Below are 57,671 nucleotides of genomic sequence, written 5' to 3'. Positions count from 1 at the left end.
ACCTGTACCTGGTGTTCACCGGGACCGGCACCGGCGCGCTGTACGACGTGGACAGCTACACGTTCATCGGCAGCGGCGTCGGCTCCACCCCGCCCGGCGGTGGCCAGGACCTGGCGCAGGGCCGCCCGGTGACCGCCTCCAGCACCGAGGCCGGGGCCAACGTGGCCGCGAACGCGGTCGACGGCAACGCCGCCACCCGCTGGAGCAGCCTCTACGCCGACCCGCAGTGGATCGCCGTGGACCTGGGCGCCTCGTACAACGTCAACCGGGTCCGGATCAACTGGGAGGCCGCCTTCGGCCGGGCCTACCGGGTCGAGGTGTCGCCGGACAACAACACGTGGACGTCGGTCTTCTCGACGGCCACCGGCGACGGCGGGGTCGACGACCTCACCGTCACCGGCACCGGCCGCTACGTGCGCGTATACGGCACCCAGCGCGGCCTGACCCAGTACGGCTACTCGCTGTTCGACCTGAACGTCTACGGGTCCCCGGCCAGTGGCGCGGCCCTGCTGTCGCGCAACCGGCCGGTGACGGCGTCCAGCAGCGAGGCCGGGGCCAACGTCCCCGCCAACGTCGTCGACGGCAGCACCACGACCCGGTGGAGCAGCCTGTACGCCGACCCGCAGTGGATCACCGTGGACCTCGGCCAGACCCGCAACGTCAGCCGGGTGGTCCTGAACTGGGAGACCGCGTACGCCACCGCCTACCAGGTGCAGGTCTCCAACGACAACAGCAGCTGGACCACGGTCTCGTCCACCACCACCGGCAACGGCGGCGTGGACGACCTGGCCGTCACCGGCTCCGGCCGCTACGTGCGGATCAACGGCACGGCGCGCGCCACCCAGTGGGGCTACTCGCTGTGGGAGTTCGACGTCTACGGGTCCTGACCCTCTCGCGCCGGAGGCGACCGTCCGTCGCCTCCGGCGTCACTTCGAAGGAGCAACGATGCGCAGAAGGTTTCTGTCCCTGCTCACCGGCCTGGCCCTGGCGGTCGGGTCGGCGGCGCTGGCGCTGCCTGCCACGGCGCAGGCGGCGCCGCTGACCAAGGTGCTGGTCTTCTCCAAGACGGCCGGCTTCCGCCACTCCGCCATCCCCAACGGCATCGCCGCGATCCAGGCGCTGGGCACCGCCAACGGCTTCACGGTCACCGCGACCGAGGACGCCGCCCAGTTCACCACCGCCAACCTGGCCCAGTATCAGGCCGTCATCTGGCTGTCGACCACCGGCGACGTGCTCAACGCGACGCAGGAGGCCGCGTTCCAGAGCTACATCGCCTCCGGCGGCGGCTACGTCGGCGTGCACGCCGCGGCCGACACCGAGTACGACTGGGCCTGGTACGGGGGGCTCGTCGGGGCGTACTTCTCCTCGCACCCGGCGACCCAGCAGGCGACCATCCGGGTCGAGGACCGGTCCAACATCTCCACCTCGCACCTGCCGCCGACCTGGACCCGCACCGACGAGTGGTACAACTACCGCGCCAACCCGCGGGCCAACGTCAAGGTCCTCGCGAGCCTGGTCGAGTCGTCGTACACCGGCGGCACCATGGGCGACCACCCGATCACCTGGTGCCAGAACTACGGCGGCGGGCGCTCCTGGTACACCGGCCTCGGCCACACCGAGGAGACGTACACCGACGCGAACTTCCGCACCATGCTGCTCGGCGGCATCCAGATCGCGGCCGGGTCCAAGCCCGCCGACTGCCGCCCGGAGACCGGCTACACGGCGATCTTCGACGGCACGCAGAACAGCCTCAACCAGTGGCGGATGGCCGGACCCGGCGGGTTCACCCTGGCCAACGAGACGCTGACCTCGTTCGGCGGCATGGGCCTGCTGTGGTTCCCGGTGCGCACCTACAGCAACTACTCGCTGAAGGTCGACTGGATGATGCCGGGCGACGACAACGGCGGGGTGTTCATCGGCTTCCCGGACCCGCTCAACGACCCGTGGGGGCCGGTCAACGCCGGTCACGAGATCCAGATCGACGCCACCGACGCCGACCCGAGCCGCACCACCGGCAGCGTGTACAGCTTCCAGGCGCCCAACACCACCGCCCGCGCGGCCGCGCTCAACCCGCCGGGGCAGTGGAACACCTACGAGATCGGGCTGCACGGCCAGCGGGTCGAGATCTGGCTCAACGGCGTGAAGATCAACGATTACAACAGCACCCGGGCCATCGCCACCGGCTACATCGGCGTGCAGAACGACGGCACGGGCGCGGACATCAACTACCGCAACATCCGGATCAAGACCGACGGCAGCCAGCCGCCGGCCACCGACGTCGCACAGGGCAAGCCGGTCACCGTCTCCAGCACCGAGGCCGGCGGCAACGTCGCGGCCAACGCGGTCGACGGCAACGCCGCCACCCGCTGGGGCAGCCTGTACGCCGACCCGCAGTGGATCACCGTGGACCTCGGCCAGTCGCACAACCTCACCCGCGTACGGCTGAACTGGGAGACCGCCTACGGCCGGGCGTACCAGCTCCAGACCTCGCCCGACAACAGCACCTGGACCACCGTCTACTCCACGACCACCGGAGACGGCGGCGTGGACGACGTGACCCTCACCGGCGCCGGCCGCTACGTGCGCATGAACGGCACGGCGCGGGCCACCCAGTGGGGCTACTCGCTGTGGGACTTCAACGTCTACGGCACCCCCGCCGGGACCGGCCCGGTCCTGCTGTCGCGCAACCGCCCGGTGACGGTGTCCAGCGTGGAGCCCGGCAGCGCGCACAACGGCGCGAACGCCGTGGATGGCAACACCGGCACCCGCTGGGGCAGCGCCTACGCCGACCCGCAGTGGATCTCGGTCGACCTCGGCGCGAGCAAGACCATCAGCCGGGTCCGGATCAGCTGGGAGGCCGCCTACGGCCGGGCGTACCAGATCCAGACGTCCCCGGACAACGCCACCTGGACCACCGTCCACTCCACCACCACGAGCGACGGCGGCGTCGACGACGTGAACGTCACCGGCACCGGCCGCTACGTGCGCGTCAACGGCACCCAGCGCGCCCTCACCCAGTACGGCTACTCGATCTGGGAGCTCGACGTCTACGGCAACTGACCGAAGCTCCCCGCTCCACCCCCCCGGCGCGCAAGCCCCCGCGCGCCGGGGGCACCCCCACCCCGGAAGGAAGCTCATGAGGAAGATCCCACGGTGGCGGCTGTGGCTCACCGCCACCGCCACCCTCGCCGCGAGCGTCGCGGTGTCCGTCACGGCGGCCGCCCCCGCCGCCCAGGCCGCGCCGATCCCGGCCGCCGACTACCAGCAGGTGTCGCTGGCCACCGGCTCGGCCGAGCTGGGCGAGCCGATGTCGCTGGCAGTGCTGCCCAACCGCTCGGTGATCCACACGGCGCGTGACGGCACGATCCGGGTCACCGACGTCAACGGCAACACCAAGCAGGCCGCCAAGCTGTCCGTGTACACCCACGACGAGGAGGGTCTGCAGGGCATCGCGGTCGACCCGAACTTCGCCACCAACCGCTACATCTGGGTCTACTACTCGCCGCCGCTGACCACCCCCGGCGGCGACGCCCCGGTCACCGGCACCGCGGCGGACTTCGCGCCGTGGAAGGGCCACCTGCGGCTGTCCCGGTTCACGCTCAACACCGACGACACCGTCAACGTCGGCAGCGAGCGCATCACGCTGCAGGTCGACAACGACCGTGGCCAGTGCTGCCACGTGGGCGGCGACATCGACTTCGACAGCGCCGGCAACCTGTACCTGACCACCGGCGACGACACGAACCCGTTCGAGTCGGCCGGCTACAGCCCGATCGACGAGCGCACCAACCGCAACCCGCAGTTCGACGCGCAGCGGTCCTCGGGCAACACCAACGACCTGCGCGGCAAGCTGCTGCGCATCAAGCCGCAGGCCGACGGCAGCTACACCGTCCCGTCGGGCAACCTGTTCGCGCCGGGCACCGCCAACACCCGTCCCGAGATCTACGCGATGGGCTTCCGCAACCCGTTCCGGATGAGCGTCGACAAGGCCACCGGTGTCGTCTACCTCGGCGACTACGGCCCCGACGCGGGCACCACCGACGCCAACCGCGGCCCCAACGGGCAGGTCGAGTTCAACCGGATCACGTCGGCGGGCAACTACGGCTGGCCGTACTGCACCGGCACCAACACCACCAGCGAGACGTACAACGAGTGGAACTTCAGCACGAACGCCACCGGCCCGAAGTACAACTGCGCCGGCGGCCCGGCCAACAACTCGTTCCGCAACACCGGCCAGGCCACGCTGCCCGCGGCCCGCGCCAGCTGGATCCGCTACGGCGGCGACGCGGGCACCCCGCCGGAGTTCGGCGGCGGCTCCGAGTCGCCGATGGGCGGCCCGGTGTACCGGTTCAACGCGTCGTCGACCTCGACGGTGAAGTTCCCGCAGTCCATGGACGGGCGCTACTTCGCCGGTGAGTACGGCCGCCGCTGGATCAAGGCGATCGCGGTCAACGGCGACGGCACGCCCGGGGAGATCTCGGCGTTCCCGTGGACCGGCACCCAGGTCATGGACATGGCGTTCGGCCCCGACGGGGCGCTGTACGTGCTCGACTACGGCACCGGCTCCAACAACCAGGGGCTGTTCCGGGTCGAGTACATCGGCGGCGGCAACCGCAGCCCGGTCGCGGTGGCCTCGGCCAACAAGACCTCCGGCCCGAGCCCGCTGGCCATCAACTTCTCCTCGGCGGGCAGCTCCGACCCGGAGGGCGGGGCGCTGACCTACCTGTGGACGTTCGGCGACGGCACCACGTCGACGGCGGCCAACCCGACCAAGACGTACAACACCAACGGCACGTTCACGCCGACCCTGAAGGTCACCGACCCGGGCGGTCTGTCCGGCACGGCGAGCCTGGTCGTCACGGTCGGCAACGCCGCCCCGACGATCAACCTGACCACCCCGGGCAACGGCCAGCTGTTCAACTTCGGTGACACGGTGTCGTTCAACGTCAGCGTCAGCGACCCGGAGGACGGCGCGATCAACTGCGCCCGGGTGACGGTGACGTACTCGCTCGGCCACGACAGCCACGCCCACCAGATCACCTCGAAGACGGGCTGCTCGGGCACCATCACCATCCCGGTCGACGGCGAGCACGACGCCGCGGCGAACATCTTCGGCGTCATCGACGCCAGCTACACCGACAACGGCGGGCTGACCTCGCGCAGCACCCGCACCCTGCAGCCGAAGAAGCGCCAGGGCGAGCACTACGCCACGACCTCGGGCGTGCAGCCGGCCACCCACGCGGCGGCCGAGGGCGGGCGCACCGCCGGCTACATCGAGAACAACGACTGGATCGCCTACAACCCGTACATCGTGGGCAACGCGACCCAGATCAGCGTGCGGGCCTCCTCGGCGGGCGCGGGCGGCACCATCGAGGTGCGCACCGGCTCGGCGACCGGCACCCTGCTCGGCACGGTCACCGTGCCGGTGACCGGCAGCTGGGAGACGTTCACCAGCGTCACCGCCGCGCTGTCTGGCGCGCCGTCCGGCTCGACCACGCTGTACCTGGTGTTCAAGGGCGGCGCGGGCAACCTGTTCGACGTCGACTCGTTCACCTTCACCACCGGCGGCACGCCGCCGGCCAACCCGGTGGTCGCGTGGCGGGCCCGGGCCAACACCCGGTACGTCACCGCGGCCAACGCCACCACGGCGCTGATCGCCAACTCCACCACCATCGGGACCACGCAGCAGTACGACCTGGTCAGCCTGGGCGGCACCAACTACGCCCTGCGTTCCAAGGCCAACAACATGTTCGTCTGCGCGGAGAACGGCGGCGCGGCCGCGTTGCTCGCCAACCGGGCCTCAGCCGGGGCCTGGGAGACGTTCACGCTGGTCAACAACTCCGACGGCAGTGTCAGCCTGCGCGCGAACGTCAACGGCATGTACGTGGTCGCCGAGAACAACGGGGCCGAGCCGCTCATCGCCAACCGGGCCGCCATCGGCCCCTGGGAGAAGTTCGACCTCGTCACGCAGTGAACCTGATCGACCCGGAAGGGAAAAGATCATGAAACGCATCAGGCGGACCTGGTCCGTCCTGCTGCCGGCCGTCGGGCTGGCGCTGGCGCTCGCGGGGTCACCCGCGGCGTCGGCGCCCCCGCCGGTGGCGGCACCCGTCACCGCGGCTGCCCAGGCGGCCGCCGCGCCGCTGGCGTCCAACGTGCACATCTTCTACTACTCCTGGTACGGCAGCCCGGCCGTGAACGGCTCCTACCGGCACTGGCAGCAGGGCGGTTTCACCCCGCCCAACGCGATCGGGGCCAACCTGTACCCGAAGCTCGGCGCGTACGACTCCGGCGACTATGCCGGGGCCGTCAACCAGCACATGGCCTGGATCGCCCAGGCCGGGGTAGGCGTGATCGTCTACAGCTGGTGGGGTCAGAACTCCTACGAGGACCGCCTGGTCCCCGGGGTGCTCAACGCCGCCAACCAGCACGGCATCAAGGTCGCCTGGCACCTGGAGCCCTACGCCGGGCGCACCGCGGCGTCCACCGTCGCCGACGTCAACTACCTCAACAGCCGGTACGGCTCGCACGCGGCGTACTACCGCGACGCCGCGCACGGCAACCGGCCCGCGTTCTACGTGTTCGAGAGCCTGCGCATCACCGACTGGGCCCCGATCGCGCCGCTGCGGAGCAGCAACATCATCCTCGCGCAGACCACCGACACCTCGAAGGTGGCCAACTTCGGCGGGATGTACACCTACGACGCGATCGCCGGAGCGAGCGCGCCGGGGTGGGCCAACGCGAGTGCCTTCTGCAAGGCCAACGGGCTGGTCTGGGCCCCGTCCGTCGGACCCGGCTACATCGACGACCGGGCGGTGCCCGGCAACACCACCCCGACGCTCGGGCGCGACAACGGGGCGACGTACGACCGCGAGTGGGGCAACGCCCTGGCCGCGGCCAACGGCGGCCCGCCGGCCTGGGTGTCGATCACCTCGTTCAACGAGTGGCACGAGGGCTCGGTCATCGAACCGGCGAGCGCCGCTCCGCCGGGCGGTAACGGTTACCAGACCTTCTCGGGTGCGTACGGCCTCACCGGGGCCGCGGCCGAGACGGCCTACCTCACCCGCACGAAATACTGGGTGGACCGCTACAACCCGCCGGCGCCGTCGTCGGTGGTGGGCCTGCGCGCCCGGGTCAACAACCGGTACGTGGCGGCGGAGAACGCGGGCGCGGCCCCGCTCATCGCCAATCGCACCGCCGTCGGCCCGTGGGAGCAGTTCGACCGGGTGGACCTCGGCGGCGGCCTCATCGCGCTGCGCGCCCGGGTGAACAGCCGGTTCGTACACGCCGACAACACCGCACCGCTGATCGCGAACGCGACGGCGTCCGGCGCGTGGGAGACGTTCCGGGTGGTGGCCAACAGCGACGGCAGCGTCAGCCTGCTGGCCACGGCGAACAACCGGTACGTCTCAGCCGAGAACGCGGGCGCGGCGGCGCTGATCGCCAACCGCGCCGCCATCGGCGGATGGGAGAAGTTCGACATCATCCCCAGTTGACCCGGTGGACGGAGTGGAGGCCTCGACCCGCTCCGTCCACCACAGTGGACTTCGCCGTCGCCGCGGATGTTACGCGGCGGCGGCGAAGCCTTGCGTAGAAAGCGTTTTCATATTTCCATGTTCGGTCAGTGTCGTTACGGATCAGGGGTTGACTGCGGCAACGCGACCGAGTAAACATCTAGGAAATATCCTATAGGATTTCGATAGCTCGAAGTGCCTGACTAGGGAAGGAACTCGGCATGAGGCCGTTTGTTCGACTGGGCTCCATCGTCGGCGTGCTCGCTGTGGTGATCGCGGCGTCGGCCTGCACCAAGAAGGAAGACACCCCCGAGGGCGGCACGAGCGCCCTCACCGCCGCCCAGGTGAAGGTGGCGCTGGTCCCCGGCGGCGCGCACCCGTACTTCCAGCCGTGGAAGGACGCCGGCGGCAAGGCCAAGACCGACTTCGCCTTCGGCGACGTCACCTTCAACGAGACCGCCGGCTGGGACCAGACCAAGCAGAACGACGTGCTCACCTCGCTGGCCGCCCAGGGCTACAACGCCTTCGGCATCTTCGGCGTCGCGCCGGAGAGCATCAACTCCACCTTCGAGAACCTCAAGAAGCAGGGCTTCCACGTCGGCTCGCTGGCGTCCTGCCCCGCGGGCGACAAGAACCTGGCCGACTTCTGCCTGTCCACCGACGTGCAGGAGGCGGCGTACAAGGCGGCGAAGGCGGCCGTCGACGCCATGGGCGGCGCGGGCAACCTGGTCCACCTGACCGGCAACAAGGTCGACTCCAACACCCAGCGCCGCATCGCGGGCGTGCAGAAGGCCGTCGACGAGACCGGCGGCAAGGTCAAGCTGCTGGACACCATCACCGACATCGACAAGGACCTGCAGACCGCGCAGAAGGCCGTCGCCGACCTGCTGGCCGCCAAGGGCAGCCAGGTCAACGCGATCGTCACCACCGCCTACAACCCGGCCGTGGCCGCGGCGGGCGGCGTCAAGCAGGCCAAGCTGCCGATCAAGGTGATCGCCATCGACGACGACCCGACCATCATCGCGGGTATCAAGGCCGGCGAGGTCGCCGCGACCGTGCTGCAGAATCCGGTCGGGCAGGCCTACGTCGGTTCGTACGCACTGGTGAAGCTGTCCGAGGGCTGCACCATGGCCACCCCGGGTGTCATCATCGACTCCGGTTCGTTCGTGGTCACCACGGCCAACGTCGCCACCTACGACAACGACCGGGCGGCCAAGACCACCTCGCTCAAGTCCGACTTCGACAGCAAGTACCTCACCTGCGCCAAGTAACACGCTGACGGCCGGGGCGAGCCGCATCCGCCCCGGCCACCGCGGAACGCGCCCCGGCCTCACCCCACGCGGCCGGGGCGCGTTCGCGCCGATCGCGACGCGCCACACCCCCGGAGAGTGCAGTGAAGCAAGAGGACACCACCACCCCCGAGCAGCCGCGGCCGCCCGCGCGGCTGCCGCTGTGGGCCAACCCCCGGATCGGGCTCGTCGTGCTGCTGATCGCGCTCATCGCGCTGTTCACCACGCTGCGCCCCGCCTTCCTCAACACCCAGCTGACGCTGGTGCCCATGCAGGCCGACATCAGCGTGTACGCCGTGGTCGGGCTCTCCCAGCTCGCCGTGCTCTCCCTGGGCCACATGAACATGGCCGTGGGCCGTATGGCCGCGATGAGCGCCTTCGCCTCCGGCCTGCTGCACGACCGCCTCGACGCGCCGCTGATCCTGGCGCTCGCCGGGGGCCTGGCCATGGGCGCGCTGCTCGGCGCGCTGGCCGGGCTCATCATCTCGCGCACCGGCGTGAACTCGTTCGTGGTCACCCTGGCCCTGGACTTCGCCCTGATCGGCCTGGTCTCGCTGCTCTACGCCAGCTTCACCGACGGTGTGGCCTTCAACGGCCTGCCCGCGGGCATGTCCGCACTGCGCACCGACACCTTCGCCGACTACTGCGCCGGCGACGTGTGCGGGCCGGAGATCCCGCTGCTCGCCCCGATCGCGCTCGTCGCGGTCCTCGTGGTGGGACTGCTGTTCCGGTGGTCCCGGACCGGCCGCGAGGTGCTGATGGCCGGCTCCAACGCCAAGGCCGCCGAGCTGTCGGGCATCCCGGTGCGGCTGCGCACGATCCAGGCGCACGCGCTGTCCGGCCTGCTCGCCGGGCTGGCCGGGTTCCTGCTGTCGGCCAACAACGGCGCCTTCTCCGCGGGCGTCGGCGACGGCTTCCTGCTGCCGTCGTTCCTCGCCCCGGTGCTCGGCGGCACGCTGCTGGTCGGCGGCGCGGTGAGCGTGCTCGGCACGGTGCTCGGCACCGCCATCACCCAGGTCATCTACAAGGGCCTCAACCTGCTGCAGTTCCAGGTCGACGAGCTCAAGCTCTACATCGGGCTGGTGCTGCTGGCCGCGCTGTCGCTGGACCGGCTGCGCCACGTGCTCGCCGAGCGGCGGGGGGTGCCGGCATGACCAGCACCGTCGAATCCACCCCCACCCGGGCCGCCACCACGCCCGCCGCGGCCCCGAGCCGGCTGCGGCGCACCGTGCGCACCTCGGAGTTCACCCTGGTCGCGCTCGCGGTCATCGGCTTCGTCGCGCTGACGCTGACCACCGACGGCAACATGCTGTCCGCGGGCACCCTGGCGGCGTTCTTCCGCTTCCTCGCCGTACCGATGATCATCGGGTTGGCGCAGATGGTCGTGCTGGCCATCGGCCAGATGAACCTGTCGGTCGGCGTGCTCACCGGCTTCTGCGCCATGGTCGCCGCCTGGGCCATGCTGGAGGCCGGGCTGCCCGCACCGCTCGCGGTGGCCGGGGCGATGCTGCTCGGCGCGGCCGTCGGCCTGGGCAACGGGCTGCTGGTCGTGTTCACCAGGATCAACGCGTTCATCGTGACGCTGGCGACCATGACGATCATCGACGGGCTCCGGTACGGCGTCAACGGCCCCGGCACCTACCAGGACTACTCCGCCGGGCTCGAGGAACTCGGGCAGGCGTCGCTGTTCGGGCTGCCCGTGGTGTTCCTCATCGCCTGCGCGGTCGCCGCCATGGTCTGGTTCTTCTTCGCCCGTACCGTGCCCGGCCGGCACCTGCTGGCCAGCGGCGGCAGCCCGTTCGCCGCCCGGCTGTCCGGCGTGTCCAACGACCGCTCCATCGTGCTCGCGCACGCGCTGTCCGGGCTGCTGGCCGGGGTCGCCGCGGTGCTCACCCTGGCCCAGTCCGGCTCGGTGAACGCCACCATCGGCGACGACCTGCTGCTGCCCAGCTTCGCCGCGCCGATCATCGGCGGCGTCGCGCTGGCCGGCGGCGTGGTCAGCGTGCTGGGCACCAGCCTGGCCGCGTTCATCGTGCGGCTGGTCGACGTGGCCCAGGCCCAGTTCGCCATCAACCGGCGCTGGGTCGATCTCATCGTCGGCGCGGTGGTGCTCGGCGTGGTGCTGTCCGGCGCGATCCGGACCAAGCTCTCCCGGAGGTCGTCGTGATACTGCTGGCCGAAGGCCTCAGCAAGTCGTTTCCCGGCGTACGCGCGCTGGACGGCGTGACGCTGCAGCTCGCCGCGGGCAGCGTGCACGCGCTGCTCGGCGAGAACGGCGCGGGCAAGAGCACCCTGGTGAAGATCCTGACGGGGGTGTACCGCCCCGACGCCGGCCGGGTCGTGCTCGACGGGGACGACGTCCACTTCGGCAGCCCGCTCGAAGCGCTGCACGCCGGCATCGGGGTCGTGCACCAGGAACGCAACCTGGTGCCCGAGTTCTCCATCGCGGAGAACATCGCTCTGCAGCACCTGCCCAACCGCCTCGGCATGGTCGACCGGGCCCGGATGCGCGCCGAGGCGCGCCGCTGCCTGGGCCTGCTCGACCTCGACCTGGACCCGGACACCCGGGTCGCGGAGCTGTCGGTGGCCCAGGCACAGCTGGTCGAGATCGCCAAGGCGCTGTCCGTGGACACCCGGGTGCTGCTGCTCGACGAACCGACCGCGTCGCTCACCGGCGACGAGGCCGACCGGCTCTACGCCATCGTGCGCAAGCTGACCGCCACCGGGCACGCCGTGGTGCTGGTCAGCCACAAGCTCGAGGAGGTGTTCGCGGTCGCCGACACGGTGACCGTGCTGCGCGACGGGCGCAGCGTCGCGCAGGCGCAGCCGCTGTCGGGGTACACCCGCGACGAGATCGTGGACCTGATGGTCGGCCGGGCGTACGCCTCGGTCGAACTCACCGCCCGCACCGTGGACCGCGACGCGACCCCGGCGCTGGAACTGGCCGGGCTCGACACCCGCCACGGCCACCGCGACGTCTCGCTCACCGTCGCCCGTGGCGAGATCCTCGGCCTCTACGGCCTGGTCGGCGCCGGGCGCACCGAGCTGGCCAAGGCTTTGCTGGGCCTCGACGCGATCACCGGCGGCGAGGTCCGCGTGCATGGCACGCCGGTGCGCATCCGGGACGTGGGCGAGGCGCTGCGCCGCCACCGGATCGGCTACGTGCCCGAGGACCGCAAGGGCGAGGGCCTGTTCCTGGAGCAGCCGATCACCCGCAACGTCGGGGTGACGGTCTGGCGGCGGCTGGCCCGCTTCGGCCTCATCCCCGACAAGGCCGAACGCGACGTGGTCGCCGAGTACACCGAGCTGCTCGGCATCCGGGCCGCCTCGCCGAACCAGCTCGCCGGCCAGCTTTCCGGCGGCAACCAGCAGAAGGTCAGCCTCGCCAAGTGGCTCGCCGCGAGCTGCGACATCCTCATCGTGGACGAGCCGACGGTCGGCATCGACGTGCGCACCAAGGCCGCGTTCCACGAGCTGATCGCCCGGCTGGCCGGACAGGGCATGGCCATCCTGCTGATCTCGTCGGACCTGCCGGAGATCGTCACGCTGGCCGACCGGATCGCCGTGATGGGCGACGCGCAGGTGCGCGGCGAGCTGGTCAACGACCACGACTACGACGCGGTGAGCCAGCGCGTCATCCGCCTCATCCACGCCGCGCCCGCGCCGGTCTGACCGACGACGAAGGCCCGTCCCCGCGGGGACGGGCCTTCACGTCAGGGGACGGTCAGCGCCAGCGCTCGGCGGCCGCCTGGCACTTCACGCAGTGGGTCGACCAGGGCATGATCTCCATGCGCGCGGGCGGGATCTGCTGCCCGCAGCCGTCGCAGGTGCCCAGCGAGCCGCCCTCGAACCGGGCCAGCGCGTCGGACAGCTTGCGCATGTGGTCGTCGAGCGCCGCGGTCAGCAGGTCCTGCTGCTCGGTGTCGGAGACCATGGTGCCCGCGTCGGCGACGTCGCCGGGGCCCTGGTCGCCGGAGCGCCGCAGCTGCCGGACCGACTCGCTCTGCACCCGCAACTGCTCGGCGGCCTCTTCGTAGCGTGCCTTCAACAGCACGCCGAGCTGTGCCTGGTCGAGCGTGCCTTCCAGCGTTGTCATCATGCCTCCACTGTCTCGGTGCATCGTTGCTTCCCGATGCCACCGTCGGCCAAACCTCCGTTGCTAAGCGAGACAACGGATGCCGGGCTCTGCGGTTTCGGGTGAAGCGTGGCCATCGTGCGTCGCATGTCTGAGCTTTCGCTGAACGCCGAACCTGGAGACTGGCGCGGTCGCGTTATCCTGCCCGCCGCGCGCCCGGCGGCTGCGGCGGACGCGGGGCAGGGCGAGCCGAAATGCCCGATGGGTCCCGAGAAGTCGTGGCAGGTCGAGGGTGTGGCAGGCGTGCCGGCCACCTGTTCCGGTGAGGGCGGGCTGTCCGGTCCGGTGATACAGCCCACTGACCGGTTCTCGGCGGACCGCACCCGGAGCCGGGTGCCGCCCGCTCGCCCGAACCCGGTCACGTTCGACCGATCGGCGGGGAGTCTGTCCCGACCGTCTACATCGGGCGTACGGCACGCCGATGCCCACCGCCCGTCCCGCCCGCGGTCGGGTTCGCCGGGAGCGCGACGCCGCAGACGCGAAACATGAACGTGAGACGATTTGGGGATTTAGAGAGGTTTTTGGCATGTCTAGTGACTTGTGTCTAGTGCCCGATTTGGTTACGTTGTCCTGCAGTGCCATCCCTGGCGAGGGCGACTCGCCTGAAAAGGGGCTCCGGACGGTCCGGCGCCCGACGTGACCGAAGGGTGTGGTCGTGCGCTATCGGCCAGAGCTGGTCAGGGAGGCGGACCGCTACTGCGGGCGGCGCCGCGCGGGCACGCCATCGCGCAGCAGGTACGCCACGGTGCTGGCCACCGCCGCCGCGGGTGCGGGCATCGTGGCCTTCGGCGCCGCGGCCGTCGTGCCCGACGCCAAGGCCGACGCCCCCGGCGACCACATGGCGGCGTTCAGCGAGGCGGCCCGCGCTGACATCGCCGCCCGCCCCAACCGCGGCGACCGCCAGCTCAGCACGTCGATCAGCCAGGAGGCCCCCGACGCGTGGGTGCTGCCGCTGCACGACTACACGCTGAGCTCCCGCTACGGCATCCGCTGGGGGCGGCCGCACCGCGGACTCGACCTGGCCGGGCTGCCCGAGGGCACGCCGTACATGGCGGTGCGCGGCGGGGTGGTGGTTCAGGCCGGCTGGAACGGCGGCTACGGCAACTCGATCATCGTCGACCACGGCCACGGCCTGCAGACGCTGTACGGGCACTCCAGCCGCGTGCTGGTCAAGCCGGGCGACCGGGTCCAGGCCGGTGACGTCATCGGCATGACGGGCAACACCGGCTACTCGTACGGAACCCACCTGCACCTGGAGATCCACGTCGACGGCGTCGCGCACGACCCGATCACCTGGTTCAAGAAGCACGGCGTCGACTTCGAACTCGAACTCGAAGAGGTCTACGGCTCCTGACGACCGCGCCGGCCCTGGCGCGTGATCGTTACACTGCCGCGATGGCGGGGGAGTGGGCAGGCGTCGACCGGCTGATCGCCGAACGGGCGGCCACGCCCTACCCCGGGGCGCCCGAGCCCGGCGCCGACGACCTGGCGAACCTGCTGCTGGAACTCGACCCCGCGCAGTTCGACCGCTGGCTGCGGCACACCGTCGCCGAACTGCACCCGGCCGCCGAACGCGCCGACCGGCTCCGCCTGGGCACGGTGCTCGCCCCGGACCACCCGCTGCGGGTGGCCGCCGATGCGCTGCGTACCTGGTACACGGGCACCGACCCGGCCGAACCGGTCATCCTGCGGGCCGCCGGACCGCCCGGCCGGGAGACGATCGCCCTGCTGCGCCTGCGCGGCCACGCGCTGCGGCTGGCCGCGTCGGCGAGCAGGCTGCGCGAACACGCCGACACGGCGGGGTGGACCGTCCCGCAGCGGCGGCTCGCCCTGCAGCACCGGCTCGGCGCGGGCGCGAAAGGCCTGCAGGAGCAGGTCATCGACCGGTACACGACCGGCGTCGGCTGGCGGGAGGTCACCGCTGAGCTGTACGCGGCCGCCGGCTGCGACCCCGCCCTGCACCGGCGGCTCACCAACGCCCGGGCCTGGCCGCTGGCCGTGATCCGCGCGCTGCGCCGCGGCGGGCAGCCGCCCGTGCTCGACGTCGACCCCGGCCCGCCGCCGGCGGACATCCGGCCCGCCGGTCCCACGCCCGCGGCCGAGTCCGGCTGGGAGCAGGCGCTGGCCCAGGCGGTCGCGGCACTCACCCCGGTGCAGCGGTCCGGCCGCTGCGCCGCCCTCGTCGCGCGCGCGGACGCGCTCTGGGGGCGCATGCAGGAGCTGCGCGCCCTGGCCGACCCGGCCGCCCGGACCGTGGCGGAGGGAGCGGCCCCGCCCGTGCCGGAACCGCCGGTCACCCGGCGCAGCCGCCCCACCGACAGCCGGCCCGCGCTGGACTGGGCACATCTGGCGCTGGCGCGGTGCCGGGCCGTCACGGCCGCCGCGCACGCGGCCGACGCCGAGACCGATGCCGGGCTGCTCACGACCGCACGGCTGCTGGTCGACGCGCAGTGGGCGGGCGGGGTGGCCCTGGGCTACCTGTTCCCGGGCATCGACGACGACACCGTGCTGGCCGTGGCCGCCCGGCATCTCCAGCACGACCGCGCCGCGCTGCTGACCGACCTGGGCGGTCCACCGACGCCCCGCTCCGGCGGTCACCGCAGTCTCGGTGCGGCCGGTGTGCTCGCCCCGCGGCAACCGACCGCGCCGCCGTCCGACGACCTGCTCGGCCGCCTCTACCCGGCGTCGGCCGAGCAGTTGGCCCGCTACCTGTCGCGGGTGCTGACCACGGCCGCGGACAAGGCCGACCCCTACCGCACCCACCGCGGCAGGCTCGCCCGGGAGGTCGCGGCAGCCCTGCCGGAGCCGGTCGAGCCGGACCGGGTCGTGTCGGCGTGCCACGTGCATCCGCAGGAGGACGACGGCGACCTGCTGGCCTACGCGGCGGTGCTGTGCGGTCGCGCCGCGAGCCGGGCCGCCGCCGCGGTGCGCGAGGTCAACGGGCGGCTGCTGGGCAACCCCTGGGAGGGCGCGTTCGCGGCCGAGCCGGACCTGGCCGAAGGCCTGCGGGCGCTCGGGCTGCACGGGGCGCGGCACGGCCTGCCCGCCGACTGGCTCGCCGCCGCCTGGCAGGCCACGGCCGACAGCGGCTGCCGGTGGCCGATCGGCGCGACCGTACGCTGGCCGGCCGGCGACGCCGACCTCACGCCGATCAGCGGCGTGCCCGTGCTGCGCTGGCAGGTCGCGCACACCGAGCACGGCAACCCCGCCGACGCGCCGCCCGGCATCATCGTCAACGGGCACGGGCTGCTCGTCTGGCGCGACGGCCAGCGCGGCCACCAGCCGTACGACCCGGACAGCGGCCGCACCCGCCGCCGCGGCCACGGCCGTCTCCTCGGGTACGCCGACCGCACCGTGCACGCCGAGTCGTTCGACCTGCCGTACCAGGTCGACGTCATCACCGACGCCGAGGTCTCCGGCCGTCCGTCGCCCGGCCCGGTTCCCGCGCCGCCGCCGCTGCGCTCGCACGACGGTCTCGTCGTGCAGGCCGAGTGCCGGGCCGGTGCGCTGACCTACCACGCCGCCGGCACCGCCGTGCGAGCCGTGGCCGCCGACGGCATGCTGTGCTGGGAGGTGCGGCTGGAGGACCTGCTCGGCGACGGCGGCGCCCGCCCGGACCGCTACCCCGCGGACCTCGGCGACGAAGGATTCGGCATCCGGGCGATGACCGCCGCCGACCGCCGGCTCTACCTGCTGACCACCGGACGGCAGCTGCTCTGCCTGGAGCAGGCGGCCCCGGAGGAGCAGCCGCCCCCGCGCCGGCCCGCCGCGCCGCACCGGTCGCCGGGCACGCGGCTCAGCGAGCGGGTCGAGCAGCTCACCGGCTACCGGTACGTGGCGCGGGTGTCGTTCGGCGAGGAGATCGCGCTGGTGTTCGACACCGAGCCGTTCACCGCCGAGCGGGTCTACGCACAGCTCACCGAGCGCGGCTACCAGCTGGTCAGGGTGACCGCCAGCGGCCGGGGCTGGAGCGCGAAGGCGGCCCGGCTCGCACCCGAACGGATCCGGTTGTACGCCGCGGCCGATGACGATGCCAAGTGGTACACGATGGTCGACTGGCCCACCCGGTCGGCCCTCGACCACGCCCACCGGCGCTGGTTCCGCTGGTCCAAACCGGACAGCACCCACGACGACGACCGCTACCTGTACGTAAGCGAGGAGATCGCGCGGCGGGTCGCCCCGGCCATGGGCGCGGTGCTGCCCGACCCGGCCGACTTCGAGACCATCCGCCGGCACACCGGCGAGCGCCGCAGCCGCTTCGAACGGCGGCCGAAGGATCTGTACGAGACCCGGCGGCAGCAGTTCGCACCACGGTTGCGGGAGCTGCGCGCCCAGGCGGCGGAGCTGGCCGAACGGCTGCCCGCGCGCGAGGACGCGATCGGCTCCTACCGGCCCGAGGCCCGGCGCGCCGCCGGGCATCCCGTCACCGCTGCCGCGCTCGGCGAGCCTTCCCGCTGGTGCGCTTCCAGTACGGCTTCTTCGGCAAGGGCACCCGCTACCTGTCGCAGCGGGTCGCCGTGGCCACCGCCGAGGGGCCGGTGACCTTCGACGTGGAGATCGACGCCTTCACCCGGGTGCTGGAATACCTGGCGGTGACGCCGTTCTGCCCCGACGAGGGCTACGTGATCGACGCCCACGATCTCGACCCGATCGCCCGCTCCGCCAAGGTCGACCGATACCACCTGGGAATCTTCGGCACCGGGCAGTTCTTCCCGGTCTCGCCGTACCGGCTGCGGGTGCACCTCGCCCACGACGCGCCCGCCGGGTCCGCGGCGGCCCGGTTCGCCGAAGGGCTGTGGCTGGAGCTGTCCTTCCCGGACGGCAGCGCCTACCGGGCGGCCACCTACCGCAGCGAGAAGGCCGGCCGGGTGTACGAGCAGTGGGTGCCCGTCGCGCACGGGCTGCTGCCGGTCGTCGCCGGACTGGCCCCGGAATGGGTGTCGATCCAGGTGCCCGAGCAGCTCGAACTGCTCGCCGGGGTGACGGCCGTGCTGCGGCAGCTGCCGGACGCGCCGCGACCGTCGGCCGTGCACTACTTCGAGGAGTGAGGCAGGAGCGGCCACGGCGTGCGGCGGCGGGCGGTCGGCACCCCGCCGCCGGCGGGACCGCCGTTCACGCGGCGAGCAGAGTGCCGGTCAGCGCGGCGAGGGTGAGCGGCATGGCGAGGTGGTAGCCCTGCGCATAGGACACGCCCAACCGGGCCAGGGCGGCGAACTGGTCGCCGGTCTCGACGCCTTCGGCGGTGACGTGCAGGCCGAGGCTCCGGGCCAGTTCGGCGAGCATCCGGACGATGGCGTGATCACGCGGGTTGTGCAGCATGCCCGCCACGAACTCCTTGTCTATCTTGATGCCCTGGATGGCCAGGCGGGACAGGTAGCGCAGGTCGGTCGCGCCCGCGCCCATGTCGTCGAGCGCCACCCCGATGCCGCGCTCGATCAGTTTCTCCAGCCGCGGCCGGGCGTCGATGAGCGTCTTCAGGTCGGCGCCCTCGGACAGCTCCAGCCGCAGCCGCCGCGCGGCCAGCCCGGCGCGGCGCAGGGCGGCGGTGACCAGTTCGGTGAAGTCGGTCGCCAGGGTCGGCGCGGACAGGTTGACGTTGACGTGGGCGGGCACCGCCTCACCCAGCGCGGCGTCGAGTTCGACCATGTCGCGGCAGGCGCGATCCAGCACCCAGCGGTCGAGCAGCGGCAGGTGACCGCCGTGCTCGGCGGCGGGCAGGAACCGGTCGGGGCTGATCAGGCCCAGCGTCGGGTGCTGCCAGCGCACCAGGGCCTCGACCGCGACCACCGCGCGATCGGCGACCCGCACGATGGGCTGGTAGAGCAGCCGCAACTCGCCGTGGGCGACGGCCTGGGCGACGGTGCGGCCGGCCACGCGGGCCGGGTCGGCCGGTCCATCGCCGGCAGGCGGTCCCAGCGTGTAGGCATCGGCGGTGCTGGGGAAGGAGGTCATCGGGTCGTAGGTCATCACGTGCAGGCTCCTGTCGGGCAAGCTCGGCGGGTTCCGCCGGACGTCCTCCTCGGCGAGGACATGCCCAACTATCGCGTCCCGGGCAGTGCGGTCGAGCCGGTGCGCAACCCCGGTCGAGGGGCACTGGTCGGTTTCCCGGGTACCCGGGCCGGGACCGGGCCCCGTCCCGGATTCGGCCCGGGTGTCCGATTCCAGGGGCGCCCGGTGACCCTGTCAGCCGGGTGAACCGGCTTGCGAAGGCACCCACACCGTGTCGAGCCCGGCGTCGATCGTCGCGTCGCGCAGCTCCCGGCGCGAGTTGATGGCCAGCTTGGTGTACACCTTGCGCAGGTGCCACTCGACCGTACGGGGGCTGATGAACAGCTCGGCCCCGATCTCGGTGTTGGTGCGCCCGTCCCGGGCCAGTGACGCGATCAGCGCCTCCTGCGGCGTCAGATCGAGCGCCGAATCCGCGGTGCGCCTGCGGACCGTCTCACCGGTCGCCAGCAGTTCGTTGCGGGCGCGCTCGCCGAACGCCTCGGCGCCCATGAGCGTGAGCATGTCGTGGGCGCGGCGCAGGTGCTCGCGGGCGTCCGCCCGGCGGTTCTCGCGGCGCAGCCATTCCCCGTACACCAGATGCGCCCGGGCCAGGTGCGCGTTCATGTGGCAGGCCGTCAGCCGGTGGATCGCCTCCCGGTAGAGCTCCTCGGCCGCCGCGCCCTCGCTCAGCAGCGCTCGCGAACGGGCCTCGGTGCCCAGCGCCCACTGCGTGCCGCTGGCCTGCGTCCGCTCGGTGAGCTCCTCCAGCGCCTGCCCCGCGATGCCCGGCCGCTCCGCCCGGGCGGCGGCCTCGACCAGTTCCGGCAGCGTCCACGACCGGGCCACCAGATTGTCACCGGCGGTCGCCCGCTGTGCGGCGCCCAGCGCGGAGGAGTAGCGGGCCAGCCCGTTGTCCAGCACTGCGCCGGCGTACTCCGTCAGCACGAGAGCGCTGCCCTCCCCCCGGGGGAATGCGTCCTGGATGCCGTCCTGGGTCAGTTTCGCGGTGCGGGGCTGGTCGCCCTGCCAAGCGGCCAGGATGGTCGGCGTGTAGGGCGGGGGTGCCACCCGGACGGCGGCGTCGAATGCGGCGGCCTCCTCGATCAATGCCGCCGCGGCGGTGAAGTCTCCCGCCTGGACGTAGTAGCTGCCGAGATAGTCCAGCGCCAGCGGCAGCCGGTTCAGCGTCCCCGCCGTACGGGCCGCCTTGACCTGGGTGTCGAGCAGGTCCAGCCATGCCGCGTTATCCCACAACTCCGCCGCGACCAGCGATGCGGTCAGGCAGACCCAGGTGAGGCCCTCGGTGCTGGTCCAGTGGGCCTCCAGCGCCCGCCGCAGGGTGGGCGCCGCCGCGGCGTATCCCTCGGTGAACTGTGCCGACAGTCCGTCGAGCAGGAGGTCCACGGGATCCAGGGAGCCGGGTTCGGCGGGTGCCGAGCGAGCAGCCTCGGCCACCGCACGCGCCCCGAACTCGGGTTCCAGCCGCCCGGCACCGGCGAAGATCGCCGCCATCAGCGCCTCCAGATAGGTCTCCCGAGCCAGCGGGAGGCCGAGCGGGGTCAGCCGCTGGGCGGCGTGCAGCAGCAGGCCCGGCGCGTCACTGCCACGGCTGAGGGCGAACGCCAACTGCGCGCGCAGGCGTTCCAGCCGCGCCTGCTGGAGCCGGTCGAGTGGACTCATCTGTGCTGTGGAGAGCATCTCGTAGGCCATGTCGAACGCTCCGGCCGTGAACGCCGCCTGGGCGGCGGTCACGGCCCGCCCGCCCCGCAGGCTGAGGTCGGGCGTGAGTTCGGCGGCCCGCCGCAGGAACGCCGCGGCGGCCGCGGCGCCGCCGCGGGACTGCGCCCGCGCGGCTGAGCGCTCCAGGTCCTCGGCCACCGATTCGTCCGGACTCGCCGTCGCGGCCGCGAGGTGCCAGGCGTACCGGTCCGGGTCCACCTGGCGATCGGTCGCCTCGGCCAGCGCGAGGTGCACCCGTTGCCGCTCGTCCGGCGACGCGGACCGGTAGACGGTGGAGCGCACGAGCGGGTGGGCGAAACGCACCCGGGTGCCCACCGTGAGCAACCTGGCCGCCTCCGCCGGCGCCGCCGCATCGGTGGTAAGGCCCAGGCCGGCTGCGGCACGCCACAGCAGGGCCGGATCACCCACCGGGTCAGCGGCGGCCACCAGCAGCAACTGCCTGGTCTGCGGGGGCAGTGTGCCTAGGCGGCGCAGATAGCACCGCTCGATCCGGCTGGTCCGGCTGGTCGGCGACCGACTCGTGGGCAAGCCGAATCCGCCGGCCAGTTCCGGCAAAGTGAGGTCGGTCGGCAACTCCAGCAGGGCCAGTGGGTTGCCGCGGGACTCCTCCAGGATCCGCTCGCGGACGCGCTCGTCCAGCGGTCCGGGGATCGCCGACGCCAGCAGCGAGCGCGCGTCGCGATCATCGAGCCCCGTCAGGGTCAGTTCCGGCAGGCCGACCAGCTCACCGTCATCGGGCTCAGGTTCGCCGTCGGTGGTACGCACCACGAACACCAGGGCGATCGGGTCGGCCATCAGCCGTCGCGCGACGAAGGCCAGGGCCTGCGCGGAGGCCCGGTCCAGCCACTGGAAGTCGTCGACGAGGCAGACGAGTGTCCGGGTGTCCGCCACTTCGGACAGCAGGGTCAAGGCCGCCAGCCCCACCAGGAAACGATCCGGGGCAGACCCCTCGGCGAGCCCGAACGCGCTGCGCAGCGCGTCACGCTGCGGCACCGGCAGGCCGTCGATGTGGTCGAGCATCGACATGCAGAGCTGATGCAGGCCCGCGTAGGCCAATTCCATCTCCGGCTGCACGCCTGATATCCGGATGATTCGACTATTCGCTGCTTTATCGGCCACATAGTCCAGCAGTGCGGTCTTGCCCTCGCCGGGCTCACCGCGTACCACCAGGACCGCGTGCCTGCCCTCGTGGACATCCTCCAGCAGCCGGTCGAGCATGTCGCACTCGGCGCGCCGACCGTACAGCCCATGGACCGGATTCATACCGGACATCTCCACCGTAGAATTTCGTCCGATTTCAGGGTAATCCTCGGGAGATCGGGCTGGGCGGAAACCGGGGTGCCGCGCGTGGCCGCCGCGCCTAACATGGCCGCCGTGCATGCGCCGAACCTGCCCTTCCGCTGGGACGTGGTGACCCCGGACCAGATCGGGCGACTGCTCGACGGGGTCGAGCCGCCGCCGCTGTGGTATGCCGACGACCTGCTCGCCTGCACGGGCCGGGTCATCGCCCGCAGCGGCGACGCCGACCTGATCTTCGTCGGCCGGTCCCTGGACTCGATGTACGACCTGCTGGGCGGAGCGCTGGCGGGCACCTCCTGGCGGGACCGCACGCACCGGTTGCCGCTGTCCTTCAACGCCGGCGGCCGGTGGGACGGGCGCCGGTTCCGGCCGAGGCGGATCAGCGGACCGCAGCTGGCGCAGGCGCGCCTGATCCTCGACCAGCTGGGCCTCAGCCCGCACGCGCTCGCCCGGCGTGCCCGGCCGGTGGCCTTCGTCGACGTCGTCCACGGCGGGGACACCTTCGGTGAGCTCTACGCGCTGCTGCGGTCGTGGATCGAGCGCGAGCGGGAGCCGTGGGGGGTGATCCGGCAGAAGCTGCGGTTCGTCGGGGTCACCTCGCGCCGCGCCACCAGTCCGAAGACCTGGCGCTGGCAGCAGCACGCCGACTGGACCCGCGAGCTGCCCGCGCGATCGGTGCGCAACGTGTCGCTCGACGCGTGGGTGTGGTCCTACCTCGGCGACAGTCAGGTAAAGCTGACCCGGACGTTCCAGCCGCCGCACTGGCTCGCGCAGGCGCCCGGCCCGCAGCGGGACGAGTCGACCCGGCTCGCCCTGGCCGAGGCGTTCGCGCTGGTCGAACTAGGTCGTTCGGGGCGGGCGCGGCGGGCGCTGGTTCGCGCGATGACCGGTGAGCCCGCGATGGCTCAGCCGTGGTCGCGCGCGCTCATCGGACAGCTGTCCACCGGTTCGGGATAGGACGAACCGGCAGTCTTCACGGCCCGACAGCGTTGTCTCGGGCCGAATGTCGGGTTGCCGTCTACCCAGTGCAGCGACAGAATCACCAGGAGTCGCAGCTGGGAGATCTCTGGGCATGACACCACATTGGACGCATACGCCGGCAGGCCGGGTCACCCGCCTGCGGGGCGCGTCCACGGAGGTGATCGAGCTCGCGCTGACCCCGCTGCCCGCCGACGCACCCGCGGTGGTGACCTTCCGCCCCCCGCTGGCGGCGACCGCCGCCGAGGTCGTCGCCTGCGCCCTGGACGAGCTGGAGGCGGCCGCGCTGCGGCTGTTCCCGGCCTGGCTGCCCGCGGCCGAGCACCTCGAAGGGCCGGGTGGGGCGGGCGTGCCCGCGGTGCGCGCCCTGGCGCTGGAGCTGGCCGCCACCACCCGCCACTTCGGCCCGTTCCTCGCCGACCTCGCCGAGCAGGCACTGCGCGACCGGCAAGGGTCCCCGGTGCCGGGTTCCGAGTCCGCCGCCCAGCGGGAGGCGGCCCGGCCCGGTGTCGAGCGGCAGTCGGCGGATGGCGGAGCACGCCGAAGGCCGATCGCGGTCCGCTTCGCCCCCGAGGTGCGCGCGGCCGGGCTGGCCCGGGTCGTCGCCGAGAGCTACCGGCGGGCGGGCGCGGCGCTGCTGGTCGACGTGCCCCACGGGCTGGACCCGGGGCGGCAGCGGGCACTGGCCGCCGCGGGGGAGTGGCTGGCCGCGCACGGCGGCTTCACGGTGTGGCTGGCCGGAGCCGACCTGCCCGCGGCGGGACGCGTCACGGCGTACCCGGTGCGGCTGCCCGAGCATGTCGTGGAGCTGGTCGCCACGTCGGGCGGCGACACGGCAGGCGACGTCGCGGCAGGCGACGGTCCGGCCATCGGGCCCGCCCCGGCGACGCTGACGTATCCGCCGGTCGAGGGTCGCCCGCGGGCGGACAGCGCCGCCGAGACCGCGCTGGAGGCGGCGCTGGTGCAGGCGGCCTGGGCCGCGGGCCGGGTCTGGAACCGCCGGTACGCGGCCCGCCCGCACTACATCATCGACCTGGTCTGGCCCGGCGAGCGGTGCGCGGTCGAGATCGACGGCGACGACCACCGCGGACCCCACAAGTTCGCCCACGACCGACGGCGCGACGTGCTGCTGCAGCTCGACGGCTTCGCCGTGCTGCGGTTCACCAACCGCCAGGTCCTCACCGAACTCGGCCAGGTGCTGGCACACCTGGAGCAGTACCTCCGATCCCGACGCACCGACGCGCACAAGGAGAACAAATGACCAAGCTCAAGCCCTCGGAGAAGGCGTGCCTGCTGCTGCTCATGTCGGAGGCCCGTGAAGTCTCCAACACCGAGCTGCGCGAGCGCTATGACGGCTTCTCGATCCAGGGTGCGGACAGCCGAGCCCTGGTCGAGAACGGGTTCGCCACCAAGCGCAAGGGCGCCAAGGGCGCGCTGGTGCACGAGCTGACCGACGAGGGCTGGGCGCAGTGCAAGCGGGAGCTGGACGCGGAGTTCGTCAAGGGTGCGGGCCCGGCCTACCCGGCGCTGCACGCGCTGCTCGGCGCGGTCGACCGCTACCTGCGCCGGGCCGAGCTGAGCCTGCCCGACCTGTTCACCGCCAGCACCCCGCCGCCCGCCCCGCAGCCGGTGACCAAGATCAAGCCGGTGGTCAAGCGCGGGCTGGAGAAGCGGGTGCGGACCGCGTACGACAAGCTCGCTGATCAGCCGCAGGCCTGGGTCAGCCTCACCGACCTGCGCCGGGAGCTGTCCGGGGCGTCGGCGGCGGAGGTCGACGCGGCGCTGATGAAGATGGCGGTGGCGCGCACCATCGTGCTGGTGCCCGAGGACAACCAGAAGACCCTGACCGACGAGGACCGCGCCGCCGCGATCCACATCGGTGGTGAGGACAAGCACCTGCTGTCGATCGAGGCCGAGTGAATCCCGACGAGCGCCGGGCGCTGTCGAACCTGCGGTTCGACGTCGCCCCGGTGCCCGACGACGTCTGGCGCGGCTCGCCCTTCCACGTCGAAGCCCTGCACGACGACGTGGTGCGGCACATCCTGCACGGCCTCGACGATGCCCGGCGCAGCCCCGACGGCAGCCCCATCGGCATCGCCATGCAGGGGCAGCCGGGATCGGGCAAGACGCACCTGCTGGGCTGGGTCCGCGAGCAGACCCAGCGCGGCGGCGGCTACTTCTTCCTCGTCGGGTTGCTGGACGGGGCGGCGTTCTGGCACAGCGCCACCCTGGCCGTGGTCAACGGCCTGCAACGCGACCACCTCGGCCAGGGCAGCCAGCTGTCGGTGTTCCTGGACCGGCTGTGCACCGCGGCCGAGGTCCCCGAGGCGACCGCGTCGGCGGTCACCGGCCGTGCCCCGCTGACCCGGGCCCACCTCGACGAGTTCGCCGCCGCGCTGCGGCGCTTCGACGGCCCCGTCGGCATGGCCTGCCACCACACCGCGCGGGCGCTCGCGCTGCTCGGGGCGGCCGATGATCCGGCCGCGCAGGACGTCGGCTATACGTACCTGCAGTCGATGCAGGAGATGGAGCCGGGGGAGCGGCAGCAGTGGGGCATCCACCCGGTGCAGAAGCCGCCGCAGCTGGTCATGCAGGAGATGTCGCAGCTGCTGGCGCTGACCGGTCCGACGGTGGTGGCCATCGACCAGATCGACACGCTGGTCGCCCAGCTGTGGAACACGGCCGCGGGCAAGGAGCTGGGCCAGGAGAGCGCCGAGCAGACCCAGCTGATCAACCAGATCGCGGACGGGCTGATGGCGCTGCGCCAGACCACCCGGCGCACGCTGACCGTGCTGGCCTGCCTGCCGTCGACGTGGACGCTGATCCGTACCCGGGCCACCAAGTCGGTCGCCGACCGGTTCCGCGAGCCGGTCACGCTCAAGGGCATCGCCAGCGCCGACATCGCCCGCGACATCGTCGCCAAGCGTTTCGCGGTGCGCTTCGCCGAGCACGGCTTCATCCCGCCGTATGCCACGTGGCCGGTGCGGGAGTCGGCGTTCGCCGAGGCGACGGTGTTCACCCCGCGGCTGCTCATCAACCGGATCAACGACCACGTGCAGGCCTGCCTGCGCGAGGGCGCGGTGCGCGAGCTGGCGGGCTTCACCGAGCCCGAGAACCCGGTCGCGGTGCTGGTCGCCGACGAGGTGCTGGACGACAAGCTGGACCGGCGCTTCGCGGAGCTGCGCGAGTCCGTCGACGTCGCCGCGGCGCTGGCCGGTGCCACCGAGGACGGCGAGATGCCCGCGCTGCTCACCGCGGGGCTGTCCGCCTGGATCGAGGAGCTGGGCGAGGCCGGGCGGGCGTTTCGGGTCGATCCGCCGCAGGGTGGCAAGGTGCCGCTGCACGCCCGGCTGCGCCGCAGCCTGGATGAGGCCACCGAGGACGAGCAGCACTGGTCGTTCCGGGCGATCGCGCACACCAACGCGATCGCCGCGCTGTCGCGCCTGCAGGCGGCCCGTACCAGCGCGGGCCTGAGCCGGGGCATCGGCAAGCGCAAGCTGTTCCTGCTGCGCAACGCCGACTGGAACAAGGGCGCCAAGACGCAGGAGGCCCTGAAGGCGTTCGCGCTGGACGGCGGCACGCGCCTCAGCATCGGCGAGGACGACCTGCGCACCTTCGCCGCGCTGCGGCAGTTGCTGGCCGAGCGGGACTCCGGGCTGGCCGGCTGGCTGGCCGCGCGCCGCCCGGCGGGCCGCACGATGCTGCTGCGTACCGTGCTCGGCGAGATCGTGGCCGAGATAGCGGCGGCCGGGGAGACCGCTGAACGCCGCCGGGGGCGTGCGGTCCACCTGACGCCCGTGCGCGACGCGGACGACGTGGAGGTCGAGCGGGATGCCGCGGCGCAGCCGGGAGCTGCTGATTCGGTGCACACGATCACCCTGGGCAGCGGGTTCGACGACGGGGAGCCGGTCCGGCTGGATCTGGAGTCGTTGCGCAAGCACACGGCGATCTTCGCCGGTTCCGGGTCCGGCAAGACCGTGCTGATCCGGAGGCTGATCGAGGAGTGCGCGCTGGCCGGCGTGTCCACGATCGTGCTGGATCCCAACAACGACCTGGCCCGGCTCGGCGACGCCTGGCCCGAGCCGCCCGCGGGCTGGTCGGACGGCGACGCGGCGCGCTCGGCGGAGTACCTGGCGCACACCGACGTGGTGGTGTGGACGCCGCGGCGGGAGTCGGGGCGTCCGCTGAGCTTCCAGCCGCTGCCGGAGTTCGCGACCATCCGCGACGACGCCGACGAGTTCGGCGCGGCCATCGACGCCGCGGTGGCCAGCCTCGCGCCGCGGGCGAAGGTGGACGGCACCACCGCGAAGGCGCTGCGCGGGCAGGCGGTGCTCAACGAGGCGCTGCGGCACTTCGCCCGCAGCGGCGGCGAGGGCATCCGGGCATTCGTCGGGGTGCTCAGCTCCCTGCCGGACGGGGTGAGCCAGCTGGAGGACGCCGAGAAGATCGCGTTCGAGCTGTCGCAGAACCTGACCGCGGCGATGGTGACCGACGCCCTGTTCGGTGGCGGCGGCGCGCCGGCCGACCCGGGTCTGCTGCTGACACCCGCGCCCGGCAAGCGCGCCCGAGTGTCGGTGATCAGCCTGGTCGGGCTGCCGTCGGAGCAGCAGCGGCAGGGCTTCGTCAACCAGTTGCAACTGGCGCTGTTCGCCTGGATCAAGAAGAACCCGGCCGGCGACCGGCCGCTGGGCGGGCTGCTGGTGATGGACGAGGCGCAGACCCTGGCCCCGTCCGGGCCGATGACCGCGTGCACGCAGAGCACGCTGGCGCTGGCCTCGCAGGCGCGCAAGTACGGCCTGGGCCTGGTCTTCGCCACGCAGGCGCCCAAGGGCCTGCACAACCGGATCTCGGGCAACGCCGCGACGCAGTTCTTCGGGCTGCTCAACGCCCCGGCGCAGATCGAGGCGGCGCGGGAGATGGCGCGGGCCAAGGGCGCGGACGTGCCGGACATCTCGCGGCTGGGCACCGGCGAGTTCTATGCCTCGGGGGAGGGTTTCGCGTTCCGCAAGATGCGCGGATCGCTGTGCCTGAGCCACCACCCGAAGAGCCCGCTGACGACGGAGGAGGTCGTCGAGCGCGCCCAGCGATAGGCGATCTCCAGATGTGACGGGCCGCCCCGGCCGACTGGCGGGGCGGCCCTTCGCTGTGCCACTATGGCAACAGTTCTAGAACAGTTGGAGGAACTGTGGGTGCCATCACCGCCGCGGGCCTGCCCGCGCTGCTGCCCGCCGCAGGGCTGATGCACGACCCGGGCACCACCGGCCGGTTCGGCGACTTCGGGGGACGCTACGTGCCCGAAGCGCTCATCCCGGCCTGCGCCGAGGTCGAGGAGGCCTTCCGCGCCGCCTGGGCCGACGCGGGCTTCCGGCGCGACCTCGACCGCCTGCTGACCGTGTACGCCGGGCGGCCCACCGCGCTCACCCCGGCCTGGAACCTCTCCGCCGAACTCGGGATCACCGTGCTGCTCAAGCGTGAGGACCTGGCCCACACCGGCAGCCACAAAATCAACAACGTGCTCGGCCAGGCGCTGCTGGCCCGCCGGATGGGCCGCACCCGGCTGCTCGCCGAGACCGGCGCGGGCCAGCACGGCGTGGCCACCGCCACCGCCGCCGCGCTGCTCGGCCTGTCGGCGACCGTGTTCATGGGGCAGAAGGACATGGCCCGCCAGGCGCTCAACGTGCACCGGATGCGCCTGCTCGGCGCGGAGGTGGTCGAGGTCACCGGCGGCAGCCGCACCCTCAAGGACGCCACCAGCGAGGCGATGCGGCACTGGGTGACCTGCGTCGACGAGGCCTACTACTGCCTCGGCTCGGTGATGGGACCGCACCCGTACCCGTGGATGGTGCGCGAGTTCCAGCGCGTCATCGGCGAGGAGGCCCGCGCCCAGTGCGCCGCCGAACTGCCCGCCGCGATCCCCGACTACGTCGTGGCCTGCGTCGGCGGCGGCTCCAACGCCGCGGGCACCTTCGCCGGGTTCGCCGGCACCGCCGCGAAGCTGGTCGGCGTCGAGGCCGCGGGCGGCGCGGCCATCTCGGGCGGCAAGGTCGCGGTCATGCACGGACACCGGTCGTACGCGATCCAGGACGAGCACGGCCAGATCCTGGAGGCCGAGTCGGTCGCCGCGGGCCTGGACTACCCGGGCATCGGCCCCGAGCACGCCCACCTGCACGACCTCGGCCGGGCCCGCTACGTCACCGTCACCGACGACGAGGTGATCGACGCGGTGCGGCGGCTGGCCCGCAGCGAGGGCATCCTGCCCGCGCTGGAGTCGGCGCACGCGATCGCGTGGGTGCTGCGCGCGGCCCGCGACGGCGAGCTGCCACCGGGCGCGACCGTGCTGGTCACCCTGTCCGGCCGCGGCGACAAGGACATGACGACCCTGATGGAGATCTCGTGACCACGACCACCGTCACCGGCACGGCCGTCGGCCCGCGCCTGCGCGAGCGCCGCGACGCCGGACGCAAACTGCTCGTGCCCTACGTGACCGGCGGCGTCAGCGCCGACTGGACCGACTACCTCCGGGCGTACGCCGATGCCGGAGCCGACGCCGTCGAGATCGGACTGCCGTTCTCCGACCCGATGATCGACGGGCCGACCGTGCAGGAAGCCTCCGAGCGGGCCCTGCACCGGGGCGCGACGGTGCGCGGCATCCTCGCCGACCTGCGGGCGGTGCGGGTCGACGTGCCGCTCATCGTGATGACCTACTACCACCTGGTGGCCCGCGAGGGCCATGCGGAGTTCTGCGCGGCGCTGGCCGAGGCCGGGGTGCGCGGCCTGATCGTGCCCGACCTGCCGCTGGACGAGCTGGCCGGGCTGGAGCAGGCCGCGGCCGTGGCGGACGTGGACCTGATCCTGGTCGCCGCGCCCAGCTGTGCGCCGTCGCGGCTGCGGGAGATCGCGACACGCAGCCGCGGCTTCGTCTACGCCATGACCGCCATGGTCACCACCGGGGAACGGGCCGAGCTGCCCGCCTCGGCCGGCGAGTTCGCGACCCGGCTGAGGGCGCACGGCGACCTGCCGGTGGTGCTCGGCTTCGGCATCTCCACGCCCGAGCACGCGGCGGCCGGTGCGCGCGCCGCCGACGGTGTCGTGGTCGGCGCGGCGCTGATGCGGCGACTGCTCGACGGGGCGACACCGGCCGAGGCCGGCGCCCAGGTCCGCGCCCTGCGCGCCGCAATGGACGAGGCCCACGGCTGATACGGCACCGGGGTTCGCCCCCCTTGCGCCGGGCTGCGGCGGCGGTGGCGGCACGCCGCGGGCCGCGCGGGGAACGGCCCACGGCTGACGGGCCGGTGGCGGGATCGCCGATACTGGAGCGATCCCGCCGCCGACCGACAGGAGCCACCGCATGGCCGGCCCCCGCTACCGGGTCATCGCCGCCGACCTCGCCGAGCGCATCCGCGCCGGGGAGTACCCGCCGGGCACCGCGCTGCCCGCGCAGCGTGAGCTGAGCGCGCGCTACGACGTGGCGCTGGCGACGGCCCGGCAGGCTTTGCAGGCCCTGATCGACGACGGGCTGATCGTGGTCGAGGCGGGCCGGGGCACCTTCGTCGCGCCCGCGCGGCCCGCGTACCGGCTGGACACGCTGCGCAGCTTCGTCGACGATCTGCGCGACCAGGGGCACCAGGTCACCACCGAGGTCGTCTCCTGCTCGCAACGCGCCATGCCGGCCTGGGTCGCGCAGCTGTGGGGCGAACGCGTCGACGGCACGGCAAAGGCGCTGCGGCTGGAACGGCTGCGGCTGCTCGACGGCGTGCCCGCGATCCACCAGGTGTCCTGGGTGGACCAGCCGTACGCGCAGCTGGTGCGCGGCGTCGACTTCACCGCCACGGCGCTGTACGCGGCGCTCGCCGACGCCGGCATGGAGATCGCCTCGGCCTCCGAGCGCATCGCCGCCGCCACGCTGGGCGAGGCGGGCGCGGCCCTGCTGCAGCAGAGCGCGGACAGCCCGGTGCTGGTCAGCGACCGGGTGACCCGCACCCGCGACGGCGCGGTCGGCGTCGTCGACCGGGCCGTGCTCGCGGGCGGGCTGATGCAGGTCCGCGCCGAGCGCACCGTGCACCAGGTGTCGGTGCAGTGGGGCGCGCCGCCTCGCTGACCGCGCAGGCCGGCGCCGCTGTCGGCCCGGCGCTCGCCGCCGTCTGCGGTGTCACGCCTGAGCGGCCAGCTCGCGCTCGTAGTAGCGGATCTTCTCGCGCAGGTGCCCGTACTGCCGCTCCAGCAGCGCCATCTGCTCCTCGACCGCCTCGGCGTGGGCGCGCAGCAGCTCGACGCGGTCGGCGACGGTCCGGTCCCCGGTGCGGGCCAGCTCCGCGAAGCGGCACATCTGGTTGATCGGCATGCCGGTGTCGCGCAGGCAGCGCAGCAGCCCGAGCCAGCCCAGGTCGTCATCGGAGAAGACCCGCTGCCCGCCGGGCGTGCGGTCGACCTCGCTGAGCAGGCCGATGCGCTCGTAGTAGCGCAGCGTGTCCAGGCTGAAGCCGCTGCGCCGGGACGTCTCGGAAGGGGTGTAGGCGCTCATTCGACCACGATAGCTTGACCTGGAGCGCGCTCCAGGTGTCAGGCTGGCCCGCATGACGACGACACGGACACTGGGCCGCAGCGGGATCGAGGTCAGCGCGCTCGGCATGGGCTGCTGGGCGATCGGCGGCCCGCTCTGGGGCGACGACGGACAGCCCTTCGGCTGGGGCGAGGTCGACGACGCGGAGTCGATCCGCACCGTGCACGCCGCCCTCGACCTGGGCATCACTCTGTTCGACACCTCCAGCAACTACGGCGCGGGCCACAGCGAGCGGGTGCTCGGCCAGGCCCTTCGCGGGCGGCGGGACAGCGCGGTCATCGCCAGTAAGTTCGGGTACACCGTCGAGGAGCAGACCCGGCTGTCCACCGGCGAGGACGCTTCCGCCGCGTACGCGGTCAGCTGCCTCGACGGCATCCTCGACCGGCTCGGCACCGACCACCTCGACCTCTACCAGCTGCACCTGGGCGGCCTGCCCACCGACCAGGCCCTCGACCTGGTGGAGACCCTTGAACACCTGGTCGCCCAGGGTCGCATCCGGGCATACGGCTGGAGCACCGACGACCCGGAGCGAGCCGCCGCCTTCGCCAAGGCCGGGGCGCACTGCACGGCCGTGCAGTACGACACCTCGGTGCTGAACGACAATGCCGCCATGGTCGACGTGCTGGCCACCTGGGACCTGGCCGGGCTCAACCGCGGTCCGCTCGCGATGGGCCTGCTCACCGGCAAGTACCACGGCGCCGCCGGAGCGCTCGGCGGCGACGACGTGCGGGGCAGGAACCCGGAGTGGCTGCGCTGGTTCACCGACGGTGTGCCGACCCCGGAGTGGGCGCAGCGGGTCGACCGGGTCCGCGCGGCGCTCACCGCCGACGGCCGCACCCTCACCCAGGGCGCGCTGGGCTGGCTGCTCGCCCGCAGCCCGCACAACCTGCCCATCCCCGGCTGCCGCACCGTCGCCCAGGCCGAGGAGAACTTCGCCCCGCTCGCCCGCACCCCGCTGCCCGCCGACGCCTTCGCCGAGGTCGAGTCCCTGCTGGCCGACCTGCGCGGCTGACACCCGTCCGGTGTGCCGCAGCGGGTGCCACCGCTGCGGCACACCGGTCTCACCGCCTTCCACCGGCAGCCTGGCGGGGCGGCAATACGGTTGCCGCGCCTGGCTGCGGCTGTCACCGTTGCCGTCGTGTCGAAGACGGACGGAGTGGGGATATGAGCGGGCGGCTGCGGGAGATCGCACGGCAGACGGTGGAGATCGCGGAGCGCGGCGACTTCCGCAACGCGACGGGCGTGCAGATCGTGATCGGAGCCGCGGTGCGGGCGGCGGTCGCGGGCACCCGCCACCACGAACCGGACGACCAGCTGACCCTGACCGGCGCGCGCAACCCGCAGCCGGTGATCGAGGTGACCCGCGAGTCGACGCTGGCCGCGGCCCGGCGTGCGGGTCCGGAGGCGGCCTGCCTGGTGTTCGCCTCGGCGAAGAACCCGGGCGGCGGCTTCCTCGGCGGCGCGAAGGCGCAGGAGGAGAGCATCGCCCGGGCGTCGGCCCTCTACCCGAGCCTGCTGGCCGCGCCGGACTTCTACGCGTACCACCGCGGGCAGCGCGACCTGCGCTACAGCGACCGGGTGATCTACTCACCGGGCGTGCCGGTCTTCCGGGACGACAAGGGCAACCTGCTCGACGAGGCGTACCGGACCTCGTTTCTGACCTCGGCCGCGCCCAATCTGGGCGCGATCGCCCGCAACCAGGCCGCCGACCTGCCGGACGTGCCCGCGGTCCTGCTGCGCAGGGCGACCCGGGTGCTCGAGGTGGCCGCCGCGCACGGGCATCGCACGCTCGTGCTCGGCGCATGGGGCTGCGGCGTGTTCCGCAACGACCCGGCCGTGGTCGCGCAGGCCTTCGCCGACGCGCTGCACACCGTGGACCGCTTCGACCGGGTCGTCTTCGCGATCTACGACAACCTGCCCGACACCCCGGTGCATGCGGCGTTCGCGCGAGTGTTCGCCGGCTGACCGGCGTTCAGTCCTGCTCCTGGGCCTGGATCTTCTCGCGGATCGAGGCGATCTCGAATCGGTCGGGCACCCGCACCGTGGGCATGCCCTCCATGCCCCAGGTGGAGAAGCACTCGCAGCCGGCCACCGGGCACAGCATGATGCCGCCGTCGGCCGGATCGTCGGCCGTCGTGACGAGCGCGTGCGGATCGAACGGGTGGCCGCACTGGGCACACGTCTCAGGCTGCTCGTGCGGCTGCGTCATGGGCTTCTCCTCCCGTGGCGTCGCCCGGCCGGACAGCGGGCGCACCTCCATTGTCGGCACGCCCCCGCAACCGGCCTAAGACACGCGGCCGGCGGCTGCGAAAGTTCAGAGCGCCGCGGCGGCGCGCAGGCCCAGGCGCGGTGAGGCCAGCACCGCGATGTCTGTCACGCCGCGCTCGGTGACGGGAGCCATCGAGGCCTGGGCGAGCACGACCACGTCGGCGTCGGTGACCCCGGCCAGCGCGGCGGCGACCCGGTCGAGGTAGCCGTCGAGGTCACCGGCCTCGAGGCGGTCCCAGGCGCCGCAGATCATCTGCGCGGACACGGTGACGGGGCGGCCCGCACGGGCGGCCTCCTCCTCGATCAGTGCCGTGGTGGGTGCGAGCGTGGTGGCGAGCGCGGCCAGCACCGTGATGCGCGGCCCGGCGGCCACGGCCGCGGCGGCCATCGGCCGGTCGACGCGCAGCACGGGGATGCCTGCCCGCGCGGCCGCCTGCTCGGCGAGCGCGCCGATGGTGGAGCAGGTGCACAACACGGCCCGCGCGCCGGCCTCCGCGGCGAGGCCGATCTGCTGGGCGACCTGGTCGGCGACGGCCGGCACACCGTGGCGGCGCGCCTCGTCGAGCAGGTGCTCGGCGACGATGTGGTACAGCGTCAGCGTCGGCGCCTCCTCGTTGCGGAGCCGGTCGAAGGTGAGCACGTGGGCCTGCGAGGTGTGCAGGAGAGCCAGCATCGTCGTTCATTTCCGTGCGAGTCGGACATTCGAGGGCGGGCCACCGTAGCACCGGGCGAGCCCCGCCCGTCGCCTCGCGAGACGGCCGTCACAGCATGATCGCGGCCGGTTCGCCGCGCCCGGTGCAGCGGTGGCCGCGCGGCGTGCCGACAGGGAGCCGGCCGCCCGGCCGAAGCCGGGGCGGCCGGTGCTCAGTCGCGGCCCTTGCCCCGGTAGAGGTCCAGTTCGCCGTCCAGCTCGACGGCGACCACCGTGGCGTGCGGGTCCAGATCCGCTGCGGCCGGGGCGTCGAGCCAGGTCACACCCGGCACCTCGCCCAGCCCGCCGGTCACCCGGTGACCGAGTTCGGCGCCGGAGCCCAACACGTACGCCCGCTTGATCGGGGTGCGCAGGCCCTTGAGCGCGATGGTCTCGCCGGGCGCGCCGAAGCAGACCAGGTAGAGGGTGCGCCGGTCGGCGGACAGCGTGCTCGGGCCGTAGTGGTGGCCCGCGGGCAGCCCGGCGACGGTGCCGAACACCGCGGGCTCGTGCCGCGCGATCCACGCGCCCAGGCCCTCCAGCCGCTCGACCTGCTCGGCCGGGATCGTGCCGTCGGCCCGCGGGCCGACGTCGAGCAGCAGGTTGCCGCCCATGCCGATGGTCTCGGTGAAGTAGCGCACCAGCTGGCCCACGGACTTCTGGTTGGTGTCGCTGTGGCGGTAGCCCCACGAGTCGTTGACGGTCAGGCACAGCTCCCACGGCCCGTCCGGCGACTGCATCGGGATGCCCTGCTCCGGGGTCGCATAGTCGCCGTAGGACATCATCCGCGCGTTCAGGACGGTCTCCGGGTTGGCGGCCAGGATCTGCTCGGACAGCTCCCGCATGCGCCACTGCTGCTCGCTGCGCTCCCACTCGCCGTCGAACCAGAGCAGGTCCGGGCGGTAGCGGTCGATCAGCTCGCCGACCTGCCCGTCGCGGTAGGACAGGTAGCGGGTCCAGGCCTGCGGGTCGTCGGGCCTGCCGTCCTGCGGGGCGACCCACTGGCTGTCGTTGACGTGCTGGGCCTCGCCCTGGCTGCGTACCGACGGGTAGTCGGGGTGGTTCCAGTCCGAGTGCGAGTAGTAGAGGCCGACCTTGAGGCCGCGCTCGCGCAGCGCCTGCGCGTACGGGCCGATCAGGTCGCGCCCGGCCGGGGTGTGCTCGACGACGTTGCGGCCGCCCTGCGCGGAGTCCCACAGCGCGATGCCGTCGTGGTGGCGGGCGGTCAGCACCGCGTAGCGCGCGCCGACCCGGGCGAACAGGTCGGCCCAGGCCTTCGGGTCGTAGTTCTCGCCCGCGAAGCCGTCCTGCTGGCGCATGTACTGCTCGTGCGGGACCTCGCCGGCGTAGAAGGCCCACGACTCCGCGGTGCCGTCGACGGCGTAGATCCCCCAGTGGACGAAGATGCCGAGTTTGGCCTCGGCGAACCAGGGCTGCATTGCCACGGTGGTGTGCTCCTTGACTGTCACTTCTGGTCAACGGTGGGTAAGGCTATGGCCCGATCGCCTGGCAGCGCGTGGGTCTTGCTCACCATTACTGGTAGGTTTTCACCATGTCGGCGCAGCTGGAGTCCGGCGGCCGGAGCGTGCGCCTGCACCTGGACACCCCGCCGCAGGTGGCCAACATCGGCGTCGGTGTGCACGGCACGACGGTGGCCCGCGAGTCGTTCCTGCTGCCCGAGCTGTGGCAGCTGCACCTGTACGGCTACCAGGGCGAACTCACCGCGGGCGGGGTCACTTACCCGATCCGTCCGGGACACGTCAGCCTGATCCCGCCCGGGGTCGAGGTGCGCTTCGACTACCGGGGCCGCTCCGAGCACCTCTACGCGCACCTGCGCATCCCGCGTTCGGGCACGCCGCTGTCCGTGCCGGTGATGCAGGACGCCGGACCGTCGGCCGCGGGGCTGTCGACGATGCTGCGCCAGGCGGTGGCGGCCTCGCCGCGCCCGACGAGTCAGTCCGCGGCGGAGGTGTGGGCGGTGCTGTGGCGGGTGGCCCAGCTGCCGCGCGCCGTGCCGGACGCCCGCTCCGGCGAGCCGCACCGGGCGGTCGCCGCGGCGATGGCATACCTGGAGTCGCGGCTGGCCGAGCCGGTGTCGGTGCCGGACATCGCCCGGCACGCGGGGGTCTCGCACAACCACCTGACCCGGCTGTTCCGCGCAGAGACCGGGGACACCGTGGTGGGTTATCTGCGCCGCCGCCGCCTGGCGCGGGCCGAGCACCTGCTGCGCCGCTCGACGCTGTCGATCCCGGCGGTCGCCGCCTCGGTCGGCATCGCCGACCTGCAGGCGTTCAACAAGGCCTGCCGGCGCGAGTTCGGCCTGTCCCCGCGCGCCCTGCGCGCCGCCCGCTGAGCCGGATTCCGCTGTCGTTTATTGCACTCGACAACGCATGCGGGCACATGCTAGTTTTTTCTTGCAGGTGAAAGTCGAAGCTAGGGGGCCTGATGGAGACGTCGCACAACGGCGACGAACTGGCACGGATCCTGGCGACACTGGCCAACCCGCACCGCATGCGTGTCATCGCGGCCCTGGCGCACGAACGCAACTACGTGAGCGCGCTGGCCCGCGAGTTGGGCATCAGCCGGCCGCTGCTGCAGCTGCACCTGGCCAAGCTTGAGGCGGCGGGGCTGGTCACCGCCGCGTTCGAGCTGTCCGCCGACGGCAAGGCCATGAAGTACTACGACACGGTGCCGTTCGCCGTGACGCTCACCCCGCAGAGCATCGCGCTGGCCGCGCGGACGCTCACCACTGAGGAAGGAGACAGCTGATGGGCAACTCGTCCTGGGCCATGAGCATGGGCACGATCTGGATCGTCGGCATGCTGGCCATCTCGATCACCGGCCTGCTGCTGTGGCACCGCAGGCAGGACCAGAAGGCCAAGGCGGCGCAGTCGCCCGCCGCCGACCAGCTCACAGCGATCGCCGCGCAGCTGACCGACCTCCAGGCCCGCGTCGGCAAAATCGAGAAGGTGCTGGCCTCGGTCGACTGACGCCGCAGGCGCCGCCGTGCCGCCTACCATGGGACGTGCGGGACCGGCTCCGGCCGGTCCCCGGCACCAGGGGAGGTGTCGCGGTGGCGCTGCGGCGATGGTCGGCGGTCCGCACCGGGCCGACCGGCGACGGCATCCTGGACCTCGTCGAGCGGTACTACCCCAAGCGCGCCGAGGTCTACGTGACCTCCGGCATGGACGGCGACCACGGCAAGGTCAGCCACCACTACGGGCTGCACCACCGCGGCTCGCCGACCGCCGCGATCGACTTCGGCGTCGGCGCGAACGCGCGGATGGGCCGCGACCTGGCCAGGTGGATCGAGGACGAGTTCGGCGACCTGTGCGTCGAGCTGATCCACACCACGCCGTTCGCCGACGACGACGGTTTCTACGTCAAGAACGGCAAGAAGCTCGCCTCGTACGGCGCGGCCACCGACGCCGCCCACGCCGACCACGTGCACCTGGCCATGTCCGCGGCCCAGGTGGCCAAGGCGCTGGCCCGGCTGGCCGACAAGACCGGCGGCGCGGCCCCAGCGCCCGCCCGCAAGCGCGCGCCGCGCAAGGCGGCCAAGAAGGCGGCCACGCCGAAGAAGTCCCTGCCCGCCGCCGCGTACCACAGGGTGCAGGCAGGGGACACCCTCACCGCGATCGCCGGGCGCTACAAGACGACCGTGCCCGCCCTGGTGAAGCTCAATCCGGTGATCACCGACCCGGACCTGATCCAGATCGATCAGCGGCTGCGGGTCAAATGAGCGCTCCCTTACGCTGTTGACCATGACGTTCCAGCTGCCTGACGCGATCGCCGCGCTGAGCCGTACGCCCGATGTGCTCGACGCCCTGCTCGGCGACCTCGGCGACGGATGGACCCGGCACCGGCCCGCCGACGGCGAGTGGAGCGCGCACGACGTGCTCGGCCACTTCATCCACGGTGAGCGCACCGACTGGATCCCGCGCGCCCGCATCATCCTCGACCACGGCACGTCGACGCCGTTCACGCCGTTCGACCGGGACGGCCACGTCGCGATCGCCGCCGACCGCAGCACCGCCGAGCTGCTCGACCTGTTCCGCACCCTGCGCGCGGAGAACGTCGCCGCGCTGCGCGGGTTCGAGCTGACCGACGACGACTTCGACCGGGAGGGCGCGCACCCGGCCTTCGGCCCGGTCACCCTGGGCCAGCTGCTGGCGACCTGGACCACCCACGACCACGTCCACCTGGGACAGATCACGCAGGCCCTGGCCACCCGCTACACCGCCGAGGTCGGCCCCTGGCACGCCTACCTGTGGGAGTGAACCGGCCCGCCGGCCGGCCGTCGTGCCGCCTGACCTGACAACGCTGGCCTATCTGATCGAGTTCGATCTCGATTCACTCGATCAGATAGGCCAGCGTCTATGAAAATCGTGGCGGGGACGGCGTGCTGTCGAGCCCGCGCCTGCGCGTCGGGTGGGTCAGGCGTGGGCGGCGTCGGGGTCGGTGCCGCGTTGGGTGGGCAGGTGGGCGGGTTCGGGGTGGGTGGCCGTGGCCGCGTCGGAGGTGCGGCGGCGACGGCGGCTGATCCGGTTGATCAGCGGTTCGACGCCGCGGGCGGTGAGCGGGCCGAGCACGGCCAGCATCAGCACGTACGCCGCCGCCAGCGGGCCGAGCTGCGGTTCGATGCCCGCCGCGACGGCCAGACCGGCGATGACGATGTTGAACTCACCGCGCGGCAGCAGCGCCACCCCGGCGCGCAGCCGGCCCGCGACGCTGATGTGCGCCCGTTTGGCGGCCCACCAGCCCGTCGCCATCTTCGTCGCGATGCCGGCCAGCGCCAGCAGGATGGCGATGCCGGCGACCGGCGGCAGCGCCGTCGGGTCGGTCTGCAACCCGAAGAAGACGAAGAACACCGCCGCGAACACGTCGCGCAGGGGCGTGAGCAGCTCCCGTGCGGTGTGCGCGAGCGGCCCGGACAGTGCGATGCCGACCAGGAACGCGCCGACCGCGGCGGAGACCTGCAGCTGCTGGGCGACGCCGGCGACCAGCACGGTCAGGCCGAGCACCTTGAGCAGCAGCACCTCGGAGCTGGGCGAGGCGACGAACTTCTCCACGTACCGGCCGAACTTCAGCGCGATGATGAGGATGACGGTGATGGTGAGGCCCGCGATGCCCAGCGTGGTCAGTCCGGTCGCGAAGCTCGCGCCGGCCAGCATCGCGGTCAGGATCGGCAGGTACATCGCCATGGTCAGGTCTTCGAAGACCAGCAGCGACAGCACGATGGGCACCTCGCGGTTGCCCAGCCAGTTCAGGTCCGCCAGCACCTTCGCCGTGATGCCGGACGAGGTGACGTAGGTGATGCCGCCGAGCGCGACCGCGGCGACCGGTCCCCAGCCCAGCAGGAACGCGACGATGACGCCGGGCGCGGAGTTCAGGACCAGGTCGACCAGGCCGGCCGGGGCGTTGTGGCGCAGCGTGCTGACCAGTTCGGGCGCGGTGTACTCCAGGCCCATGGTGAACAGCAGCAGGATGACGCCGATCTCGGCGCCGGTGGCGGCGAAGTCGCCCGCCTCGTCGATGGGCAGCAGCCCGCCCTTGCCGAAGGCGAGGCCGGCGAGCAGGTAGAGAGGGATGGGGGAGATGCCGACCCGCAGCGACACCGCGCCGAGCAGGCCCAGGGCGAGGATGACCGCGCCGATTTCGATCAGTACGAGGGCTCCGTGCATACGCGTCAGCCGTTGTTGAGGATGTCGGTGACCGCGTCGGTGCCCTCGGCCGTGCCCACCGCGACGGCGAGGTCGCCGGGGTGGAACACGAAGTCGGGGCGGGGGCTGGCGAGGATCTCGCCGCCGCGGATGACCGCGACGATGGACGCGCCCGTGCGCGTGCGGGCCTGGGTGTCGCCGAGGGTGCGCCCGTCGAACGGGGAGCCCGCGATGACGGGCACCTGCACGGTCAGCAGGCCGACGACCTGGCGGCGCAGATCGGCCAGGCGCTCCACGATCCGGGAGGTGCCCAGCAGTTCGGCGACGCCGTTGGCCTCGTCGGTGTTGAGCGACAACGTCGCCACGGCGGTATCGGGATCGTCAGGGTGGTAGATCACGATGTCCCGCCGGCCCGAGACGTGCGACACCACTGCCGCGTGCTGTCCCCGTTTGGTCTGGAACTCGTGCCGCAACCCGATGCCCGGTAACGCGGTGCGCTCGACGTCCAAGGCTCAACCTCCTGTGCGTGATCGACTGAGGTAACCCTACCCAACCGGTAGGTAACTGGTCTACGGCCATGCGGCCCGTTACCTAGCCTCGGGTCGGCAGAGGCCGGTGCGGGAGATCTGTCGCGCACGGCCGGGGTCCGATAGCGTGCGGCCATGTCGACCCTAGCCTCGCCCGCCACCACCACGGGCGCCGCCGACTCCACGCCCGCCGACTCCGGCTTCCGCGCCGCCGTGCGCGATCATGCCGACGACCTCATCGCGCTGCGCCGAGCCGTGCACCGCCGGCCGGAGATCGGGCTGCACCTGCCGCAGACCCAGGCCACCGTGCTGGCGGCGCTCGACGGCCTGCCGCTGGAGGTCACCACCGGACGCTCGCTCAGCTCGGTGGTCGCGGTGCTGCGCGGCGGACTGCCCGGGCCGGTGGTGCTGCTGCGCGGCGACATGGACGCGCTGCCGGTGACCGAGCTCACCGGGCTGGAGTACGCCTCAGAGGTGGCCGGAGTCATGCACGCCTGCGGGCACGACCTGCACGTGGCGATGCTGGTGGGCGCGGCCCGGCTGCTGAGCGGGGTGTGCGACCGGCTGCCCGGGAGCGTGATCTTCATGTTCCAGCCGGGCGAGGAGGGCCCCGGCGGGGCCGAGCCGATGATCGCCGAGGGCCTGCTGGCGGCCGCGGGCGAGCACCCGGTCGCGGCTTACTGCATCCACGTGCTGTCGGCGATCGAGCCTTTCGGGCGCTTCTCCACCCGGCGCGGGCCGATGCTGGCGGCCGCGGACACGCTGAAGGTGACCGTGCGCGGCGCGGGCGGCCACGGCAGCGCGCCGCAGTTCGCCAAGGACCCGATCCCGGCCGCGTGCGAGATGGTGACCGCCCTGCAGACGTTCGTCACCCGCAGCATCGACATCTTCGACCCTGCCGTCATCACGGTGGGCAGCTTCCACGCCGGCACGGCCGAGAACGTCATCCCGGCGCAGGCCGAGTTCGCCGCGACGCTGCGCTCCTTCTCGCCGGCCACCCGGGAACGGGTGCGCCAGGGCGTGCTGGACGTGGTGCACGGCATCGCCGCCGCGCACGGGCTCACCGCCGACGCCGACTACATGCCCGGCTACCCGGTGACGGTGAACGACGGCGGTGAGGCCGAGTTCGCCGCGAGCACCGCGACGGAGTTGTTCGGCGAGGACCGCTTCGCCTGGATGGCCAACCCGGAGGCGGGCGCCGAGGACATGTCGTATGTGCTGGAGCGGGTGCCGGGGGCGTTCGTCAACCTGGGCGCCTGCCCGCCGGGCCTGGACCCGATGACCGCGCCGCTCAACCACGCGGCGCAGGCGCACTACGACGACGCGGTGGTGCCCGACGGCGCGGTGCTGCTGGCCGAGCTGGCCTGGCGGCGTCTGTCGCGTTAGGACGTCTGTTTAGGAGGGTTCACCGCCGCTGATCTGACGAGTCGCACACGGGGTGCGACGACGTGGCGGCCGCGTCGTGTTGAGTGCTGGGTGTCAGTCACCTTGCGTGGCGGTCATAGCACCGACAGGCGCGGACCGTCGCGGTCGGCACCCTCTAGCGTCGGTGGGAAAGTGATGAGCTCCCGGACCTCGAACCTGCGGGCGAAGATCGCCTTCCTGCTCGCCTCGCTCGCCGCACTGTGGGCCTTCGCCGCTTTCGTGACCATGCGCGAAGGCCTCAACCTGTTCTGGATCAGCACCCTCGACCAGGAGGTCGGCCGGCCCACCGACTCGCTCGTCGCCGCGCTGCAGGCCGAGCGCCGCATCTCCGCCGTGGTGCTGGCCGCGGGCGACAGCGCCCACCGCGACGAACTCGCCACCGCCCGGGCCACCACCGACGCCGCCGCCGCCCGCTTCCGCGAGTCGGTCCGCGGCACCACCGCGGGCTGGGCCGCCACCCCGATCGCCGAGACCAACATCGCCGAGCTGGGCCGGATGCTCGACGGACTCGGTCCGGTGCGCGCCGACGTCGACCAGCGCACCGGCGAGCGGGCGGCTGCGGTCGCCTACTACACGCAGACCATCGGCGTCGGATACCGCATCTTCGCGACCATCGCCAGCTTCGATGATCAGGCCATCAACGACCAGCTCAGCCATCTGCTGATCATGTCCCGGGGGCGGGAGCTGCTGTCGCAGGAGGACGCGCTGATGTCGGGCGTGCTCGCCGCGGGCCGCTTCTCCGCGACCGACGCCGCCGAGTTCGCCCAGCTGGTCGGCGCGCAGCGCAACATCCGCGCCACCGGCCTGGAAGGGCTGCCCGACGACAAGGCCGTCTACCAGCCGGTCCTGGAGGGCCCCGCGCTGACCCGGCTGACGCAGACCGAGGACCTGGTCGTCGCCCGGGCGAGGCCCAACGAGGCGCCGCCGGTCAGCGCCGCCGACTGGCGGGCCGCGTTCGACCCCGCCCTGGCCGCGCTGGCGCAGCTCGACATCGACCTCGCCGAGGCGACCATCGCCCGCGCGAAGGGCCCGACCATCCTGGTCATCGTCCGGCTGATCCTGGCCGCCGGCCTGGGCCTCATCGCGGTCATCGCCTCGATCGTGCTGTCCATCACCACGGCCAGGGCCATCGTGACCCAGTTGCGGCTGTTGCGTGACGCCGCCGACGACCTGGCCACGGCGCGATTGCCCGGCGTCGTACGGCGGCTGCGGGCCGGGGAGGAGGTCGACGTCGTCGCCGAGGCGCCGCCGCTGGCGTTCGGCAACGACGAGATCGGCCAGGTCGGCCAGGCGTTCAACGCCGTACAGGAGACCGCGATCCGGGCCACCGTCGAGCAGGCCGAGCTGCGCCGCAGCGTGCGCGACCTGTTCCTGAGCCTGGCCCGGCGCAGCCAGACCCTGGTGCACCGCCAGCTCACCATGCTCGACGCCATGGAACGCCGGGCCACCGACGCCGCCGAGCTCGACGAGCTGTTCCGGGTCGACCACCTGGCCACCCGCATGCGCCGCAACGCCGAGAACCTGATCGTGCTGGCCGGCGCCGTGCCCGGCCGCGGCTGGCGGCGCACCATCCCGGTCGTCGACGTGATCCGCGCCGCGGTCGCCGAGGTGGAGGAGTACCCCCGGGTCAACGTGCTGCCCAGCGAGGCCGCCGGGCTGGCCGGGCACGCCGTCGGCGACGTGGTGCACCTGCTCGCCGAGCTGATGGAGAACGCGCTGGCCTTCTCGCCCCGGCACACCCTGGTCAACGTCGGGGGCTCCGCGGTCGGCGCCGGGTACGTGATCGAGGTCGAGGACCACGGCCTGGGGATGACCGCCGCCGACCTGGAACAGGCCAATGCCCAGCTGCACGAACCCGCCGAGTTCCTGCTCACCGGCACCCCGCGGCTCGGCCTGTACGTCGTCGGCCGGCTCGCCGAGCGCCACCACATCAAGGTGCGGCTGCAACCCTCCGCGGGCGGCGGCACCACCGCGATCGTGCTGCTCCCGTCGAGCCTGGTCTCCGACGCCTGGACGCCGGTGTCCGGCAGCGACAGCGGCGAGCACCGCGTCGTCGCCACGACCACGTCGCCGCAGCCGGCCGCGGCCCTGCCCGTTCGCGCCATCGACGACGAGCCCCGGGTCGGCACCGCGGCATCGCCCCGGCCGACATCGGACCTGCCCGTCCGGGTGCCCCGCCGGGTGCCCGCCGCCACCGCGGTGTCCCACGGCGAAGCGGCCGCCACCGAGCCGCCGCACCCCGAACTCGAGGCGGCCCGGACGCCGCAGCGCGAGATCCCGGCGGCAGAACTGCCTGACCGTGAGCCCCCGGTGGGCGAGGGGGCCGAACCCGAGCATCCGTCAGCCACCTCGCCTGGGGACGAACCAGCAGCCGAGACCGCGCCGTCCCCGGCCGGCCCGGCCGCCGTACCCGCGCCCGCCGTCGCCGCGACCCCAGCCGCCGCCGTCCCCGCCGCCACCGCGGCCCCCGCCAGGGTCAACGGCTCGACCTCGGACGCCGGTCTGACCGGAGGCTCCGTGGTGCCCGCACCGCGCGGGCCGGTCGAGGGCACCGTCTACACCCCGTCGGGCCTGCCGGTGCGGGCCCGACCGGCGGTGCCCGCGGTGCCCCTGGCGGACCATCGCGCCGAGGCGGTGCACGTCGAGGAGGAACCCCCGGATGTGGCGCCGGGCGTGGAGCTCCGGCTGACCACCGGCGCGGCGCACCAGCCCGCGCCCGTGATCGCGGAGCCCGGGGGCGTGCCCGGCGACGTCGCACCCGGACCCGCCGAGCGCCCTGCGTCGCAGGTGTACAGCCTGATCGCGGCATACCAGCAGGGGAGCCGGCGGGGCCGGATCGCCGCCGAACAGCTCGCCACCGAACCCCGCGGCCCGGGCGAGCCCGAGCCGGAGCCCGAGGACCGGCCAGCACTGCCGCGACGGCCGAGCCCGCGCACAGCGCCGCGGCACGAGGAAGGGCAAGGCGAAGGGGAATGACCGTGGAGCAGAAGACGAGAGCAGCCGCTGACCTGGCCTGGCTCGCCGACGATTTCGTCGAAAGGGTGGCGCAGGCTCAGAAGGCCATCGTGCTGTCCGCCGACGGCCTGCTCATGGCCGCGTCCGCGGAGCTCAGCCGGGAGGACGCCGAGCACCTCGCCGCCGTCGCCGCCAGCCTGTTCGGCCTGGCCCGCGGGGCGGGGCGGCGCTTCGGCAAGGGCAAGGCCCGGCAGGCGATCATCGAGATGGACGGCGGCTTCCTGTTCGTCACGGCCGCGGGCAACGGTGCCTGCCTGGCCGTGGTGGCGGGCAAGGACGCCGACGCGGGCCTGGTGGCATACGAGATGGCGATGCTCGTGGTGCGGGTGGGCCAGTATCTGACCGCACCGGCCCGCGGCAGCCACCCGTGAGCGTGGCACGACCGGCGCCGGACGACCCGCATGACGGGCTGCTGTGGGTCGACGACGAGGCCGGGCCGCTGATCCGCCCGTACGCGATGACCTCCGGCCGCACCAGGCCGCGCCACGGCGGCGACCTCGACCTGATCGCGGTCGTCATGGCCACCCGGCCCACGCTGCCCTCCGACGGCGGCCTGGGCTCGGTGTACGCCGAGATCATGGCGGTGTGCCAGCGGCCCGTGTCGGTGGCCGAGATCGCCTCCTACCTCCGGCTGCCCGCCGGCACGGTCCGGGTGCTGCTCAGCGACCTGCTCGAACGCCGGCTGCTCCGGCGGCGCGCCCCCGTCAACGTCAACCAGCTACCCAGCCCGGACATTCTCAAGGCGGTCATCGATGGCATCCGAGCCCTATGACGACGAAGGCGGCATCCCCTCCGCCTTCAAGATCCTGGTCGCGGGCGGGTTCGGCGTCGGCAAGACCACGCTCGTCGGCGCGGTCAGCGAGATCTCGCCGCTGCTGACCGAGGAGCTGCTCACCGACGAGAGCATCGGCGTCGACGACACCGTCGGGGTGGAGACCAAGTCGACGACCACGGTCGCGCTCGACTTCGGCCGCATCACCATCAACGACGACCTGGTGCTCTACCTGTTCGGCACGCCCGGGCAGGAGCGCTTCATGTTCGTCTGGGACGAGCTGGCTTACGGGGCCATCGGCGCGGTGGTGCTGGCCGACACCCGGCGGCTGGAGGACGCGTTCGGCTCCATCGACTACTTCGAGCAGCGCGGCACCCCGTTCGTGGTGGCGGTGAACTGCTTCGACGGCGCGCGGGTGTACCAGGCGCAGGAGGTCGAGCAGGCGCTCAACCTGGATCCGCACGTGCCGGTGCGGCTGTGCGACGCGCGCCGCCGCGAGTCGGTCAAGGACGTCCTGGTCACCCTGCTGGAGCAGGTGATGGCACAGGGGGTGCACGCGGGCTAGGCGGCGGTCGGCCGCCCGACGCGCCGCAGGAGGGGCGGCGCGCCGGGTCGGTCGTCTGCCGCGCCCGTGGTGACGGGACACGGCGGCGCCTGGGGGTGGCGCCGTGTCCTGTCGGGGGCGCCGCTGCCCCGGGCGGTGCGGGCCCGGGGCAGCGGAGTTCCTCAGCCGGCCGCGGTCACAGGGTCAGCGTCCAGCTGTTGACGTAGCCGACGTCGTTGGACGCGGCGTCCTGGACCCGCAGGTTCCAGGTGCCGTTGCGCACCTCGGTCGACAGGTTGACGGTGTACGTCTGGTCGATGTTGTCGGCACTGCCGCCGGCCCGGTTGTGCAGCACGTAGGTGCTGCCGTCCGGGGCGACGAGGGTGACCACGAGGTCGCCCTTGTACGTGTGCACGATGTGCACCTCGGCGGTGGACGTCGCCGACGCGTTGCCGGTGCAGCCGGACACGGTGATCGGGCTGTTGACGGTGCCCAGGTCCACGATGGTCACGTCGGTGGCGTTGGTGCCGCCGCAGCCCGGCGGGAGCGCCCCGCCCAGGTTCAGCGTCCAGCTGTTGATGTAGCCGACGTCCGACGGTCCGGCGTCCTGCACCCGCAGCTTCCAGGTGCCGTTGGCGACCTCGCTCGACAGGTTCACGGTGAACGTCTGGTCGATGTTGTCGGCGCTGCCGCCGGTCTTGTTGCGCAGTGTGTAGAGGGTGCCGTCGGGCGCGACGAGGCTGACGATCAGGTCACCGACGTACGTGTGCACGATGTGCACCTCGACCGTGCTGGCCGAGCCGGCGTTGCCGGTGCAGCCGGTGATCGCGATCGACGACTCGACGGTGCCCTGGTCGATGATGGTGACGTCGGTCGGGTTGGTCGCCGAGCAGCCGGGCGGCCCGGCGATGGTCAGCGCGAACGTGGTGGTCCGGGTCGCTGCGCTGCCGGTGCCGGTGACGGTCACCGTGTACGTGCCGACCGGCGTGCTCGCGCTGGTCGCGATGGTCAGCGTCGACGAGCCGCCCGAGGTGATCGTGGACGGGCTGAACGACGCGGTCGCCCCGCTGGGCAGGCCGGACGCGGACAGCGCGACCGACTGGGCGCTTCCGTTGGTGACGGTGGTGCCGATGGTGGAGGTCACCGAGCCGCCGGCCGTGGTGCTGCCGGAGGCGGGGCTGGCGGCCATCGAGAAGTCGTTGCCCGCGGGCGTGCCCACGGCCAGCGTCCACACCGCGTACGCGGCCGCATCGGCCGCCCGGTTCAGCACCGTGTCGCTGATGTTGCTCGGGAACGTGTCGCAGGAGGCGTGGTAGCAGGGGTCGTAGTCGCCGGTCGTGCCGCCCCACTTGGTCACCTGGGCCGAGGTCTTGTTGGCGCTCGCGCCGGCCGCGATGCCGCTGGTCTGGATGCCGGCGGCGTTGAACGAGGCGTCGTCGGAGCGCCCGGCACCCTCGACGTTCTCCTCCGGGTTCAGGCCGGGGAAGTTCGCGTCGTAGTAAGCCTTGATGGTCTGGCCGAGGCTGGAGGTGATCCGGTTGATGAAGTAGCCGCCGTTGGTGGAGGCGACCATGTCGAAGTTCAGATACCCGGTGATCTTCGCGCGGTCGGCCGACGACAGCGAGTTGACGTAGAACTCGGACCCGTTGAGGCCCTGCTCCTCGTCGGTCCACCAGCCGAAGCGCACGTGCTTGACCATCGTCGGGTTCTGCTCGGCCAGCGTCAGCGCCAGCTCCAGCAGCATCGAGGAGCCCGAGGCGTTGTCGTTGATGCCCGGTCCCGCGGCCACGCCGTCGAGGTGCGCGCCCAGCATGAGCACCTGGTTGGCGTCCCCGCCCGGCCAGTCCGCGATCACGTTCGGCCCCGCGCCGCTGGTGCAGCCGGAGGTGCAGTTCTGCTTGACGACGTTGTAACCGGCCGCGGTCAGCGCGTTGAAGACGTAGTTCACCGACGCGGTGTACCCGGCGGTGTTGGAGCGGCGGTTGCCGCCGTTGCTGCTCGCGATCGTCTGGAACTGCTGCAGGTGCGTGCGGATGTCGGTCAGCGAGATGTCGGGCGGGGCCAGGGCCACGGCCGGGGCGGCCGGGATGGCCACGGCTCCGACGAGCGCCATGGACAGGACGAGAATGCCGCGGATGATGGGGTTGCTTCTCACGCCGTACTCCTCGGGATCGAGTGCGCCGGGGTTGCCGGTCCTGAGGAGGATAGAACGTGAAGTAGATAGATTTGAATAGGTGGAACTCGACACGCTGGGTGCCGGGTCGACCGATGGCCGTAGGCTTCCGGGCGTGGATCACCTGGCAGCGACGCTCGGCGCCGCGGTGGCGCTGTTCGCGGGCACCAACGTCGACGACCTGATAGTGCTCACCGTGCTGTTCCTGAGCAGCCGCACCGCCGGCCGCCCGCGCCGGTGGGAGATCTGGGCCGGCCAGTACGCCGGCATCGCCGCCCTGGTCGCCGCGTCGGCGCTGGTCGCCGCAGGTCTGGCGGTGGTGCCCGAGCGGTGGGTCGGCCTGCTCGGCCTGGTCCCCCTCCTGCTGGGCGTACGCGCCCTGATCCAGACGCTGCGGTCCCGGGGCGACGGCGGCCCCCCGCCTGCCGTGGCGACCACGGCGCTGGCCGTGGCCGGGGTGACCGTCGCCAACGGCGCGGACAACATCGCCGTCTACACGCCCGTGTTCCGCACCATCGGCCTGACCGACAGCCTGCTCACCATCGCGGTCTTCGCCGTGCTCGTGGCCGTCTGGTGCGCCGCCGCCTCATGGCTGGGCTCCCACCCCAGGGTCGTCACCGCCATCGAGCGTTACGGCCACTGGCTGGTCCCCGCCGTCTTCATCCTCATCGGCCTGGCCATCCTCACCGGCCTCGCCTGACGAACGGCGCAGATCGCCATGCCAGGTTGCTGGTGAGGACATGCCGGTGCGGGCGTGCATCGGCCGCCGCGTTCATGGTCACGACGTCGGCTGACCGATCGTGCGGCGGTTGCCGTCTCGGCGGAAACGGCACGCAACTGTCGCCCACGGTAAGTTCTCGCCATGGTGCGATGCAGGGTCTGGCTCTTTGCCCGGTTCGACGTCGCCGTCGACGGGCAGGCCGTGCCGGCCGAGGCGTGGCGCGGCCGCCGCGCCGCGGACCTGGTGAAGATCCTCGCGCTGGAGCCGTCGCACGCTCTGCACCGTGAACAGGTGATGGAGCTGCTCTGGCCGGAGCTGGGCCCGGACGCCGCGGGCGCGAACCTGCGCAAGGCCATTCACCACGCGCGCCGGGCGATGGGCTCGGACGATGCGGTGCAGGGCAGGGCCGGAATGCTGTCGCTGTGGGGCGGTGAGGTCACGGTGGACGCCGCCCGCTTCACCGCGGCCGCGGCCGCCGCGGTGGCCGCCGGGGACGCGCAGCAGTGCAAACTCGCCGCGGACCTCTACGACGGGGACGCCCTGCCGGCCGACCGGTACGAGCCATGGGCGGCACAGCCGCGAGCCCGGCTGCGCGCGCAGCACCTTGCGGTGCTCAAGGGCGCGCGCCAGTTCGAGCGGGTCCTCGAACTCGATCCCACCGACGAGGAGTCCCATCGCGAGCTGCTGCGCGGGCACTTCGAGTCGGGCCGGCGGCGCGAGGCGATCCGCCAGTTCGAGCGCCTGCGCGACGCGCTGCGGGAGTTCGTCGGCGTGGGACCGGACCGGGAGACGATCGCGCTCTACGAGCAGGTCCTCGCCGCCGACGGTGCCCCGGTCGTCGGATCGGCGCACCGTGCCGCGGCGCTGATCGCCACCGGACTGGTGCACCTCAACCGCAACGAGCTCGCCGAGGCGGAGCAGCTCGCCCGGCAGGCCCGCGACCTGGCGATCGGTGCCGAACTCGCGCACGAACTAGGCGACGCGAGCACCTTGCTGGCGCTTGTCGCCTCGTTCACCGGCCGCTGGCATGAGGTCTTCCGACAGGAGTTCACCGAGTCGCTCCGGCTCAGCCCGGACAGCAGCGCCGCCACCATCGACGCGAATCTGTGCTTCGCCGAATACCACCTCGCCGGGGCTGCCCCGGCACCCGAGGCCCACGCATTCGCCGGCGAGCTCCTTGAGCTGGCTACCTCTGCGGGCTCGGTGCCGGGACGAGGTATGGCCGAGCTGATGGTCGGTGAGGCGCTCATGTCGTCGGGACAGTTCACCCTTGCCCGGGACCAGCTGCGCCGCGCCGTCGACACCAACACTGCCGCGCGGGCCACCTCGAGCAGGTGCGTGTCACTGGAACGGCTCGCGCAGACCGAATTGGCACTCGCCGACAACGACCGCGCAGACAGGCTGCTGGCCAGTGCGTTCCCGCTGGCCCGCGACGCACCGCTGCGGTCGCATCTGGTCGTGCGGCTGCTCGGGGTCGACGTCCAGGCAGCCCGTCATACGCCTCACGCGCTGGCCGCCGTGGGCAGGGCCGAACGGGAGCTGGCCGACGCCACGCGGGTCTGCGAGCCCTGCTCGCTGAACTTCCGAGTGCAGGCGAGCATCACCTGCGCGGGCGCTGGTGAGCTGGTCCGGGCGCGGCGGCACCTCGTCGACGCGGAACGGATCTCCGGCCTGTGGCAGGGCGGCCCGTCGGCGGCCGCGGTGTGGGAGGCGCGTGCCGCCCTGCGCCAAGCCGAGGGGCGGCCGGCCCAGGCCGCCGCCCTGCTGCGCGAGGCCGCCGATGAATACGCCAGGGCCCAGCGCGCGGCCGACGAAGCCCGCTGCCGCAGCGCCGCAGCGCGGGTCTGACTCCTGGCGCCCGGATCCGCCGGGCACGCGTCGCCGGCGCCGGCTGGGAACGGTTTGGGAACGGTGCGCTGCGTAGCGTCCCCCGCATAGCCGTGAGCAGCACGGCGTGGGGAGAGGAGAGCCGCCGTGCACGCCGTTCGGAGCATCCGGATCGACGCGCCCGCCGCCCAGGTGTTCGGCTACCTCACCGAGGTCGGCCGCCATCCGGAGTGGGCGGGCAACCCGCTGACCATTTGCCTCACGTCGAGCGAGCCGCTGCGGGTGGGTTCGACCTGGGAGTCCACGGGCCGCCGGCTCGGCACCCATCTGGATCGCGTCACCGTGGTCGAACTCGACCCGGAGCGCAGGTTCGCCTACGAGGCCGAAGGCGACGCAGGCCATTGGCGGTCGACGTTCACGCTGCGAGCCGACGGCGACGCGACCGTACTGCACCGGGAGATGCGCAGCCTGCGGCTGACCTGGTTCACCCGGGCGCTGGCCCCGATGATCCTGCTCACCAACGGTTTCGAGCTCGCCGGGAACCTCCGAAAGATCAAGTCGTGTGTCGAGAAGCGACCATGAGCGGTGAGACCGCCCGCCGGCGGGATCGGTGACCGTGCGAGACTCGATCATGGCTGTGACGAATCCCTGGCTGGCCGGACCCCCTCCCACCAAGCGACTGCCGCGCGAGCGGCTGGCCGAGCGCATCCTCAACCTGCTGTCCTCGCAGAACATGTGCGTGCTGGCGACCACCGGCCCGGACGGCCCGCTGGCCACCCCGGTGCGCTACTTCCACCTGGACTTCGCGCTGATGTTCACGGCCGTGGCGACCTCGCCGAAGATGCGCAACCTCGCCGCCGACCCGCGGGTCTCGGTCGGCGTGTTCGCGCCACTGGTCGGGCAGGCCAGCAGCCGGGGTGCGCAGGTGTTCGGGCAGGCCCGTTCGCTGGAGCGCGGCGATGCGGAGTTCGACCACTACTGGGAGGCTTTCCGCTGGCAGAACGACCACGTCGAGCGGTCCCGCCCGCTCGACGAGCCGCCCGCCGGGCCGCTGGTGGTCGTCGAGGCCGACCGCATCGTGTACACCGAGCACTGGCTGCGCCGTGACGGCTACGCCCCGCGCCAGTTCTGGCGGCGCGATCCCGCCGGCGGTCAGGCGGTCCAGTAGCCGCGCACGTCGTTGGTGATGTCGGGTCGCAGCTGCACGCGTACCCCATCGGCGGCGTCCTTCGGCAGGTCGAACACGACCAACCCGCCCGCCTTCTCACCGGCGTTGAGGGTGACCGACTGCATGCCGGCGTCGAACCCGAACGGCAGCACCGGCTCGAACAGCGTGCCGTCCGTGGCGACCAGCGCGAAGTCGCAGAAGCAGGCGTACGTCTTGCCCGCGGTGACCTTCACCTCGACCGTGATCGCGACGAAGACGCCCTTCTTCGGGCGCACCAGCGCGCTGTCGGGCGCGACGGTGTGCCGGGTCAGCTTGCCGACGGTGTACGCGACACGGTTGTCGCCGAGGCCGCCGCTGGTCTCGATGCTCTGGCCGAGCTTCGCGGTCGGTGCCGACTCGGGCGAGGCGGCCGGCGCGGATGCGGCCGGGGTGCCGCCGGTGACGTTCGACTCCTGCGGCTTGACGCCGCAGGCCAGGCCGACTGCGGCAGCGAGCACCAGGGTGACGGTCAGCACGGGGCGGCGCGGGCCAGGTCGACGGGACGACATCGTCGCATCGTAGACGGCGTGCCCGCCCCGGTCGACGGCCTGCGACCGGTGCAAAGGCCCCCGGCGACCGGTGGAAATACGTTGCCGAGCCGCCCGGCGGGCTCCTAGCCTGGGCTGTCACCAGCAGGAACGCGGCCGTTTCCGCCCGTCCTCGAAAGCTGAGAAGAGGGTTGTCATGGGGTCGCTGATTCCGGCCGTGCTGCGCGAGGAACGCCAGTTCGCCCGCTACTTCTACGGCCAGGCGCTGTCCATGGTCGGCGACCGGATCAGCTTCGTCGTGGTCCCGTTCGCCGTGCTGTCCATCGACGGCGCGGGCCCAGCCGAGGTGGGCCTGGTGAGCGCGGCGACGCTGGTGCCGTTCCTGGTGTTCGCGCTCGCCGGTGGCGTATGGGCCGACCGGCTGCCCCGGCAGCGGGTCATGCTCGCCTCCGACCTGGTCCGGTTCGTGACCCAGGCGCTGGTCGCGGCACTGCTGTTGGGCGGGGTCGCGCAGGTCTGGCACCTGGTCGTGCTGATGGCGGTGTTCGGCACCGCCGACGCGTTCTTCGCGCCCGCGGCCGCCGGGCTGATGCCGCTGATCGTCGGACCCGAGCGGCTGCAGGAGGCCAACGCGCTGCGCGGTCTGGTGATGTCGAGCGGCCTGGTGGCCGGACCGGCCCTGGCCGGCGGCCTGATCTTCCTGGTCGGGCCGGGTGGCGCGATCGCCCTCGACGCGCTGAGCTTCGCGGTCAGCGCGGCCTTCCTGGCCCGGCTCGCACCGCGCGCCGCGGACCCGGCGGACGCGCCTCAGGGCGGCTTCTTCGCACAGCTGCGTGAGGGCTTCGCCGAGGTCGTGTCCCGGACCTGGGTGTGGTCGACGCTCGGCGCGCTGTCGGTCTACCACGTGGTGGTGCTGCCGTCGGTGTTCGTGCTCGGGCCGGTGCTGTCCGCGCAGGAGTTCGGCGGGGCGGCGGCCTGGTCGGTGGTGGTGGCGGCGTTCGGCGTCGGCTCCATCGTCGGTGACGTGGTGGCGCTGCGGGTACGCATCAGCCGACCGCTGGTGATCGCCGCGGCCGCGCTGGCCGTGGCGTCCTGCCAGGCGCTGATCATCGGGGCGGGTCCGACCATCCCGGTGATCGCCGCGCTGGAGGCGGTCACCGGCGTCGCGGTGTCGCTGGCGTTCACGCTGTGGGAGACGTCGCTGCAGGCACACGTGCCGCAGGCCGCGCTGTCGCGGGTCAGCTCCTACGACTACCTGCTGACCGCGGGCCTGATGCCGCTGGGCCTCGCCGTGGCCGGGCCGGTCGCGCAGACGTTCGGCCTGCGCCCGACGCTGTACGCGATGACGCTGCTCGCTGTGCCCGTCGCGCTGGCCCTGCTCGCCGTCCCGTCGATCCGTCACCTGCGCGCGCCCGCCCCGGTCGCGCCGCCCGTCGCGGCAGCCGCTCCCGCCCCGGCGTGACATCCCATGCCGCCGTCGATCTCGGCGGCGGCACGGCCGCCGCAGGGCGGACGGTTAGGGTGACCGGGTGGCTGAGGTGACAGAGGACGCGAGCTTCTCCGGCGAGGACTGGTACGGCGACGAGCTGGAGGATCGGCACTTCCTGCGGTGCACGTTCCGCGACGTCGACATGACCGAGCTGTCCAGCCGGAACGCCGTGTTCGAGGAGTGCGTGTTCGGCAACGTCAAGTTCAACGCCTCCCGGCACGCCGACAGCGCCTTCCTGCGTTGCTCGTTCCTGCGCTGCAACCTGTTCGAGGCCGAGTTCACCGGCTGCAAGCTGACCGGCAGCGTGTTCGAGCAGTGCACACTGCGGCCGCTGCGGGTGATCGGCGGCGACTGGTCGTTCGTCAACCTGTCCGATGCCGACCTGCGCGGCGTCACCTTCTCCGGCGTACGCATGCGCGAGGCCGACCTGACCTCCGCGCTCTGCGACGGCGCGACGATCAGCGCGGTGGACCTGTCCGGCGCGCACCTGACCCGGGCCAAGCTCAATCGCTGCGACCTGCGCGGCAGCGACCTGACCGCGCTGCACCCGAACGAGGTCGAACTCCGCGACGCCGTCATCGACCCCGCGCAGGCCGTCGTCATCGCCCAATCCCTCGGCCTGCGCATCGGCTGACGGAAGACGCGCGAGCGGTCAGTGCTCGCGGTAGGTGGCGTGGTCGAAGTCGGCGTACGCGCCGTCGGCGCCCAGGTCCTGCACCCACAGGCCGAGGAACGCGCCGGTGAAGCCCCAGGCGGCGGGCTCGCCGTCGACCTCCCGGGCGGCGTGCTCGTCGGACAGGATCGTCGCGTCGAACGTCGCCGGCAACTCCTGCCAGCCGACCCCCGTGTGGTACGCGAAACGCAGCGCGGGTCCGTCGAACACCACCCGTAGGCCGACCCGGTCCACCCCGGTCACGTCGACGGCCAGCTCCGGGTGGGCCGTGCGCTTGCCGCTGTTCGAGCTGAGCACTTCCAGCGTGCGCCGGCCGTCGTCGGCGCGGGTGAGGTAGGCGTAGTACCAGTTCTGGGTGTTGTAGTAGCCGGTGATCCCGGCGAGCTGCCGGTGGTCGGCGGGGTCGAACTCGATGACGGTCTCCAGCGAGCAGTGGGTCGCGCCGACGCGGCGGGCGACCAGGCTGGGGGTCTGCTTGCCGACCGGCGACTGCCCGCCGTAGATCCGCAGGTGCGAAGGCCGCGACCGCAGGTCGACCCAGTCCGGCGTCGCGGGGCGGCGCAGCGTCGACCAGGCCGTGCCGAGCTCCGGCGCGTCGAAGTGGTCGGTGGCGGGTTCGGCGGGCCAGGCGTGCACGGGCAGGCCGGGGGCGGCGATCTCGTCGGCGGGGATGCCGCCGGGGATGCTGGGCCAGCCGCCGGGGGTCCAGTCGACTTTCTGGATGGCGGTTTCGCGGCCGAGGACGCAGTTGCCCAGGGGTGTGTAGGGGCGGCCGACGAGGTGGGCGAGGTACCAGTCGCCGTGCTGGGTCTGCACGAGGCTGCCGTGCCCGGCTTTCTGCAGTGTCAGGTCGGGACGCCCGACCGAGGTCAGCAGCGGCCCGGCCGGATCGACCTCATACGGCCCGAACAGGTCCCGGGAGCGCGCCACGGTCACCTGATGGTCCCAGCTCGTCCCGCCCTCGGCGGTGACCAGCCAGTACCAGCCGTCGTGCCGGTACAGGTGCGGGCCCTCGGTCAGGCCCGCGGGCGTGCCGGTGAAGATGATGCGCCGCTCGCCGACCAGGCGGCGCGACGTGCGGTCGTACTGCTGGATCTCGATGCCGCCGAAGCGGTTGCGGCCGGGCCGCCAGTCGGCGCTCATGTTGAGCAGCCAGGTCGTGCCGTCCTCGTCGTGGAACAGCGACGCGTCGAAGCCGTGGGCGTGCAGCCGCACCGGGTCGGACCAGGGGCCGGTGATGTCGAGGGCGGTGATCAGGTAGTTCTGGGGGTCCCAGTAGCCGCTGGCGAAGCTGGCGACGTCGCTGTAGACGAGGTGGAACTGGCCGTCGTGCCAGGTGAGGTCGGGTGCCCAGATGCCGTTGGAGTCGCCGCAGCCGCGTAGGTCGAGCAGGCGGCGTTCGGTGACGATGCCGCCCAGCGGGCGCCAGTGGATCAGGTCGCGGGAGTGGTGCACGCGCACGCCGGGGTACCACTCGAAGGTCGAGGTGGCCAGGTAGTAGTCGTCTTCGACGCGCAGGATCGAGGGGTCCGGGTGGAACCCGGGCAGGACGGGGTTGCGGATCGACCGGGCCGCGGAGTCCGGGGCGGCGTCGCTCGTCCCGTCGAACAGCCGCTGCCGCGGCGCGCCAAGGGATTGCCCACGTTCCGCGTCTGCGGTCTCGGTCGACATGTGTTCTCCTCTGCTGCGCCTGGTCACTCCCGGCAATCCCGCCGACCTTCCGGAAACAGCCCGATATATGAGGTCGACGGGCGGCGAGATTCTCGCTCACGGTATCTGTTCGTGTAGAGATGCGACAGGCCTTGACCTACCGCGTTCACACGTCGTAACGTGCGCGCCATCAAGCGAAAATACCGGCCCCCGGGCAGAAACTTTCGGGCCGGCTCCGGGCACCTCCCGCCGACTCGTTCGGCACACCCGAGCACCTGATTCGTATCGCGAAGGGACGCCTCATGACAGCGCACCTCTCCCGCAGAACGCTGCTGGGCATCGCCGGTGCGGGCGCCGGCGCCTACCTGCTCAGCGCCTGCGGCGGCGACGAGCCCACCAATCCCGACGGTCCGCAGACGATCAACTGGTGGCACATTCAGAACACCGAGCCGATGCTGCCGGTCTGGGCGGCGATCGCCAAGGAGTACGAGACCGCGCACAGCAACGTGAAGGTCGTGATCCAGCCGCTGGAGAACGAGGCGTTCAAGGCCAAGCTGACCACTGCGACCCAGGCCGGCTCCCCACCCGATCTGTTCCAGTCGTGGGGCGGCGGCGTGCTTCAGCAGCAGGTCGACGCGGGCCTGGTCAAGGACATCACCGAGCAGGTGCAGCCGTGGATCGGCACGCTGCTGCCCGCCTCCGTGCAGCCGTTCACGATCGACGGGAAGATCTACGGCATCCCGTTCGACGTGGGCATGGTCGGTTTCTGGTACAACAAGGATCTTTTCGCCAAGGCGGGCATCACGGCGACGCCGACCAGCTGGGCCGAGCTGCTGACCACGGTGTCGACCATCAAGAGCAAGGGCATCGTGCCGATCGCTCTGGCCGGTAAGGAGAAGTGGCCGGGGCACTTCTACTGGGCGTACCTGGCTATGCGCATCGGTGGTCTGGGAGCGCTTCAGCAGGCGGCGAAGGACAACAACTTCGACACCCCGGACTTCATCGCCGCCGGCACGCGGTTGAAGGAGCTGGTGG

49 protein-coding genes (1 of these 49 running past the window's edge) are annotated in these 57,671 nt (G+C 72.5%); 37 read left to right on the top strand and 12 right to left on the bottom strand.

What is annotated here, in order from left to right; all coding sequences use genetic code 11:
* The 8 genes from F9C41_RS37265 to F9C41_RS37225 form a co-directional block, all read left to right on the top strand.
* Positions 1 to 887 carry the end of a discoidin domain-containing protein gene (locus tag F9C41_RS37265; RefSeq protein ID WP_196280112.1) on the top strand. The gene continues 2,389 nt to the left of window position 1, outside the view, so 887 of the gene's 3,276 nt are visible here — the last part of the coding sequence; its start codon lies beyond the left edge, outside the window; the stop codon is at positions 885 to 887.
* A 58-nt stretch (positions 888 to 945) separates the two neighbouring features.
* Positions 946 to 3,060, top strand: a complete 2,115-nt coding sequence (locus tag F9C41_RS40915; RefSeq protein ID WP_196280111.1) for a ThuA domain-containing protein — start codon at positions 946 to 948, stop codon at positions 3,058 to 3,060.
* Positions 3,061 to 3,136: 76 nt separating this feature from the next.
* Positions 3,137 to 5,974 (top strand): PQQ-dependent sugar dehydrogenase, encoded by a 2,838-nt coding sequence (locus F9C41_RS37250; protein ID WP_155391552.1) that lies wholly within the window; start codon positions 3,137 to 3,139, stop codon positions 5,972 to 5,974.
* A 28-nt stretch (positions 5,975 to 6,002) separates the two neighbouring features.
* The gene (locus F9C41_RS37245) at positions 6,003 to 7,496 is read left to right on the top strand and encodes a glycoside hydrolase family 99 protein (protein ID WP_155391551.1); all 1,494 of its coding nucleotides are present in this window, start codon (positions 6,003 to 6,005) and stop codon (positions 7,494 to 7,496) included.
* Positions 7,497 to 7,735: 239 nt separating this feature from the next.
* Positions 7,736 to 8,785: a sugar ABC transporter substrate-binding protein gene (locus F9C41_RS37240; RefSeq protein WP_155391550.1), complete on the top strand. Its 1,050-nt coding sequence runs from the start codon at positions 7,736 to 7,738 to the stop codon at positions 8,783 to 8,785.
* A gap of 122 nt (positions 8,786 to 8,907) precedes the next feature.
* Positions 8,908 to 9,957 (top strand): ABC transporter permease, encoded by a 1,050-nt coding sequence (locus F9C41_RS37235; protein WP_155391549.1) that lies wholly within the window; start codon positions 8,908 to 8,910, stop codon positions 9,955 to 9,957.
* Complete coding sequence (locus F9C41_RS37230) at positions 9,954 to 10,970, top strand: ABC transporter permease (protein WP_155391548.1); 1,017 nt, start codon at positions 9,954 to 9,956, stop codon at positions 10,968 to 10,970. Before F9C41_RS37235 ends, F9C41_RS37230 begins: the two co-directional genes overlap by 4 nt.
* Entirely contained in the window at positions 10,967 to 12,475 is a 1,509-nt protein-coding gene (locus F9C41_RS37225) for a sugar ABC transporter ATP-binding protein (protein WP_155391547.1), read from the top strand. Before F9C41_RS37230 ends, F9C41_RS37225 begins: the two co-directional genes overlap by 4 nt.
* Positions 12,476 to 12,527: 52 nt before the next feature.
* Here F9C41_RS37225 and F9C41_RS37220 read toward each other — a convergent pair whose 3' ends face one another.
* The gene (locus tag F9C41_RS37220; RefSeq protein ID WP_196280110.1) at positions 12,528 to 12,899 is read right to left on the bottom strand and encodes a TraR/DksA family transcriptional regulator; all 372 of its coding nucleotides are present in this window, start codon (positions 12,897 to 12,899) and stop codon (positions 12,528 to 12,530) included.
* A gap of 694 nt (positions 12,900 to 13,593) precedes the next feature.
* Here F9C41_RS37220 and F9C41_RS37215 point away from each other — a divergent pair.
* Genes F9C41_RS37215 through F9C41_RS37205 form a run of 3 tightly spaced genes read left to right on the top strand, consistent with a single transcriptional unit; the run spans position 13,594 to position 17,986 of the window.
* Positions 13,594 to 14,292 carry a M23 family metallopeptidase gene (locus tag F9C41_RS37215; protein WP_230690298.1) on the top strand — a complete coding sequence of 233 codons (699 nt, stop codon included), beginning with the start codon at positions 13,594 to 13,596 and terminating at the stop codon, positions 14,290 to 14,292.
* A gap of 41 nt (positions 14,293 to 14,333) precedes the next feature.
* Positions 14,334 to 17,480, top strand: coding sequence for a hypothetical protein (locus tag F9C41_RS37210; RefSeq protein WP_155391545.1), 3,147 nt, complete (start codon positions 14,334 to 14,336; stop codon positions 17,478 to 17,480).
* Positions 17,396 to 17,986: a hypothetical protein gene (locus tag F9C41_RS37205; RefSeq protein WP_155391544.1), complete on the top strand. Its 591-nt coding sequence runs from the start codon at positions 17,396 to 17,398 to the stop codon at positions 17,984 to 17,986. Before F9C41_RS37210 ends, F9C41_RS37205 begins: the two co-directional genes overlap by 85 nt.
* Before the next feature lie 64 nt (positions 17,987 to 18,050).
* On the opposite strand, the gene F9C41_RS37200 is transcribed toward F9C41_RS37205, so the two are convergent.
* Together F9C41_RS37200 and F9C41_RS37195 are read right to left on the bottom strand one after the other, a co-directional pair.
* Complete coding sequence (locus F9C41_RS37200) at positions 18,051 to 18,905, bottom strand: EAL domain-containing protein (RefSeq protein WP_155391543.1); 855 nt, start codon at positions 18,903 to 18,905, stop codon at positions 18,051 to 18,053.
* Positions 18,906 to 19,121: 216 nt separating this feature from the next.
* Positions 19,122 to 21,929, bottom strand: coding sequence for an ATP-binding protein (locus F9C41_RS37195; protein ID WP_230690297.1), 2,808 nt, complete (start codon positions 21,927 to 21,929; stop codon positions 19,122 to 19,124).
* 84 nt (positions 21,930 to 22,013) lie between these two features.
* On the opposite strand from F9C41_RS37195, the gene F9C41_RS41685 reads away from it, so the two are divergent.
* The 7 genes from F9C41_RS41685 (at position 22,014) to F9C41_RS37160 (ending at position 31,041) form a co-directional block, all read left to right on the top strand.
* Entirely contained in the window at positions 22,014 to 22,922 is a 909-nt protein-coding gene (locus F9C41_RS41685) for a hypothetical protein (RefSeq protein WP_230690296.1), read from the top strand.
* Positions 22,923 to 23,037: 115 nt separating this feature from the next.
* Positions 23,038 to 24,204: a DUF559 domain-containing protein gene (locus tag F9C41_RS37185; protein WP_155391541.1), complete on the top strand. Its 1,167-nt coding sequence runs from the start codon at positions 23,038 to 23,040 to the stop codon at positions 24,202 to 24,204.
* A complete protein-coding gene (locus F9C41_RS37180; RefSeq protein ID WP_155391540.1) occupies positions 24,201 to 24,863 on the top strand; it encodes a hypothetical protein in 663 nt (220 codons plus the stop codon). The genes F9C41_RS37185 and F9C41_RS37180 overlap by 4 nt, the downstream gene beginning before the upstream one ends.
* A complete protein-coding gene (locus F9C41_RS37175) occupies positions 24,860 to 28,033 on the top strand; it encodes an ATP-binding protein (protein ID WP_155391539.1) in 3,174 nt (1,057 codons plus the stop codon). The genes F9C41_RS37180 and F9C41_RS37175 overlap by 4 nt, the downstream gene beginning before the upstream one ends.
* Positions 28,034 to 28,182: 149 nt before the next feature.
* Complete coding sequence (gene trpB / locus F9C41_RS37170; protein ID WP_155391659.1) at positions 28,183 to 29,340, top strand: tryptophan synthase subunit beta; 1,158 nt, start codon at positions 28,183 to 28,185, stop codon at positions 29,338 to 29,340.
* Positions 29,337 to 30,140, top strand: coding sequence for a tryptophan synthase subunit alpha (gene trpA, locus F9C41_RS37165; RefSeq protein ID WP_155391538.1), 804 nt, complete (start codon positions 29,337 to 29,339; stop codon positions 30,138 to 30,140). Before trpB ends, trpA begins: the two co-directional genes overlap by 4 nt.
* A gap of 151 nt (positions 30,141 to 30,291) precedes the next feature.
* Positions 30,292 to 31,041: a GntR family transcriptional regulator gene (locus tag F9C41_RS37160; RefSeq protein ID WP_155391537.1), complete on the top strand. Its 750-nt coding sequence runs from the start codon at positions 30,292 to 30,294 to the stop codon at positions 31,039 to 31,041.
* Between the two features lie 51 nt (positions 31,042 to 31,092).
* Here F9C41_RS37160 and F9C41_RS37155 read toward each other — a convergent pair whose 3' ends face one another.
* Positions 31,093 to 31,464, bottom strand: coding sequence for a MerR family transcriptional regulator (locus tag F9C41_RS37155; protein ID WP_155391536.1), 372 nt, complete (start codon positions 31,462 to 31,464; stop codon positions 31,093 to 31,095).
* Between the two features lie 52 nt (positions 31,465 to 31,516).
* On the opposite strand from F9C41_RS37155, the gene F9C41_RS37150 reads away from it, so the two are divergent.
* Together F9C41_RS37150 and F9C41_RS37145 are read left to right on the top strand one after the other, a co-directional pair.
* The gene (locus tag F9C41_RS37150) at positions 31,517 to 32,515 is read left to right on the top strand and encodes an aldo/keto reductase (RefSeq protein WP_155391535.1); all 999 of its coding nucleotides are present in this window, start codon (positions 31,517 to 31,519) and stop codon (positions 32,513 to 32,515) included.
* 152 nt (positions 32,516 to 32,667) lie between these two features.
* Positions 32,668 to 33,468, top strand: coding sequence for a TIGR02452 family protein (locus tag F9C41_RS37145; protein WP_155391534.1), 801 nt, complete (start codon positions 32,668 to 32,670; stop codon positions 33,466 to 33,468).
* 7 nt (positions 33,469 to 33,475) lie between these two features.
* Here the strand turns inward: F9C41_RS37145 and F9C41_RS37140 are convergent, their stop codons facing one another.
* The 3 genes from F9C41_RS37140 to F9C41_RS37130 form a co-directional block, all read right to left on the bottom strand.
* Complete coding sequence (locus F9C41_RS37140; RefSeq protein WP_155391533.1) at positions 33,476 to 33,712, bottom strand: hypothetical protein; 237 nt, start codon at positions 33,710 to 33,712, stop codon at positions 33,476 to 33,478.
* A gap of 105 nt (positions 33,713 to 33,817) precedes the next feature.
* On the bottom strand, positions 33,818 to 34,444 hold the full coding sequence (locus F9C41_RS37135) for an aspartate/glutamate racemase family protein (RefSeq protein WP_155391532.1): 627 nt from the start codon (positions 34,442 to 34,444) through the stop codon (positions 33,818 to 33,820).
* Positions 34,445 to 34,635: 191 nt separating this feature from the next.
* Positions 34,636 to 35,931 carry an alpha-L-fucosidase gene (locus tag F9C41_RS37130; RefSeq protein WP_269059025.1) on the bottom strand — a complete coding sequence of 432 codons (1,296 nt, stop codon included), beginning with the start codon at positions 35,929 to 35,931 and terminating at the stop codon, positions 34,636 to 34,638.
* An 83-nt stretch (positions 35,932 to 36,014) separates the two neighbouring features.
* On the opposite strand from F9C41_RS37130, the gene F9C41_RS37125 reads away from it, so the two are divergent.
* The 5 genes from F9C41_RS37125 to F9C41_RS37105 all read left to right on the top strand — a co-directional run bounded on the left by F9C41_RS37125 (position 36,015) and on the right by F9C41_RS37105 (position 38,742).
* Positions 36,015 to 36,815: a helix-turn-helix domain-containing protein gene (locus tag F9C41_RS37125; protein ID WP_155391530.1), complete on the top strand. Its 801-nt coding sequence runs from the start codon at positions 36,015 to 36,017 to the stop codon at positions 36,813 to 36,815.
* A gap of 92 nt (positions 36,816 to 36,907) precedes the next feature.
* Positions 36,908 to 37,231: an ArsR/SmtB family transcription factor gene (locus F9C41_RS37120; RefSeq protein WP_155391529.1), complete on the top strand. Its 324-nt coding sequence runs from the start codon at positions 36,908 to 36,910 to the stop codon at positions 37,229 to 37,231.
* On the top strand, positions 37,231 to 37,452 hold the full coding sequence (locus tag F9C41_RS37115; RefSeq protein ID WP_155391528.1) for a hypothetical protein: 222 nt from the start codon (positions 37,231 to 37,233) through the stop codon (positions 37,450 to 37,452). The genes F9C41_RS37120 and F9C41_RS37115 overlap by 1 nt, the downstream gene beginning before the upstream one ends.
* Positions 37,453 to 37,535: 83 nt before the next feature.
* Positions 37,536 to 38,204 (top strand): LysM peptidoglycan-binding domain-containing protein, encoded by a 669-nt coding sequence (locus F9C41_RS37110; protein WP_155391527.1) that lies wholly within the window; start codon positions 37,536 to 37,538, stop codon positions 38,202 to 38,204.
* 22 nt (positions 38,205 to 38,226) lie between these two features.
* On the top strand, positions 38,227 to 38,742 hold the full coding sequence (locus F9C41_RS37105; protein ID WP_155391526.1) for a DinB family protein: 516 nt from the start codon (positions 38,227 to 38,229) through the stop codon (positions 38,740 to 38,742).
* Positions 38,743 to 38,898: 156 nt separating this feature from the next.
* Here the strand turns inward: F9C41_RS37105 and F9C41_RS37100 are convergent, their stop codons facing one another.
* On the bottom strand, positions 38,899 to 40,146 hold the full coding sequence (locus tag F9C41_RS37100) for a cation:proton antiporter (RefSeq protein WP_155391525.1): 1,248 nt from the start codon (positions 40,144 to 40,146) through the stop codon (positions 38,899 to 38,901).
* 5 nt (positions 40,147 to 40,151) lie between these two features.
* On the bottom strand, positions 40,152 to 40,634 hold the full coding sequence (locus F9C41_RS37095) for a cation:proton antiporter regulatory subunit (protein WP_155391524.1): 483 nt from the start codon (positions 40,632 to 40,634) through the stop codon (positions 40,152 to 40,154).
* A 153-nt stretch (positions 40,635 to 40,787) separates the two neighbouring features.
* On the opposite strand from F9C41_RS37095, the gene F9C41_RS37090 reads away from it, so the two are divergent.
* The 5 genes from F9C41_RS37090 to F9C41_RS37070 all read left to right on the top strand — a co-directional run bounded on the left by F9C41_RS37090 (position 40,788) and on the right by F9C41_RS37070 (position 46,429).
* The gene (locus tag F9C41_RS37090) at positions 40,788 to 42,038 is read left to right on the top strand and encodes a M20 metallopeptidase family protein (protein ID WP_155391523.1); all 1,251 of its coding nucleotides are present in this window, start codon (positions 40,788 to 40,790) and stop codon (positions 42,036 to 42,038) included.
* Between the two features lie 174 nt (positions 42,039 to 42,212).
* Complete coding sequence (locus F9C41_RS37085; RefSeq protein WP_155391522.1) at positions 42,213 to 45,053, top strand: sensor histidine kinase; 2,841 nt, start codon at positions 42,213 to 42,215, stop codon at positions 45,051 to 45,053.
* Between the two features lie 2 nt (positions 45,054 to 45,055).
* On the top strand, positions 45,056 to 45,463 hold the full coding sequence (locus tag F9C41_RS37080; protein WP_120321913.1) for a roadblock/LC7 domain-containing protein: 408 nt from the start codon (positions 45,056 to 45,058) through the stop codon (positions 45,461 to 45,463).
* Positions 45,460 to 45,864, top strand: coding sequence for a DUF742 domain-containing protein (locus F9C41_RS37075; RefSeq protein WP_230690295.1), 405 nt, complete (start codon positions 45,460 to 45,462; stop codon positions 45,862 to 45,864). Before F9C41_RS37080 ends, F9C41_RS37075 begins: the two co-directional genes overlap by 4 nt.
* Positions 45,845 to 46,429, top strand: coding sequence for a GTP-binding protein (locus F9C41_RS37070; RefSeq protein ID WP_120319894.1), 585 nt, complete (start codon positions 45,845 to 45,847; stop codon positions 46,427 to 46,429). The genes F9C41_RS37075 and F9C41_RS37070 overlap by 20 nt, the downstream gene beginning before the upstream one ends.
* 175 nt (positions 46,430 to 46,604) lie before the next feature.
* Here the strand turns inward: F9C41_RS37070 and F9C41_RS37065 are convergent, their stop codons facing one another.
* Complete coding sequence (locus F9C41_RS37065) at positions 46,605 to 48,521, bottom strand: proprotein convertase P-domain-containing protein (protein WP_155391657.1); 1,917 nt, start codon at positions 48,519 to 48,521, stop codon at positions 46,605 to 46,607.
* A gap of 175 nt (positions 48,522 to 48,696) precedes the next feature.
* On the opposite strand from F9C41_RS37065, the gene F9C41_RS37060 reads away from it, so the two are divergent.
* The 4 genes from F9C41_RS37060 to F9C41_RS37045 all read left to right on the top strand — a co-directional run bounded on the left by F9C41_RS37060 (position 48,697) and on the right by F9C41_RS37045 (position 52,297).
* Entirely contained in the window at positions 48,697 to 49,281 is a 585-nt protein-coding gene (locus F9C41_RS37060) for a cadmium resistance transporter (RefSeq protein ID WP_230690294.1), read from the top strand.
* 162 nt (positions 49,282 to 49,443) lie between these two features.
* The gene (locus tag F9C41_RS37055; RefSeq protein ID WP_155391521.1) at positions 49,444 to 51,150 is read left to right on the top strand and encodes a BTAD domain-containing putative transcriptional regulator; all 1,707 of its coding nucleotides are present in this window, start codon (positions 49,444 to 49,446) and stop codon (positions 51,148 to 51,150) included.
* Between the two features lie 126 nt (positions 51,151 to 51,276).
* A complete protein-coding gene (locus F9C41_RS37050; RefSeq protein ID WP_155391520.1) occupies positions 51,277 to 51,711 on the top strand; it encodes an SRPBCC family protein in 435 nt (144 codons plus the stop codon).
* Between the two features lie 49 nt (positions 51,712 to 51,760).
* Positions 51,761 to 52,297 (top strand): pyridoxamine 5'-phosphate oxidase family protein, encoded by a 537-nt coding sequence (locus F9C41_RS37045; RefSeq protein ID WP_155391519.1) that lies wholly within the window; start codon positions 51,761 to 51,763, stop codon positions 52,295 to 52,297.
* On the opposite strand, the gene F9C41_RS37040 is transcribed toward F9C41_RS37045, so the two are convergent.
* Entirely contained in the window at positions 52,282 to 52,845 is a 564-nt protein-coding gene (locus tag F9C41_RS37040) for a DUF4352 domain-containing protein (protein WP_155391518.1), read from the bottom strand. The two genes, F9C41_RS37045 and F9C41_RS37040, sit on opposite strands and share 16 nt — an antisense overlap.
* 175 nt (positions 52,846 to 53,020) lie before the next feature.
* Between F9C41_RS37040 and F9C41_RS37035 the strand changes: the two genes are divergently transcribed.
* Entirely contained in the window at positions 53,021 to 54,286 is a 1,266-nt protein-coding gene (locus F9C41_RS37035) for an MFS transporter (RefSeq protein WP_196280109.1), read from the top strand.
* Between the two features lie 67 nt (positions 54,287 to 54,353).
* Positions 54,354 to 54,947 (top strand): pentapeptide repeat-containing protein, encoded by a 594-nt coding sequence (locus F9C41_RS37030; protein ID WP_155391517.1) that lies wholly within the window; start codon positions 54,354 to 54,356, stop codon positions 54,945 to 54,947.
* 18 nt (positions 54,948 to 54,965) lie between these two features.
* Here the strand turns inward: F9C41_RS37030 and F9C41_RS37025 are convergent, their stop codons facing one another.
* Positions 54,966 to 56,657 carry a glycoside hydrolase family 43 protein gene (locus tag F9C41_RS37025; protein WP_155391516.1) on the bottom strand — a complete coding sequence of 564 codons (1,692 nt, stop codon included), beginning with the start codon at positions 56,655 to 56,657 and terminating at the stop codon, positions 54,966 to 54,968.
* 281 nt (positions 56,658 to 56,938) lie between these two features.
* Between F9C41_RS37025 and F9C41_RS37020 the strand changes: the two genes are divergently transcribed.
* A partial coding sequence (locus tag F9C41_RS37020) for an extracellular solute-binding protein (RefSeq protein ID WP_155391515.1) occupies positions 56,939 to 57,671 on the top strand: 733 nt, incomplete at its 3' end.

This window comes from Catellatospora paridis (assembly GCF_009720365.1).
GTDB classification, from domain to species: domain Bacteria; phylum Actinomycetota; class Actinomycetes; order Mycobacteriales; family Micromonosporaceae; genus Catellatospora; species Catellatospora paridis.
This window is presented reverse-complemented; position numbering and strand designations above follow the sequence as displayed.

Bases quoted from the DNA above. Each gene is read 5' to 3' on its own strand.
- F9C41_RS40915 (WP_196280111.1), top strand. From the start codon at position 946: ATGCGCAGAAGGTTTCTGTCCCTGCTCACCGGCCTGGCCCTGGCGGTC.
- F9C41_RS37250 (WP_155391552.1), top strand. From the start codon at position 3,137: ATGAGGAAGATCCCACGGTGGCGGCTGTGGCTCACCGCCACCGCCACC.
- F9C41_RS37245 (WP_155391551.1), top strand. From the start codon at position 6,003: ATGAAACGCATCAGGCGGACCTGGTCCGTCCTGCTGCCGGCCGTCGGG.
- F9C41_RS37240 (WP_155391550.1), top strand. From the start codon at position 7,736: ATGAGGCCGTTTGTTCGACTGGGCTCCATCGTCGGCGTGCTCGCTGTG.
- F9C41_RS37230 (WP_155391548.1), top strand. From the start codon at position 9,954: ATGACCAGCACCGTCGAATCCACCCCCACCCGGGCCGCCACCACGCCC.
- F9C41_RS37220 (WP_196280110.1), bottom strand. From the start codon at position 12,899: ATGACAACGCTGGAAGGCACGCTCGACCAGGCACAGCTCGGCGTGCTG.
- F9C41_RS37210 (WP_155391545.1), top strand. From the start codon at position 14,334: ATGGCGGGGGAGTGGGCAGGCGTCGACCGGCTGATCGCCGAACGGGCG.
- F9C41_RS37200 (WP_155391543.1), bottom strand. From the start codon at position 18,905: ATGACCTACGACCCGATGACCTCCTTCCCCAGCACCGCCGATGCCTAC.
- F9C41_RS37195 (WP_230690297.1), bottom strand. From the start codon at position 21,929: ATGAATCCGGTCCATGGGCTGTACGGTCGGCGCGCCGAGTGCGACATG.
- F9C41_RS37185 (WP_155391541.1), top strand. From the start codon at position 23,038: ATGACACCACATTGGACGCATACGCCGGCAGGCCGGGTCACCCGCCTG.
- F9C41_RS37180 (WP_155391540.1), top strand. From the start codon at position 24,201: ATGACCAAGCTCAAGCCCTCGGAGAAGGCGTGCCTGCTGCTGCTCATG.
- trpB (WP_155391659.1), top strand. From the start codon at position 28,183: ATGCACGACCCGGGCACCACCGGCCGGTTCGGCGACTTCGGGGGACGC.
- F9C41_RS37160 (WP_155391537.1), top strand. From the start codon at position 30,292: ATGGCCGGCCCCCGCTACCGGGTCATCGCCGCCGACCTCGCCGAGCGC.
- F9C41_RS37155 (WP_155391536.1), bottom strand. From the start codon at position 31,464: ATGAGCGCCTACACCCCTTCCGAGACGTCCCGGCGCAGCGGCTTCAGC.
- F9C41_RS37150 (WP_155391535.1), top strand. From the start codon at position 31,517: ATGACGACGACACGGACACTGGGCCGCAGCGGGATCGAGGTCAGCGCG.
- F9C41_RS37145 (WP_155391534.1), top strand. From the start codon at position 32,668: ATGAGCGGGCGGCTGCGGGAGATCGCACGGCAGACGGTGGAGATCGCG.
- F9C41_RS37140 (WP_155391533.1), bottom strand. From the start codon at position 33,712: ATGACGCAGCCGCACGAGCAGCCTGAGACGTGTGCCCAGTGCGGCCAC.
- F9C41_RS37135 (WP_155391532.1), bottom strand. From the start codon at position 34,444: ATGCTGGCTCTCCTGCACACCTCGCAGGCCCACGTGCTCACCTTCGAC.
- F9C41_RS37125 (WP_155391530.1), top strand. From the start codon at position 36,015: ATGTCGGCGCAGCTGGAGTCCGGCGGCCGGAGCGTGCGCCTGCACCTG.
- F9C41_RS37120 (WP_155391529.1), top strand. From the start codon at position 36,908: ATGGAGACGTCGCACAACGGCGACGAACTGGCACGGATCCTGGCGACA.
- F9C41_RS37115 (WP_155391528.1), top strand. From the start codon at position 37,231: ATGGGCAACTCGTCCTGGGCCATGAGCATGGGCACGATCTGGATCGTC.
- F9C41_RS37105 (WP_155391526.1), top strand. From the start codon at position 38,227: ATGACGTTCCAGCTGCCTGACGCGATCGCCGCGCTGAGCCGTACGCCC.
- F9C41_RS37100 (WP_155391525.1), bottom strand. From the start codon at position 40,146: ATGCACGGAGCCCTCGTACTGATCGAAATCGGCGCGGTCATCCTCGCC.
- F9C41_RS37090 (WP_155391523.1), top strand. From the start codon at position 40,788: ATGTCGACCCTAGCCTCGCCCGCCACCACCACGGGCGCCGCCGACTCC.
- F9C41_RS37085 (WP_155391522.1), top strand. From the start codon at position 42,213: ATGAGCTCCCGGACCTCGAACCTGCGGGCGAAGATCGCCTTCCTGCTC.
- F9C41_RS37070 (WP_120319894.1), top strand. From the start codon at position 45,845: ATGGCATCCGAGCCCTATGACGACGAAGGCGGCATCCCCTCCGCCTTC.
- F9C41_RS37065 (WP_155391657.1), bottom strand. From the start codon at position 48,521: ATGGCGCTCGTCGGAGCCGTGGCCATCCCGGCCGCCCCGGCCGTGGCC.
- F9C41_RS37055 (WP_155391521.1), top strand. From the start codon at position 49,444: ATGGTGCGATGCAGGGTCTGGCTCTTTGCCCGGTTCGACGTCGCCGTC.
- F9C41_RS37045 (WP_155391519.1), top strand. From the start codon at position 51,761: ATGGCTGTGACGAATCCCTGGCTGGCCGGACCCCCTCCCACCAAGCGA.
- F9C41_RS37040 (WP_155391518.1), bottom strand. From the start codon at position 52,845: ATGTCGTCCCGTCGACCTGGCCCGCGCCGCCCCGTGCTGACCGTCACC.
- F9C41_RS37035 (WP_196280109.1), top strand. From the start codon at position 53,021: ATGGGGTCGCTGATTCCGGCCGTGCTGCGCGAGGAACGCCAGTTCGCC.
- F9C41_RS37025 (WP_155391516.1), bottom strand. From the start codon at position 56,657: ATGTCGACCGAGACCGCAGACGCGGAACGTGGGCAATCCCTTGGCGCG.